Origin of the sequence: Candidatus Planktophila sp., assembly GCA_030681675.1 — a bacterium.
Lineage (GTDB): Bacteria > Actinomycetota > Actinomycetes > Nanopelagicales > Nanopelagicaceae > Planktophila.
This window is the reverse complement of the sequence record JAUXRP010000012.1, coordinates 1-57,671: the sequence shown is the minus strand read 5'-3', so window position 1 is coordinate 57,671 and position 57,671 is coordinate 1. Positions and strand designations below refer to the sequence as shown.

Annotated in this window: 55 protein-coding genes and 3 tRNA genes (1 of these 58 running past the window's edge); 19 read left to right on the top strand and 39 right to left on the bottom strand. The window is 46.9% G+C overall.

Annotated elements, in window-relative coordinates; genetic code table 11:
• On the top strand, window positions 1-374 hold the end of the coding sequence (locus tag Q8K48_03135; protein ID MDP1851392.1) for an MFS transporter. The gene continues 859 nt to the left of window position 1, outside the view; only the last 374 of its 1,233 coding nucleotides appear in the window; its start codon lies beyond the left edge, outside the window; its stop codon occupies window positions 372-374.
• A gap of 10 nt (window positions 375-384) precedes the next feature.
• Here Q8K48_03135 and Q8K48_03130 read toward each other — a convergent pair whose 3' ends face one another.
• Entirely contained in the window at window positions 385-1,170 is a 786-nt protein-coding gene (locus Q8K48_03130; GenBank protein MDP1851391.1) for a Bax inhibitor-1/YccA family protein, read from the bottom strand.
• A 248-nt stretch (window positions 1,171-1,418) separates the two neighbouring features.
• Here Q8K48_03130 and Q8K48_03125 point away from each other — a divergent pair, with 248 nt between their 5' ends.
• Window positions 1,419-2,177, top strand: a complete 759-nt coding sequence (locus tag Q8K48_03125; GenBank protein MDP1851390.1) for an SDR family oxidoreductase — start codon at window positions 1,419-1,421, stop codon at window positions 2,175-2,177.
• Between the two features lie 21 nt (window positions 2,178-2,198).
• On the opposite strand, the gene Q8K48_03120 is transcribed toward Q8K48_03125, so the two are convergent.
• Together Q8K48_03120 and Q8K48_03115 are read right to left on the bottom strand one after the other, a co-directional pair.
• Window positions 2,199-2,783 (bottom strand): nitroreductase family protein, encoded by a 585-nt coding sequence (locus tag Q8K48_03120; protein MDP1851389.1) that lies wholly within the window; start codon window positions 2,781-2,783, stop codon window positions 2,199-2,201.
• 242 nt (window positions 2,784-3,025) lie between these two features.
• Window positions 3,026-4,516 (bottom strand): glycoside hydrolase family 130 protein, encoded by a 1,491-nt coding sequence (locus Q8K48_03115; protein ID MDP1851388.1) that lies wholly within the window; start codon window positions 4,514-4,516, stop codon window positions 3,026-3,028.
• Window positions 4,517-4,538: 22 nt separating this feature from the next.
• Between Q8K48_03115 and Q8K48_03110 the strand changes: the two genes are divergently transcribed.
• Both Q8K48_03110 and Q8K48_03105 read left to right on the top strand, forming a co-directional pair.
• A complete protein-coding gene (locus Q8K48_03110; protein ID MDP1851387.1) occupies window positions 4,539-5,675 on the top strand; it encodes a glycosyltransferase in 1,137 nt (378 codons plus the stop codon).
• The gene (locus tag Q8K48_03105; protein ID MDP1851386.1) at window positions 5,672-6,694 is read left to right on the top strand and encodes a hypothetical protein; all 1,023 of its coding nucleotides are present in this window, start codon (window positions 5,672-5,674) and stop codon (window positions 6,692-6,694) included. Before Q8K48_03110 ends, Q8K48_03105 begins: the two co-directional genes overlap by 4 nt.
• Before the next feature lie 85 nt (window positions 6,695-6,779).
• Here Q8K48_03105 and Q8K48_03100 read toward each other — a convergent pair.
• The 8 genes from Q8K48_03100 to mfd all read right to left on the bottom strand — a co-directional run bounded on the left by Q8K48_03100 (window position 6,780) and on the right by mfd (window position 14,789).
• Window positions 6,780-6,852, bottom strand: a tRNA-Leu gene (locus Q8K48_03100).
• 36 nt (window positions 6,853-6,888) lie between these two features.
• Window positions 6,889-7,803 carry a Ppx/GppA phosphatase family protein gene (locus Q8K48_03095; protein ID MDP1851385.1) on the bottom strand — a complete coding sequence of 305 codons (915 nt, stop codon included), beginning with the start codon at window positions 7,801-7,803 and terminating at the stop codon, window positions 6,889-6,891.
• The gene (locus tag Q8K48_03090) at window positions 7,794-8,282 is read right to left on the bottom strand and encodes a DUF501 domain-containing protein (GenBank protein ID MDP1851384.1); all 489 of its coding nucleotides are present in this window, start codon (window positions 8,280-8,282) and stop codon (window positions 7,794-7,796) included. The genes Q8K48_03095 and Q8K48_03090 overlap by 10 nt, the downstream gene beginning before the upstream one ends.
• A complete protein-coding gene (locus Q8K48_03085) occupies window positions 8,279-8,686 on the bottom strand; it encodes a septum formation initiator family protein (GenBank protein ID MDP1851383.1) in 408 nt (135 codons plus the stop codon). Before Q8K48_03085 ends, Q8K48_03090 begins: the two co-directional genes overlap by 4 nt.
• Window positions 8,687-8,698: 12 nt before the next feature.
• The gene (gene eno / locus Q8K48_03080; protein ID MDP1851382.1) at window positions 8,699-9,976 is read right to left on the bottom strand and encodes a phosphopyruvate hydratase; all 1,278 of its coding nucleotides are present in this window, start codon (window positions 9,974-9,976) and stop codon (window positions 8,699-8,701) included.
• 80 nt (window positions 9,977-10,056) lie between these two features.
• The gene (locus Q8K48_03075; GenBank protein ID MDP1851381.1) at window positions 10,057-10,704 is read right to left on the bottom strand and encodes a MazG family protein; all 648 of its coding nucleotides are present in this window, start codon (window positions 10,702-10,704) and stop codon (window positions 10,057-10,059) included.
• A 9-nt stretch (window positions 10,705-10,713) separates the two neighbouring features.
• The gene (locus tag Q8K48_03070) at window positions 10,714-11,319 is read right to left on the bottom strand and encodes a hypothetical protein (protein ID MDP1851380.1); all 606 of its coding nucleotides are present in this window, start codon (window positions 11,317-11,319) and stop codon (window positions 10,714-10,716) included.
• Window positions 11,316-14,789 carry a transcription-repair coupling factor gene (mfd, locus tag Q8K48_03065; protein MDP1851379.1) on the bottom strand — a complete coding sequence of 1,158 codons (3,474 nt, stop codon included), beginning with the start codon at window positions 14,787-14,789 and terminating at the stop codon, window positions 11,316-11,318. Before mfd ends, Q8K48_03070 begins: the two co-directional genes overlap by 4 nt.
• A 111-nt stretch (window positions 14,790-14,900) precedes the next feature.
• Here mfd and ppc point away from each other — a divergent pair, with 111 nt between their 5' ends.
• Both ppc and Q8K48_03055 read left to right on the top strand, forming a co-directional pair.
• Window positions 14,901-17,621 (top strand): phosphoenolpyruvate carboxylase, encoded by a 2,721-nt coding sequence (gene ppc / locus Q8K48_03060; GenBank protein ID MDP1851378.1) that lies wholly within the window; start codon window positions 14,901-14,903, stop codon window positions 17,619-17,621.
• 235 nt (window positions 17,622-17,856) lie between these two features.
• On the top strand, window positions 17,857-18,135 hold the full coding sequence (locus tag Q8K48_03055) for a hypothetical protein (protein ID MDP1851377.1): 279 nt from the start codon (window positions 17,857-17,859) through the stop codon (window positions 18,133-18,135).
• A 161-nt stretch (window positions 18,136-18,296) separates the two neighbouring features.
• On the opposite strand, the gene Q8K48_03050 is transcribed toward Q8K48_03055, so the two are convergent.
• The 11 genes from Q8K48_03050 to rsmI form a co-directional block, all read right to left on the bottom strand.
• Window positions 18,297-18,548, bottom strand: a complete 252-nt coding sequence (locus Q8K48_03050; GenBank protein MDP1851376.1) for a DUF6458 family protein — start codon at window positions 18,546-18,548, stop codon at window positions 18,297-18,299.
• A gap of 222 nt (window positions 18,549-18,770) precedes the next feature.
• Window positions 18,771-19,346: an aminoacyl-tRNA hydrolase gene (pth, locus tag Q8K48_03045; protein MDP1851375.1), complete on the bottom strand. Its 576-nt coding sequence runs from the start codon at window positions 19,344-19,346 to the stop codon at window positions 18,771-18,773.
• Between the two features lie 29 nt (window positions 19,347-19,375).
• Window positions 19,376-19,981: a 50S ribosomal protein L25/general stress protein Ctc gene (locus Q8K48_03040; protein ID MDP1851374.1), complete on the bottom strand. Its 606-nt coding sequence runs from the start codon at window positions 19,979-19,981 to the stop codon at window positions 19,376-19,378.
• 149 nt (window positions 19,982-20,130) lie between these two features.
• Window positions 20,131-21,111 carry a ribose-phosphate diphosphokinase gene (locus Q8K48_03035; GenBank protein ID MDP1851373.1) on the bottom strand — a complete coding sequence of 327 codons (981 nt, stop codon included), beginning with the start codon at window positions 21,109-21,111 and terminating at the stop codon, window positions 20,131-20,133.
• 3 nt (window positions 21,112-21,114) lie between these two features.
• A complete protein-coding gene (gene glmU, locus Q8K48_03030; GenBank protein ID MDP1851372.1) occupies window positions 21,115-22,533 on the bottom strand; it encodes a bifunctional UDP-N-acetylglucosamine diphosphorylase/glucosamine-1-phosphate N-acetyltransferase GlmU in 1,419 nt (472 codons plus the stop codon).
• Between the two features lie 15 nt (window positions 22,534-22,548).
• Window positions 22,549-22,620, bottom strand: a tRNA-Gln gene (locus tag Q8K48_03025).
• A 53-nt stretch (window positions 22,621-22,673) separates the two neighbouring features.
• Window positions 22,674-23,588: a 4-(cytidine 5'-diphospho)-2-C-methyl-D-erythritol kinase gene (locus Q8K48_03020; GenBank protein MDP1851371.1), complete on the bottom strand. Its 915-nt coding sequence runs from the start codon at window positions 23,586-23,588 to the stop codon at window positions 22,674-22,676.
• Between the two features lie 46 nt (window positions 23,589-23,634).
• Complete coding sequence (gene rsmA / locus Q8K48_03015; protein MDP1851370.1) at window positions 23,635-24,471, bottom strand: 16S rRNA (adenine(1518)-N(6)/adenine(1519)-N(6))-dimethyltransferase RsmA; 837 nt, start codon at window positions 24,469-24,471, stop codon at window positions 23,635-23,637.
• Window positions 24,468-25,328, bottom strand: a complete 861-nt coding sequence (locus tag Q8K48_03010) for a TatD family hydrolase (protein ID MDP1851369.1) — start codon at window positions 25,326-25,328, stop codon at window positions 24,468-24,470. Before Q8K48_03010 ends, rsmA begins: the two co-directional genes overlap by 4 nt.
• A 5-nt stretch (window positions 25,329-25,333) precedes the next feature.
• Window positions 25,334-26,899 carry a methionine--tRNA ligase gene (gene metG, locus Q8K48_03005; GenBank protein ID MDP1851368.1) on the bottom strand — a complete coding sequence of 522 codons (1,566 nt, stop codon included), beginning with the start codon at window positions 26,897-26,899 and terminating at the stop codon, window positions 25,334-25,336.
• Entirely contained in the window at window positions 26,896-27,738 is an 843-nt protein-coding gene (rsmI, locus tag Q8K48_03000) for a 16S rRNA (cytidine(1402)-2'-O)-methyltransferase (protein ID MDP1851367.1), read from the bottom strand. Before rsmI ends, metG begins: the two co-directional genes overlap by 4 nt.
• Window positions 27,739-27,788: 50 nt before the next feature.
• On the opposite strand from rsmI, the gene Q8K48_02995 reads away from it, so the two are divergent.
• Window positions 27,789-29,063, top strand: a complete 1,275-nt coding sequence (locus Q8K48_02995; protein ID MDP1851366.1) for a glycosyltransferase family 39 protein — start codon at window positions 27,789-27,791, stop codon at window positions 29,061-29,063.
• Here Q8K48_02995 and Q8K48_02990 read toward each other — a convergent pair whose 3' ends face one another.
• Genes Q8K48_02990 through Q8K48_02980 form a run of 3 tightly spaced genes read right to left on the bottom strand, consistent with a single transcriptional unit; the run spans window position 29,064 to window position 31,392 of the window.
• The gene (locus tag Q8K48_02990; protein ID MDP1851365.1) at window positions 29,064-29,840 is read right to left on the bottom strand and encodes a hypothetical protein; all 777 of its coding nucleotides are present in this window, start codon (window positions 29,838-29,840) and stop codon (window positions 29,064-29,066) included.
• Between the two features lie 48 nt (window positions 29,841-29,888).
• Complete coding sequence (locus tag Q8K48_02985; protein MDP1851364.1) at window positions 29,889-30,473, bottom strand: GNAT family protein; 585 nt, start codon at window positions 30,471-30,473, stop codon at window positions 29,889-29,891.
• Between the two features lie 7 nt (window positions 30,474-30,480).
• On the bottom strand, window positions 30,481-31,392 hold the full coding sequence (locus Q8K48_02980) for a molybdopterin-binding protein (GenBank protein ID MDP1851363.1): 912 nt from the start codon (window positions 31,390-31,392) through the stop codon (window positions 30,481-30,483).
• 68 nt (window positions 31,393-31,460) lie between these two features.
• On the opposite strand from Q8K48_02980, the gene Q8K48_02975 reads away from it, so the two are divergent.
• Window positions 31,461-32,009 carry a 5-formyltetrahydrofolate cyclo-ligase gene (locus Q8K48_02975; GenBank protein ID MDP1851362.1) on the top strand — a complete coding sequence of 183 codons (549 nt, stop codon included), beginning with the start codon at window positions 31,461-31,463 and terminating at the stop codon, window positions 32,007-32,009.
• Here Q8K48_02975 and Q8K48_02970 read toward each other — a convergent pair.
• The 3 genes from Q8K48_02970 to Q8K48_02960 form a co-directional block, all read right to left on the bottom strand.
• Window positions 32,006-33,151: an acyl-CoA dehydrogenase family protein gene (locus tag Q8K48_02970; protein MDP1851361.1), complete on the bottom strand. Its 1,146-nt coding sequence runs from the start codon at window positions 33,149-33,151 to the stop codon at window positions 32,006-32,008. The two genes, Q8K48_02975 and Q8K48_02970, sit on opposite strands and share 4 nt — an antisense overlap.
• Window positions 33,151-34,923: a cytochrome c oxidase assembly protein gene (locus Q8K48_02965; GenBank protein MDP1851360.1), complete on the bottom strand. Its 1,773-nt coding sequence runs from the start codon at window positions 34,921-34,923 to the stop codon at window positions 33,151-33,153. Before Q8K48_02965 ends, Q8K48_02970 begins: the two co-directional genes overlap by 1 nt.
• Window positions 34,924-34,994: 71 nt before the next feature.
• On the bottom strand, window positions 34,995-35,516 hold the full coding sequence (locus Q8K48_02960) for a copper resistance protein CopC (GenBank protein ID MDP1851359.1): 522 nt from the start codon (window positions 35,514-35,516) through the stop codon (window positions 34,995-34,997).
• Between the two features lie 4 nt (window positions 35,517-35,520).
• On the opposite strand from Q8K48_02960, the gene Q8K48_02955 reads away from it, so the two are divergent.
• The 3 genes from Q8K48_02955 (at window position 35,521) to Q8K48_02945 (ending at window position 38,707) form a co-directional block, all read left to right on the top strand.
• Window positions 35,521-35,871 (top strand): zinc ribbon domain-containing protein, encoded by a 351-nt coding sequence (locus tag Q8K48_02955; GenBank protein MDP1851358.1) that lies wholly within the window; start codon window positions 35,521-35,523, stop codon window positions 35,869-35,871.
• 148 nt (window positions 35,872-36,019) lie between these two features.
• Window positions 36,020-38,125, top strand: a complete 2,106-nt coding sequence (locus Q8K48_02950) for an MMPL family transporter (protein ID MDP1851357.1) — start codon at window positions 36,020-36,022, stop codon at window positions 38,123-38,125.
• Window positions 38,126-38,146: 21 nt separating this feature from the next.
• Window positions 38,147-38,707: a hypothetical protein gene (locus tag Q8K48_02945; protein MDP1851356.1), complete on the top strand. Its 561-nt coding sequence runs from the start codon at window positions 38,147-38,149 to the stop codon at window positions 38,705-38,707.
• Between the two features lie 48 nt (window positions 38,708-38,755).
• Here Q8K48_02945 and Q8K48_02940 read toward each other — a convergent pair whose 3' ends face one another.
• The 3 genes from Q8K48_02940 to Q8K48_02930 all read right to left on the bottom strand — a co-directional run bounded on the left by Q8K48_02940 (window position 38,756) and on the right by Q8K48_02930 (window position 40,463).
• Entirely contained in the window at window positions 38,756-39,214 is a 459-nt protein-coding gene (locus Q8K48_02940) for a class D sortase (protein ID MDP1851355.1), read from the bottom strand.
• A 151-nt stretch (window positions 39,215-39,365) separates the two neighbouring features.
• On the bottom strand, window positions 39,366-39,974 hold the full coding sequence (locus tag Q8K48_02935) for an LPXTG cell wall anchor domain-containing protein (protein MDP1851354.1): 609 nt from the start codon (window positions 39,972-39,974) through the stop codon (window positions 39,366-39,368).
• 416 nt (window positions 39,975-40,390) lie between these two features.
• Window positions 40,391-40,463: transfer RNA gene (locus Q8K48_02930), tRNA-Arg, on the bottom strand.
• Between the two features lie 58 nt (window positions 40,464-40,521).
• Here Q8K48_02930 and Q8K48_02925 point away from each other — a divergent pair.
• From Q8K48_02925 to Q8K48_02910, 4 genes are all read left to right on the top strand, one after another.
• A complete protein-coding gene (locus Q8K48_02925) occupies window positions 40,522-42,192 on the top strand; it encodes a GMC family oxidoreductase (GenBank protein ID MDP1851353.1) in 1,671 nt (556 codons plus the stop codon).
• Window positions 42,193-42,199: 7 nt separating this feature from the next.
• Window positions 42,200-42,967 (top strand): SDR family oxidoreductase, encoded by a 768-nt coding sequence (locus tag Q8K48_02920; GenBank protein MDP1851352.1) that lies wholly within the window; start codon window positions 42,200-42,202, stop codon window positions 42,965-42,967.
• 107 nt (window positions 42,968-43,074) lie between these two features.
• Window positions 43,075-43,722, top strand: a complete 648-nt coding sequence (locus tag Q8K48_02915) for a hypothetical protein (GenBank protein MDP1851351.1) — start codon at window positions 43,075-43,077, stop codon at window positions 43,720-43,722.
• Between the two features lie 94 nt (window positions 43,723-43,816).
• Window positions 43,817-45,184: a GGDEF domain-containing protein gene (locus Q8K48_02910; protein ID MDP1851350.1), complete on the top strand. Its 1,368-nt coding sequence runs from the start codon at window positions 43,817-43,819 to the stop codon at window positions 45,182-45,184.
• Here Q8K48_02910 and Q8K48_02905 read toward each other — a convergent pair.
• The 6 genes from Q8K48_02905 to Q8K48_02880 form a co-directional block, all read right to left on the bottom strand.
• The gene (locus tag Q8K48_02905; GenBank protein MDP1851349.1) at window positions 45,150-46,520 is read right to left on the bottom strand and encodes a deoxyribodipyrimidine photo-lyase; all 1,371 of its coding nucleotides are present in this window, start codon (window positions 46,518-46,520) and stop codon (window positions 45,150-45,152) included. The two genes, Q8K48_02910 and Q8K48_02905, sit on opposite strands and share 35 nt — an antisense overlap.
• A gap of 104 nt (window positions 46,521-46,624) precedes the next feature.
• Window positions 46,625-47,947, bottom strand: coding sequence for a glutamate-1-semialdehyde 2,1-aminomutase (gene hemL, locus Q8K48_02900; protein ID MDP1851348.1), 1,323 nt, complete (start codon window positions 47,945-47,947; stop codon window positions 46,625-46,627).
• The gene (hemB, locus tag Q8K48_02895; protein ID MDP1851347.1) at window positions 47,944-48,927 is read right to left on the bottom strand and encodes a porphobilinogen synthase; all 984 of its coding nucleotides are present in this window, start codon (window positions 48,925-48,927) and stop codon (window positions 47,944-47,946) included. The genes hemL and hemB overlap by 4 nt, the downstream gene beginning before the upstream one ends.
• A 15-nt stretch (window positions 48,928-48,942) precedes the next feature.
• Window positions 48,943-49,692: a uroporphyrinogen-III synthase gene (locus Q8K48_02890; GenBank protein MDP1851346.1), complete on the bottom strand. Its 750-nt coding sequence runs from the start codon at window positions 49,690-49,692 to the stop codon at window positions 48,943-48,945.
• The gene (hemC, locus tag Q8K48_02885) at window positions 49,685-50,623 is read right to left on the bottom strand and encodes a hydroxymethylbilane synthase (GenBank protein MDP1851345.1); all 939 of its coding nucleotides are present in this window, start codon (window positions 50,621-50,623) and stop codon (window positions 49,685-49,687) included. Before hemC ends, Q8K48_02890 begins: the two co-directional genes overlap by 8 nt.
• Window positions 50,616-51,905 (bottom strand): glutamyl-tRNA reductase, encoded by a 1,290-nt coding sequence (locus Q8K48_02880; protein MDP1851344.1) that lies wholly within the window; start codon window positions 51,903-51,905, stop codon window positions 50,616-50,618. The genes hemC and Q8K48_02880 overlap by 8 nt, the downstream gene beginning before the upstream one ends.
• A 9-nt stretch (window positions 51,906-51,914) precedes the next feature.
• Here Q8K48_02880 and hemE point away from each other — a divergent pair, with 9 nt between their 5' ends.
• The 4 genes from hemE (at window position 51,915) to Q8K48_02860 (ending at window position 56,449) form a co-directional block, all read left to right on the top strand.
• A complete protein-coding gene (hemE, locus tag Q8K48_02875) occupies window positions 51,915-52,976 on the top strand; it encodes a uroporphyrinogen decarboxylase (protein MDP1851343.1) in 1,062 nt (353 codons plus the stop codon).
• Window positions 52,977-52,978: 2 nt separating this feature from the next.
• Window positions 52,979-54,139 (top strand): TIGR04053 family radical SAM/SPASM domain-containing protein, encoded by a 1,161-nt coding sequence (locus tag Q8K48_02870; GenBank protein MDP1851342.1) that lies wholly within the window; start codon window positions 52,979-52,981, stop codon window positions 54,137-54,139.
• A gap of 86 nt (window positions 54,140-54,225) precedes the next feature.
• Window positions 54,226-55,881, top strand: a complete 1,656-nt coding sequence (locus tag Q8K48_02865) for a DUF885 domain-containing protein (protein MDP1851341.1) — start codon at window positions 54,226-54,228, stop codon at window positions 55,879-55,881.
• Window positions 55,882-56,020: 139 nt separating this feature from the next.
• Complete coding sequence (locus Q8K48_02860; GenBank protein MDP1851340.1) at window positions 56,021-56,449, top strand: VOC family protein; 429 nt, start codon at window positions 56,021-56,023, stop codon at window positions 56,447-56,449.
• 55 nt (window positions 56,450-56,504) lie between these two features.
• On the opposite strand, the gene Q8K48_02855 is transcribed toward Q8K48_02860, so the two are convergent.
• Both Q8K48_02855 and Q8K48_02850 read right to left on the bottom strand, forming a co-directional pair.
• Entirely contained in the window at window positions 56,505-57,179 is a 675-nt protein-coding gene (locus tag Q8K48_02855; protein MDP1851339.1) for a cyclase family protein, read from the bottom strand.
• 65 nt (window positions 57,180-57,244) lie between these two features.
• On the bottom strand, window positions 57,245-57,671 hold a 427-nt coding region (locus tag Q8K48_02850; GenBank protein MDP1851338.1), incomplete at its 5' end, for a hypothetical protein.

Sequence of the window (57,671 nt, the reverse complement as noted above, 5' to 3'; positions counted from 1 at the left end):
TTGCTTTAGTTGGAGTGCTTCTCTTAACTTTTGCTACTCACCCTTGGATGTATTTAGTTGCAATGTCCATCATGGGAATCGGTGGTGCATATCTATCAACAACTCCGGCGAGCATAGTTGGAGACATAATCCGCGGCCGTGGCGGTCAGGTTATTGCAATTTTTCAGATGGCCGGTGATGCCGGAATGATTGTTGGACCCCTGATTATTGGAGCTCTCTCAGACCTATATTCGTATCGCACCGCTTTTGCGGTATCGGCAATTGTCTTTGCAATCGGTGTGGTATTTACAACTCGGATTCCTGAAACGCGAAATAGCTATATATCTGGAGAAAGCGAAAAGCCCCAGATTAATAATCTGAGGCCTCTCGATTAATCTTTTCTAATTAGTCGTTACCACGCAGGATTGATAATAAGCGCAGAACCTCTAAATACAGCCACACAATCGTCACCATTAAACCAAATGCAGCTCGCCATGACTCTTGCTCTGGCAGACCTGCGTTGATTCCTTTTTGAATCTGATCAAAGTCTAAAATCAAGAAGAAACTTGCAAGAACCATTCCGCCGGTTGCAATGATTAAACCAAAGCCACCAATGTTATAGATGCTTGCACCAAATAGTGAGCCAACCATGAAGAGAAGGGCTAGTACAACGTAGCCAATCAATGCCGTCATTAAGACCTTAGTGAATTTTGGCGTTACGCGAATACGTCCGCTTTTATAAGCAAACAACATTCCAGTAAACGCACAGATCGTCACCAATATCGCCTGGCTTACAATGCCTTGATACATGTCGTTGTAGAGATTGCTGATAGTGCCAAGCGCTAAACCTTCAAAGGCAGCATAGGCAATAATCAATCCCGGTTTCACGGTTTTGCTAAAGCTGTTAACCATTGCAAGGGCAAAGCCACCGAAGACGCCGAGCAGCATCGCGCCGCCACCTAAGTTAAGCGTCCACGCAGCTGCGCCAACGGCCACAAGAACTGCAAATAAAATGCCAGTACGAGTGACAACGTCATCAATCGTCATGCGACCGGTGCGCAATGAAGATGCTGCTGGTGCGTTATAAATATTCTCTAGCGCTGCGTCGGTCTCAGTGTGTACTTTGGGATCAAATGCAGCGTATCCACGCTGATTAAACGCCCGTCCTAAAACAGGGTTTGAACTGCGCATATCTTTTCTCTCCTTTTGGTATACAGCCAGAAGTTCTGGCAGTTGCCTAACGATAATTCATTGGGCATAACAAGTTTAGGGCTAGGAAGATTCCCAGGCGAAATGAAACGAGCCTTGGCTGCTTAAAAACCCCTGTGGATGTCGATTTTTCATGTCCGCAAGGTCACCCCAACCACCCCTTCCCTTTATTTCGGGCCAGAGTAGTGTGAAGTTATCAAAGCTAAAAAGTGAGAGAGCGGGTAGCGAAAATGACCGACCGTTTCGCAGGCAAAGTAGGAATCATCACTGGTGCTGGCTCCGGAATCGGCAAGGCAACAATTGAGCGATTTGTAGCTGAAGGTGGAGTTGGAATTGGCGTCGACATGGTCAAAGAGCGCCTCGAGATTCTTGAAAGTGAGATGTTAGCAAAGGGTTTTTCTCTTAAGACCGTTGCCGGAAATTTGATGGATGATTCGACCATAGATGCTGTAATTGAAGCAGCCGGTGCAAAAATTGATATCTTAATTAATAATGCGGGAATCTTAGATGAGTTCGTTCCTCTTGAAGATATTGATGATCAACTTTGGAACCGCGTAATTGGTGTGAATCTCACCTCTGTAATGAAGTTAAGTCGCGCAGTTGTTAAGCAGATGCTCAAAACCGGTGGTGGAAGTATTGTCACGACGGCAAGTGCAGCTTCTTTTAAGTCGGGCATTGCGGGTACAAGTTATGTTGCCAGTAAGCATGGTGTCGCTGGACTCGTGAAGTCGATGGCAACCCTTTATGGCCCCAAAGGAATCCGATCTAATGCAGTGGCACCCGGTGCGGTTGCTACAAATATCATGGATCAAACCAGGCCACCACGCGGTGCAGCAACAATGCAAGAGCTTGGAATTAATATGGCAAACATGGGAACAATTGGCCAACCAGAACAGCTAGCGGCAGCGATTTTGTTTCTTGCAAGTGATGATGCCTCTTACATCAACGGCGTAATTCTCCCCGTCGATGGTGGCTGGGTCGCGCGTTAATACGTGCCGGCTTCTGAAATATTAAGCTGCAGGTAAACCTGCGATGACTATTTCAGACAATGGCAATCGCACACGAGGAGCCTTTTCGCGCTCCTGCAAAATCTCATTATCAAGGTGCTCGGCAGGTGCTTGCTGACCAAGTACTAAAATTGCCGTTTGCACATAATTATCTGGAAGTGAGAATTCAGTTTTTACTTCATCGCGATTAAATCCAGCAATGGGATGGACAGCGATGCCACGATGATTCGCTTCCATTGTCATAAAAGCACTTGCGAGCCCTGCATCATAAAGTGCGAAGGGACGAACTGATCCATCGTCATTTGTTGTCACCGCGACTACGAGAATTAACGCTGATGCTGATGGAGCCCAGGTTGCGTTGAAGCCTGCGAAGTGTTTCGTCAAATTCTCAAAATGTGAATCTCCACGTTTTGCCACGATGAAACGCCATGGTTGCTGATTACCGCTTGAAGGAGACCATCGTCCTGCTTCTAGAATCGCCGCAATATCAATATCGGAGATTTCAGCTACCGCATCAAAGGAGCGTGGGCTCCACCGGTTGGCAATCAAAGGGCTAAGGGATACTGATGTGTCGGCAGGTTTTAACATGTGAGAATGCATCCTTTTGTTCATTAACTACTCATCGCAAATCGCGGAGATATCAGGTAAACAGCGCCGTACGTATGAAATATTCCCAATTTTCATATGAAGTGTGCCCCGCGTGGTAACCCACACTGGGAGGATATTAAGTCCTCTGCCTCTGCCATTGGGATACCAGAAGGCACGCGATTTAATCGTAAAGCGAAGCCTGCTAGAGGCGAGAGAGTGGATTGAGAAACGGTCCTACAGGTTTACGCGTTAACCACTGGACTCTTCATGACAAGGGCACCAAGCAAGCCCGATACATCAATGAAGGCGAACTTTACGAAACAATCGCTACCTGCGTAAGGCAAGAGAATTACCCCGTTATGAAGCAGCGCACCACATGAATAGAGGACGTTTGGTGTGTAGCCCTCACGCTCTTCATCATTGGCAATTAACATTGGCTGATCTAATGAGCCGATTACCCGAGTCGGATCTTCAAGATCGAGCAATATCGCTCCGATTCCATATTCACGCATTGGGCCTACTCCATGGGTGAATACCAACCAACCTTCGGGTAATTCAATCGGAGAACCACAATTTCCGCGCTGAACTTCTTCCCACGGCATTGTCATTAGATCGATATCGATCGCCTGGCCCCAATCAAATGCATCGCTTGAAGTAGCAATGCTGATGTTCTCCTTGTCCCAGCGAGAAAGGCTGTAGTAAAGATCATTAATCTTCCGTGGGAAGAGAGCCATTCCTTTATTTTTCGAAGATGGCCCCACTAAGCGAGTGACTTCGAACTCTTGAAAGTTACGCGTCTGTAAAAGATGGGGTGTAACTCGCTCTCCGTCATAGGCAGTGTATGTGGCCCAATATTGATCCTGATTATCGCCATCGACAAAACGCGTAAAGCGCGCATCCTCCATACCGTGAGTCTCGTCTGGCGAATGGGGGAAAAGAATCCGTGACGAGATCTCGCGGTGGATAGGAAAATCGATTTTGTAACTGCACAGACAGATACGTTTAACGACTTCAATCATTAAGGATGATGTGACTCCAGCCAATGCATCGGCATTTACTGATGCGATCGCTATATTGAGATCCTCAATAAGAAATACCTCTGGTAGGAGCGAGAGGAGAAAGATAATATCTCGTGGATCTCCGACTTCAGCAAATGCTTTTTCTAAGAAGCTCTTCGTCATCTTCGAAGTCGAGGGCGTGCCTACCGTCAAATGCTTCTGCGGTGGATCAATTGCAATATCAGTTCCGTTAAATACCGCCGTTCTAAATTCAATACTTGAGATATGTCCTTCGCCAACAGCACGCAAACTCATTATCACTCGTAGCTCTCCTGGCGCTAAGCGCGATTGGTCGGGATGCATTACTACTGATGGGTTAAAGAGTGCGGCCCCTTCAATCGAATATTCCTTTGTGAAATAAGAACCAATCAATTGTTTGAGTTCATCTGACAGCACGGTGCTTGGGCTAAGACGATGAGAGACCTTTGTGAAGTTCTCTGCAAAAACTTGCAACAAATCATCGTGGCGACCACAGAAACGGTCACACGTACTCTTCAATGTTTCGTGCACAAGGTCAGGTGACATTGCAACGATGCGATCAATTACTGAATCTGTTCTTACAATATCATCGCCAGCAATTTCTTTACCGGGTAAGTATAGAAGACTGATCACTCGTTTATCATCAGCGTAGATGGTCTTATTCGATCTAATTACCCAAGGCCATTCAACACTCATAAAATGACTATACTCTTAAACTATGGAAACACCATTCGGGTTTGTGAGCACCTTTCCACCAACACTATGTGGCATTGCAAGTTTCACAGCCTCACTAATGAGCGCAATAAATGAATATCAAGATTGTCCAAGCAGCGTTATTGCTCTTCTTGAACCTGGTGATATTTTTCCTCAAGGCAATGTCCCTCCAGAGGTCGCTGGCTTTCTTCGCCAGAATGATGATTACTCGCTGAAGTTAGCTCTTAAGATTTTGAACAAAAATAATATTGCGATCATTCAACATGAATTTGGAATTTACGACGGACCAGATGGAGATGAAGTATTAAAAATTGCTTCAGGTACGCGCATTCCACTCATCACCATTCTTCACACCGTGATGCGTGATCCAACTCCTGGACAATTTCGTGTACTGACCAAACTCTGCGAACTCTCAACCATTGTTGTTGTAATGAGTAAGACGGCTCAAACCCACATCATTAATCTCTACGGCATCGACCCTTCAAAGGTACGGTTACTTCCCCATGGCGCTCCGGAAATTCCTGCGGTATCTCTTGAGCTCCCCAAAGCTCACCCCATGATTCTTACATGGGGGTTGCTCGGACCCGGAAAAGGGCTGGAGTTAGCAATTTCAGCGATGGGATTATTGAAAGATATGGAGCCGGCGCCGCACTACGTAGTAGTGGGTAAAACTCATCCAAAAGTAATTGCACGCGAAGGCGAGAGGTACCGGGAGAGTTTGGAAAAGTTAGTCAGAGATAGTGGCCTTGAAGAGATCGTTTCTTTTGTGCCTGAGTACCTCGAGCGAAGTGAAATCATTGAACACATCGCGCGGGCTTCAATTATCCTGTTGCCATATGAGACTACCGAGCAAACCACTTCTGGTGTATTGACCGAAGCCCTCGCTGCGCTCAAGCCAATCGTCTCCACTGAATTTCCGCACGCAGTCGAATTGTTATCCGGTGGAGCCGGAATTGTGGTCCCGCACAATGATCCGAAAGCGATAGCACGGGCTATTCGCAGCATTATTCAAGATCCTGCAGTTGTCCTTAAGATGCAGCAAAAATCCCGAGAATTTGCCGGCGAGCTTTTATGGCCCGTTGTTGCTGCTAGCTACATCTCTCTCGCCCACTCGTTATTAACGACACAAGTTTCTGCATGAGTGTGACCGCAGCCAGATTAAGCTTCCATCATCTGCAGCGACTTACCTCAAAATTTGGACTCCAAGAACACTCGATATTTGGGGATCCCCGGAATGATGAAGGTCACTGTGTCGATGATGTCGCTCGAGCGCTGATTCTTCTTTGTCGCGAACCAGAAGTAAAAGATCCCTATAAACCATTAATTGATCTCTATCTAAGTTTCATATCGGCGGCAATCGCAGAGAACGGCCAATGCCACAACCGAATGGGCTCTGATGGGAAGTGGACTGATCTACCTGCTGTTGGTGATTGGTGGGGACGAGCTGTCTGGGCGATGGGATTTGCTGGCGTCCATGCACCCGAGCAAGCTCAACGGGCATTAGCGATCAATGGTTTTAGGAAACTTGCTCGGACTCACTCCCCACATCTGCACACTCGATCTTTCGCGGTTCTTGGTGCGGGTGAGTTCCTTCTCCATTTCCCTGAGGAGCAATCTGCGCAGGCAATCGTGCAGAAAGCGGAGTTGAGCGCTCTGCGCCCTATAAGCGATTCGTGGTTTTGGCCGGAAGAGCGTCTGAGGTATTCAAATGCGACTATTCCCGAAGCTGTCATGCTTGCTGGTCGCGTAACGGGTAACACTGCTGTGTTTGAAAACGGTCTTGCCATGCTCGATTTCTTGATCGATATCGAGACGTGCGGTTCACATTTTTCTGTCACTCCCGTAGGCGGGCGTGGGGTGCAATCAGTAGATTCACTCTTTGATCAACAACCGATTGAGCTTGCATCAATCGCAGATGCATCCGCACGTGCCTACTCGTTTACTCGTAACCCTCGTTACATCGATGAGGTTCAACGGGCATGGAATTGGTTCTTAGGCGCTAATGATGTCGGGGTACAAATGTTTGATCCACTGACACACGGTGGCTATGACGGGCTGCATGCGCTTGGGCCGAATCTAAATCAAGGGGCGGAATCGACGATCTCTATGCTTTCAACTGCCCAGCAGGCCTACCTGCTATCCGTAAGTCCTGGTCTATGAAGTAATTGAGCGTCACTTAACCATCGAGATGTGTTCATAATGAGCATAGACAGATTCAATACTTCATAATAATGCACTTATTAAGTGCCCCGAGTGGGGGTCGAACCCACACTGGGAGGATTTTAAGTCCTCTGCCTCTGCCATTGGGCTATCGGGGCCACGTGAAGGGGTAAATCTACACTCTTTTTATAGCCCTACTTTCCAGAGATGGAACGTGCAATTCCATCCAAAATATCAGACTCTGATGCCACAAATTCATTAGCCCCAGTGGCATTCATTATCTCTGAAAGAACTAAGGCTCCGGCTGGAATTACATCAACACGACCAGAGTGCATATATCCAAGGGCTAGCCGTTCTTCGCGAGTAGAGGTTAAAAACATCTCTGCAACTTCATGAGTTTTAACGGCACTAATGCGGGATAAGTGAATTGCGTAACGGTCATATTCTGTTAAACCAAGTGCGGCGGCGGCAACGGTTGTTGCAGTACCGGCAACGGCGATAAGAGTTTTCGCTTTAGTGATTGGGACGATTGCCCCAGCTTTTGCAATCGCCTCTTGAATATCTACGCGAGCCAAATCAATTTCATGTGCATGTGCAGGGTCATTACTGAAATGGCGTTCGGTCATTCGAACGCAACCGATGTTGACACTCTTTGCGAACTCAACATGCGTCGTGCCAAAAACAAACTCCGTGGATCCCCCACCGATATCAACAACGAGAAATGGGCCGTCAGCTTGTGAGAGATCTTGAATCGCACCAGTAAATGAAAGAGATGCCTCTTCTTCGCCGCTAATCACTTCCGGTTCGATTCCCAAACGCACTCGTACGCCATCGATAAACAATTGGCGATTTGTTGAATCGCGGGTGGCACTTGTTGCGCAGAAGCGAATCTTTTGAACTCCACGCTTTGCAATTTCGAGTGCGATTGTATCGACGGCAACCAAAGTGCGCGCAATTGCATCAGGGTGGAACTCGCCCGTTTGATCAACGCCTTGCCCTAGTCGAACAATTTCCATTGTGCGAATAACTTCGCGAAAATTACCGCCTTCTATATCGGCAATAAGCATCCTGATTGAGTTAGTGCCGCAATCAATGGCCGCTACTCGCATGGTGCGCCATCCCACCACTGAGGTAATTTAGCTAAAGCCTCATCTCCGAGTGGGTTTACATCGGGGCCCGCCGCCAGCGAGTGTGCAACCAATGAGTGCAGACATTTCACACGGGTTGGCATTCCACCGGCCGATACATCCTCTACTTCCGGAACATCAATGCCAAGGGCCGAACGCGCTGCGATGTAATCATCATGTGCGGCATGGTAAGCCCCAGCTAATTCGGTATCGCTTTCTAGACGTTCATTCATTTCTCCCATTAAACCTGTTGTTTCAAGGGTTGAAATCACCGCAGTTAATCGTGGGCAGGTTGCATAATAGAAAGTTGGAAATGGTGTGCCATCGGCTAAACGCGGTGGAGTTTCGACAACGGCCGGCTTACCACATGGGCATCGATATGCGATTGCATGAACATCTCTTGGAGTACGGCCCAACTGAGTTTGAATGCACTCTAAATCTATGGGACTAACCTGCCTCACTTTTCGCCAGATTCGCTTATAGATGCAATGAGACGTGCATACCATGGCTGTCCATCAACCAATGCTTGTGCAACTTTCGTTACGGGTACTGCATCAGTTGTGGTTGCGTTTTCGGTGACTATGTACTGGCGCTCACCAGGCAAAACAAAGTGGAGACGTTCGCGCGCCTGCGACTTTACGTACTCTGGATCTTGCCAGAGCAATAACTCTTTACGTGCATCAGCTAACGCTTTGTTGTCCGACGTTAACTGGGCATTGAGTGCACTAATTTGTGCCCGTTGAGTGAAGTAGTGCTTAAATGGAGGCGCAAGCGCCAAGGCCAGAATGAAGAAAATTGTGGAAAGTGCTAATGCGCGGCCCGATGTACGCCGACGCCTGAAACTGGATTGACGTCCACGTGCCATCGGGTGCCCTACTTAAGCCTTAAAACGTGGAAAGGCATCTCGGCCGGCATATCGTGCGCCAGTCGAGAGCTCTTCTTCGATTCGAAGTAATTGATTGTATTTGGCGACGCGTTCGGTACGTGCCGGTGCACCGGTCTTAATCTGTCCGCAGTTTAGTGCGACAGCTAAATCAGCGATTGTTGTATCTTCGGTTTCACCTGAACGGTGGCTCATCATTGTGCGGTAACTTGCATGATGTGCCATATCAACAGCATCGATTGTTTCGGTCAGAGTACCAATTTGGTTGACTTTAACAAGGAGTGCATTGGCAGTATTGCCAGCGATTCCACGTGCGAGGCGCTCTGGATTAGTTACAAATAAATCATCGCCGACAATCTGAATACGTGAGCCAAGAACGCTAGTCATCTGTGTCCAGCCGGCCCAATCCTCCTCATTGAGTGGATCCTCAATTGAAACGATCGGATACGCATCAACTAATGATGTGTAATAGGCGATCATTTCATCGGAAGTTTTGAGTGCGCCTTCAAACTTGTATTTTCCATCCTCGTGGAACTCAGTTGCGGCAACATCCATTGCAAGTGCAATATCACTACCTGGCTTGAATCCTGCTGCCGTAATTGCTTCCAGAATTAAATCAAGTGCTGCTCGGTTGCTCTCCAGGTTTGGCGCGAAGCCACCTTCGTCACCGACACTTGTTGCTAAGCCGCGCTTCTTAAGTACGGCCTTTAGAGCGTGATAAATCTCTGCGCCCCAACGCAATGATTCACGAAAGGTCGGTGCGCCTATTGGTGCAATCATGAACTCCTGAATATCGACGTTAGTGTCAGCGTGTGCACCTCCGTTGAGAATATTCATCATCGGAACTGGGAGTAAGTGTGCATTCGGCCCACCTAAGTAGCGAAAGAGGGAGAGATCCGCTGATTCAGCCGATGCTTTAGCAACGGCAAGAGAAGCACCTAAAATTGCATTTGCACCTATGCGCGACTTGTTTTTTGTTCCGTCGAGCTCGATCATCGCAGCATCGACTAAGCGTTGATCTTGTGCATCAAATCCGATAATCTCTGGCGCGATTTCATTATTGAGAAATGCGATTGCTTTTTCTACACCCTTACCTAAGTAGCGTGTGCCACCATCGCGTAATTCAGCGGCCTCGAATGCACCGGTCGATGCGCCACTTGGAACTGCCGTACGAGCTTGTGTTCCATCTTCCAATTCGATTTCAACTTCCACCGTTGGATTTCCACGGGAGTCGAGAATTTCACGGGCTCCAAGAGCTTCGATTATTGCCATAGCGCTTCTCCTTCGTCACTTAAATCAATGTGCGGCTGAGACTTCAACGCTGAAATCGCACAAACTTTGGTGTGCCAATCCTACCGTGCCTCAGTGGCGGCAATTTGTTGGCTCAAAGTCAACGCCTCCTTGCGAAGAGCGGACTCTGCATCAATACCGCTGGCGTTGGCCCACGCAATTACAGTCAGCAAAGCTTGACCAACCGCGCTCTCACTTGCGGTGCCGCTGATGTCAATTGCATCTGGAGTTACGACATCGACTCCGTATTTTGATGCGCGGTATAAAAGTTTTTCAATTAAAGGAAGTGCCGGTTGTGCCATCGCAATTCCATCAAGGGCAGAGGTACGCCCTTTTTCTTCTCTCTTAATGTCTTCCCAGTTTTGTAGAACTTCGGTGGAATCTTGAACTTTAATCCCGGCAAAGACATGTGGGTGGCGGCGTATCAACTTATCGGCTATAGCCTGTGCAACATCCTGTATTGAAAATGGATCAATGGGATCCTCTTCGGCGATGCGAGAATGGAAATACACTTGTAGTAAGACATCGCCGAGTTCTTCTCGCATATCGATACGATTAGCACTGTGTACTGCATCGACAAATTCATACGACTCTTCAAGTAGATACTTAAGAAGTGACTCATGCGTCTGCTCGGCATCCCAAGGGCAGCCCCCGGGTGAGCGGAGTTGGTCCATAACATCAGCAAGACGCTGAAGTTGCGAACCCTCCATCACTGTGCTTTATTTCTTTGCAGGAGAAACTGCGGGGCTTGCAGAATCAACTGCAACTACATCAGCGACTTCACCATCCCACTTGCCATACCGAGGGTTAATAGTTACGCCGAGCTCTTTTGCTTTTGCGACTACGAGCTTTTGCACTGCGGATCCGAGATCAGCTTGCGTAACTCCACTGGCCGTAAGTGCTTGACTAATTTTGTCTGAGACTGTCATCGCTTCAATATAAATATCTAAATCATTTGGCGCGATTCCTGCACCAACAAGTGCTACCGGTAAACTTTCGATCCCGCCAACTTGTTCGATGATACTTTGACGTCGAGTATCAATTTCAGCTTTGGAAACCGTAAGCTTTAGTTCTTCGCCCGTTGCGCGAAGCAGTGCAGTGAAGAGGTGGAAGCGGAGTTGCCCACGATTTAATGCCTCGCCAGTTTCTAACTGCATCTGGGAAGTGTCAACCCCAACGCGTGCGGCAAGAATTGCATCAATACTTGATTGAACCGTTGCCTGGGTAATCTTTGTGTCGCCGAGAGTCGCGGCAGCTCCAACTTGAGAGCAACCAGTTAGAAAGAGCGCGCTGGCTACGGTTATTACGGCAAGAATCTTCTTCACTGTGAACTCGCTTTCGGTGGTTCGCTCAATTGGTTGACGGCCTCAACGACCCAGGCTAGAAGAGAAGTATCCACTATGGCAGGCACACTCTCTGACGGATTCCATAAATTACCGGTGTTAAGTGCAACTAAGACCGTTCTAGTCGCCGATTTATAGAGCGAGCCCGGATATAAACGTGACAGGCGTAACTGTCTTGACTCAGGCAGCGTTAAGGGTGCCAAGCGCAAGAACTTTCCTTGAAAGATAACCTCAGTCAATCCAGCTGTCTTGGCCCGTGCCCGCAAAGATGCAACACCTAATAGCGCCTGAGCCTGCTCCGGAAGTTCACCAAAGCGATCTAAAAGTTCGGCACGAATAGATTCGACATCTTCGTTATTTTTTACATCGGCTAGGCGTCTATATAAATCAAGACGCAAACGCTCGCCAGGTACATATTCAGTTGATAAGTGGGCATTTATCGGAAGTTCGACTTTGCACTCACTTATCTTTTCCGCCGTTTCAATTATCCCAGCCTTGTAATCATTAACGGCCTCACCCACCATTCTCATATATAGATCAAAACCAACATCTGCGATGTGCCCTGATTGCTCGCCACCTAAGAGATTTCCAGCACCGCGAATCTCAAGATCTTTTAATGCAACGCGCATTCCAGAACCTAATTCAGTATTTGCAGCGATTGTGGTTAAACGTTCGTGAGCTAATTCAGATAATGGTTGATCGGGTGGATAGAGAAAATAAGCATATGCTCGTTCGCGGCCGCGTCCGACTCTGCCGCGCAATTGATGAAGTTGTGATAGGCCAAATCGATCTGCACGCTCGACAATGAGTGTGTTGGCATTTTGAATATCCAGACCACTTTCGACGATAGTGGTACTAACCAGAACATCAAAATCCCTATTCCAAAAAGCCAGAATTACATCTTCTAGTGCGCCTTCACTCATCTGCCCATGTGCAACTCGAATTCGAGCTTCAGGTACAAGTTCTTGAATTCGTGATGCTGCTTGATCAATAGTTTCAACGCGGTTATGAAGATAGAAAATCTGTCCATCTCGTAAAAGTTCTCGGTGGATCGCCGCGGTTATCTGACCTTCTTCAGCCGGTCCCACATACGTCAAAATTGGGTGACGCTCTTCTGGTGGTGTTGTAATCGTTGACATCTCTCGAATCCCGGTCACCGCCATCTCTAGTGTGCGTGGAATCGGAGTTGCAGACATCGCCAAAACATCCACAGTTGTGCGCATTCTCTTGAGCGCCTCTTTTTGCTCGACACCGAAACGTTGCTCCTCATCGACCACCACTAAACCTAAATCTTTGAAAACAACGTCGTTTGAAAGAATTCGATGCGTGCCGATAACGACATCGACCGAGCCCTTGAGCAATCCATCGAGCACGTCCTTACTCTCTTTGGCCGTGTTAAAACGTGATAGCCCAGCTACCTTCAAGGGGAAGCCGGCATATCGCTCTGCAAAAACCTTTATGTGCTGTTGTACAAGTAAGGTTGTTGGAACAAGTACGGCAACTTGTTTGCCATCTTGAACTGCTTTGAAAGCGGCGCGAATAGCGATTTCAGTTTTACCATAACCGACATCACCACAGATAATTCGATCCATCGGGTAAGGGCGCTCCATATCGGACTTAACGTCATTTATCGTCGCTAGTTGATCTGGTGTTTCAATATAGGAAAATGAGTCCTCCAACTCACGTTGCCATGGAGTATCAGGAGAAAAAGCAAAGCCTGGTGAACTTGTACGGGCGGCATAGAGACGAATTAACTCCCCAGCGATCTGGCGCACAGCCTTGCGTGCTCGTCCCTTTGCCTTCTGCCACTCCCCGCTACCGATTCGGTGCACGGTAGGTGCTTCTCCACCAACATATTTACTTACCTGCTCGAGCACATCCGTTGGAACAAAGATTCGATCCCCTGGTTGGCCTCGTTTGGCCGATGCATATTCAATGACGAGATATTCGCGAGTTACATCTGCAACCGTTCGCTGAACTAACTCGAGATAACGGCCGATTCCATGCTGCTCATGCACAACAAAATCGCCTGCTCGAAGCTCTAAGGGATCAATTGCGGCTTTTCGTTTTGATGGCAATCGTTGGTTATCTTTAACACTGCCTTTACTGCCGGTTAAATCTCGCTCAGTCATGAAAAAGACTTTTTCACTCTGACTTTCAAATCCATGGGCGATGACGGATGTTGTTAAGTGAACGCTCCCTTTTGTCGGCGTTGCCACAAGTTTTTCAACAACATGAACGGGTAAATCAGCGTTTCGAAAAATTCCTGCATACCGTTCAAGCATTCCATGACCATGTGTTGCAAAAACAACCGTGAAATGCCCATTAACGGCTTCGCGCAAAGCAGCGACGGTTCGCTCAATATCCCCGCGCATGGGGTCAATTGCTCGATAATCTAAAAACTCCGTATCCCCTGCAAGATCACTTCCAAATGGATCCAGAGATGCCGTTGCGAAGTTGAGGGAGCTAATCTCCTCCATTAACTCAACCCAAGACATATATGTTCCGGAGCCATCATGAATTGGTGCTACTGCGCCATGCGCTGCATTTGACCACGAAGCGTTGAGGAACTCTTCATTAGTTGCAAGCAGATCTCCTGCCCTCGACCTTATTCGCTCATAGTCGAGAAAGATTATTTGCGAGTTAGCCGGCATTCGAGCAAGTAGGGTTTCAGTGTCATCAATCAATAGTGGAATCAATGACTCCATACCTTCGAATAATATTCCTTCGCTAATTTTTTCTAAAAACTCACGTGCACCTGGAAGGCTATCTTTGAGCTCGCCCGCTCGGGCTCGAATCGTGGGAGTTAACAAGAGTTCTCTACAAGGAAAAATCTCAACTCTCCCAATGACTGGCGCAATTGTTCGCTGATCAGCGACTTCGAAATAGCTAATGTCCTCTATCTCATCCCCGAAAAAATCTATTCGAATTGGATGCGCACTCAATGGTAGGAAGAGATCTACGATTCCGCCTCGAACCGCAAACTCGCCTCGGCGCTCGACTAAGTCTGTTCTTGAATATGCACAATTTGTTAAATGGCGAACTAGTAAATCAAGTGACTGTTCATTCCCTATCTCTAAACTCAACAAAGGTGGTTTGCCAAGATCGCTAATTATGCGATGAATGGCACCACGTACCGGTGTAACAACAATAGGAAAAATACTCTGGTCTTTTTCCAATTTGTAGAGCGTTGCTATTCGGCGTGCCACGGTATCGCTGCGTGGACTTAAGCGCTCATGTGGCAGAGTTTCCCAGGCAGGAAACTCCATAACATTGCCATGTAATTCGCGAAGTTCACTCACCAAATCTTCGGCACTGCGACTTGAACTGGTAATAACAAGGAGTGGTGAATTAGCTGCCCTTGCTGCGAGCAAGAATGGATTCATCGATGATGGCGCTACTACATGAGATGCTTGAACCGTCACAGGAAGCGCATTGATTAATCCTCGCATTGAGCACCCTCCTCCTGAAACGGCGTTTGGCCCCGATCCCAAAAGGGAGGGGGCTAAGGAGTCCATTGTAATTTGTTCGCAACGCCCATGGCGACCTGAGAGGATTGCCCAATGAGTTTGGGTGGTTTTGGCGGTGCAGTCGCTGCAGATGATGCGGCTCTTCGTAGCGATGTCCGCAGGCTTGGAGACTTACTTGGCCAGACATTAGTGCGCCAAGAGGGACCTGAACTTCTTGAACTCGTTGAGAAAGTACGTAAGGCGGTACGCGAGGGTGATGGCGTAGAACTTCTAGCATCGTTAACACTTGAAGATTCAGTCCAGTTGGTGCGCGCCTTTAGTTCATATTTCAACTTAGCAAACATTGCTGAACAAGTTCACCGCGCGCGCGTGTTGGCCGATGCACGTGCAGATGGTGGATCGTGGCTAGCACGAGCGGTCGACAAAATTGAGGCGGCGTTGAAAGCACAAACGCCAGGGCACGAACTCTCTAGCGAAGAGATTTCTCAGTGGATTAATGAAATGTCAGTGCGACCGGTTTTTACTGCGCACCCAACAGAAGCCGCGCGTCGATCAGTCCTGAGTAAAATGGGACGTGTCGCAGATTTACTTGAAGATTCGCGCAATCCTTCGCAAAGAGATCGCTTAGCCGAAACAATTGATTTGTTGTGGCAGACCGATGAACTTCGAGTTGGGCAGCCAGAGCCACTTGATGAGGCGATGAATGCGCTCTACTACCTTGATGATCTGTTTCGTGAAACAGTCCCCGAGGTTTTAAATGATTTTGCGCGCGAAATGAAGCGCATCAATGTTGTAGTTTCAGTTACTGCCCGACCATTATCTTTTGGAAGCTGGATTGGAGGAGACCGCGACGGAAATCCAAATGTAAACTCTCAAGTCACTACCGATGCGATGGTGCTCCAAGTTGGTCATGCCATCCGGGTGACTATCGCGGCAATGGATGCGCTACGTCAGATGCTTTCTATTTCAACTCGAATTATTGGCGCTACCCCAGAATTAACCGCCTCTGTTGAAATGGATTTGAAGCACCTAACTGAGTTTGAACCACGCTTTTTACGCCTAAATTCGCAAGAGCCATATCGTTTAAAGGCCACAGCAATCGTGCACCGGCTTGCAATAACTCGAGACCGCCACGCTAAGGGTGGTCCACACGTTGCCCACCGAGATTATGCCGATACCTCGGAGTTAATTAAAGATTTAATGCTTATGCGCGATTCGCTCTTTGCTCATAAAGGTGAGCTCATTGCCACCGGATTGCTTGAGCGGACGATTCGAACAGTGGCAGCGTTTGGGATTACTCATGCAACCATGGATATCCGAGAGCATTCTGATGCACACCATCATGTTTTAAGTCAGATAAGTGGAATTTCCGGCTACTTCGAAAAGAGCCATGAGGAAAAATTTGATATTCTCACTGAATTTTTAACTCAGGATGCAAATCTAGATGTTACAAAGTTAGATTCCGCGGGGCGAAATACGCTTGAAACTTTCTTTGCAATTGCAGATTTGATTGATCGTTTCGGTTCGCAGGCGATTGAAACATATATAGTTTCAATGACTAAAGGGGCTGATGATTTAATCGCTGCCGTTGTTATCGCCCAGCAAGCCGGTCTTGTAAGCCTTAAAAATAAAAAGGCTCGAATCGGTTTTGCACCGCTTCTTGAAACTGTCGCTGAACTCCGCGCAGCTGGTGAGATTCTCGAGAAGCTTTTAAGCAATCCTGCCTATCGCACCATCGTTAAACTTCGCGGTGATCTTCAAGAAGTGATGTTGGGATATTCAGATTCAAATAAGGATGCAGGTATTGCAACTAGCCAATGGGAAATTCATCGGGCGCAGCGTCGACTTCGTGATGTGGCAATGAAGTATGGCGTCAAACTTCGCTTATTCCATGGTCGTGGTGGCTCCGTCGGTCGAGGTGGTGGGCCGACATATGAGGCCCTCATTGCACTTCCATGGGGTTCGGTTGATGGTCAAATCAAGATGACCGAACAGGGCGAAGTTATTAGTGATAAATATTCTTTGGCATCACTTGCTAGAGAAAATGTAGAGCTAACTCTTGCCGCATCCCTTGAAGCAACAGTTCTCAATCGTGGTCCTCGTCAATCAATTGAAGATTTAACTAGCTGGAATGAGTGCATGCAGTTGGTGAGTGATAACTCTTTCAAGACATATCGGAGTTTGATCGATCACGAAGATCTTCCAGCCTATTTTTATTCATCCACGCCAGTTGAGCAATTGGGAAATCTCCATTTGGGTTCACGCCCATCAAGACGCCCAGATGCTCACGGTGGACTTGCTTCATTGCGTGCGATTCCATGGGTCTTTGGTTGGACGCAATCGCGTCAAATTGTTCCAGGTTGGTTTGGTGTCGGATCTGGGCTAATGGCGGCACGTATGTCTGGTAACTCCGAAGTGCTTGCCACAATGCTTCAAGAATGGCATTTTTTCAATACCTTTATTAGTAATGTTGAAATGACTTTAGCCAAGACGGATTTAGTGTTAGCTCGACGCTATGTGGATGCACTTGTACCTAATGAGCTCCACCACTTCTTAGACACTATCCAGGCTGAATTTGATTTAACTGTTGCTGAAATTTTGTTGTTAACTAAAAAAGACTCCCTACTCGGGGATCAACCGGTGCTGGCCAGAACTCTGCAAGTGCGCGATGCCTACTTATCGCCAATCCATTTACTGCAGATCAATTTACTTAAGCGGGTGCGAGATTCTGCTGGTGAAGAAAATCCAACCTTGCAACGGGCATTGCTCCTGACAATCAATGGTGTCGCTGCAGGTCTAAGAAATACGGGGTAAATATTAACTATTGAAGCGAGTTCGAGTTCTACTTCGACCTATAGGGATCTTTGCTCAAAACCCCCAACAGAAATGCCGGGGGTTTTGTCTTTTAATTTCTAGATAAATGAGGGTCAGGCACTCAAACCTGCACTACCTAGAAGGTTGTTAATGGTCTAGCCTTGAATAGTCGACTAAAGAGCATGTGGAGATCAAGATGAACGCGAATAGGAGAAAGGCGTGGATATTCCTAGCCGTGACGCCGATTAGCCTGATTATTGGGATTGTAATTGCAGAATGGTTGTACAGCAGTCTTGGTTTCGAGGTAGGAACGACTAACGCCCCTATTCGGATTAAAATTCTGATGATCTTTGTTTCGTTTGCAATTATTTTCTCTCCGCCTGCAATTTCAATCTTCTTCAGTCGAAGAGCAATTTCTGGGGGTGACCTCAAGGCTAAAGCCCCATTTTTGATTGCAGTGATCTTTATCGTTAGCTTTGGGTTCACAAATTTGCTATCTCTTGTAGCTACGTAACATGAGACACGTTGCGGCTCGTTTCGTGACCCCGTTGTGACCCCAGCGAATGGAAAGAAATTAGAAGAGCAGGTCAGACGCGCTTTTTGCTTTCCCTGTCGTTATTTCGATCTCTAAATCAACAGTTTCCTTGGCGCATGCACTGTTGTAACTCTTGCAAACTAGAGAGTGTCACTCTTTTTCTCTTGTTCGACAACTTTCTCTCCATGCGAGGGGTCAACTGATGTTCGAGTGGAAACACTTGATGAGCGCTTTTTAAATACAGTGACAAGTGAAATCAGAAAAATCAGCGCTCCAGCACCCATAAATAACGAGCCAATCAACTCAAGATCGACTGAACTAACTTCGAAGTTGAGAGCATATGCCACAATGGCTCCCGCAACAAATAGAACTATTCCGCTTCCAATACCCATGATTTTCTCCAAACACTTGTTTTGGTGGGATCGTTGATTAGTCGCAGGAATCGCAACACAGTCTAAAATCCCAAGTACTTTTACGATACACGGAAAGCTCGGAAAAGAAGACAAAATTTTTTATTTATCCGGTCAAACCTTTAATGGCTGCTATCAACCACGGCGCAGTCGACTGCTGCACTTGTTGGAATTAAAGAATCTGATCCTCGTGATGCAGACTGCTTAAGAGTTAAAATCCTGTTGTGTCACTTCTAATCCCTTTGTGATTAATGATTCGACAGCCTCTGCGCCACGTATGAGAAAATTGCTGAGATCTTTTTTCTCGGCGGCGGAAAATTGTTTGAGGACGAAATCGGCGGGATCTTGTTGGCCGATTGGTCGGCCAATGCCAAGGCGAACACGGTAATAATTTGGGGTCGCTAAAGATGAAGTAAGGCTTCTCAATCCGTTGTGGCCGTTGTCGCCACCGGCGAGTTTGACGCGGATAGTTGAGAAGGCAATATCTAATTCGTCGTGGAGAATAATTATGTGTGAAGGTTCAACTTTATAGAAAGCGGCGAGCGCTTTAATCGGTCCACCGGATTCATTCATGTAGCTCTTGGACTTTGCGATGATCACAGAGTGAGCGTGTGGAGGCGCACCGATTTTGAATGCCGCGACTTCGGTGCGTGATTTGTGCGTGCTCCAACGCAGTTTATTGCCGATTGCCATTGCATCAACAACCATCTGACCTACGTTGTGACGGGTGGCAGCATACTGATCTCCAGGATTACCGAGTCCAACTACCAACCATGTCATAACGATAAGGGTAAGGGTTAAGCCTTCTACTATTCTGCTTCAGCAGTCGGTTCAGCGACCTCAGTTACCTCTGCAACTGGTGCCACTTCTTCAGCGGCTGTTGAACGCTCAGAAAGGTGAATAACAATCATTTTTGGATCTGATTCAAGTACGACGCCAGCTGGAAGAGCTACGTCACCGGCATAAAGCGAGAGACCAGCTGCAAGGCCTGTAATGTCGAGTTCAAAAAAGTTTGGAATTGCAGATGCTTCAACACGTACGTCGATGGTGTTGTTTACATGCTCGAGCACTCCATCGCGATCCTGCTCACCAATAGCATGAACGGGAACAGAAACAACAACTTTTTCTCCACGCCGAACAAGAACTAAATCGATATGCTCAATTATTTGCTTGAGTGGGTGGCGAACAATCGCCTTTGGAAGTGTTAGCTCAGTCTTTCCATCGATAACAACATCGAGCAGCACGTTTGACTGCTTCAGAGCAATGCCGAGTTCGCGGGCTGGAAGTGTAATGTGCTGTGGCTTCTCACCATGACCGTAAATAACTGCAGGAACTAAACCATCGCGACGTGCACGACGTGATGCGCCTTTACCAAATTCAGTACGAAGGACGCCGTTGATAGTAATCTCTGCCATTTTATTACTCCTCTAAGTGGAAACTTCGGTTGAATCACAAAGTTCCGAAAGGATTTAACTCCTACACCGTCGATTACGGAAGTACCTTTATACCCTCGCCGGAACAGGCCAAAGGCTAGCCTGTGAGGTCAGGGTTGTGCAAATTACCGTTACGAAAGGCCGTCAAAAAGGCTTGTGACTGATCCATCTTCAAAAACTTCACGGATTGCCCGAGCTAAAAGTGGGGCGATTGAAAGAACTGTAAGTCCATCGAATTTTTGATCTTCGGATATTGGAAGAGTATTTGTTACGACAACTTCAGATGCCTTGCTCTCTCGTAAGCGCTCCACTGCAGGACCCGATAGCACAGCGTGTGTTGCAGCGATGATGACATCTTTTGCTCCTGCATCAAATAATGCATCAACCGCCTTAGTGATTGTGCCGGCAGTATCGATCATGTCATCAATAACTACACAAGTTTGTCCTTGTACATCTCCAACTACTCGACCAACGGTCGCCTCATTTGGAATACGAGGGTCACGAGTTTTGTGAATAAAAGCAATTGGGCAGCCTCCCAAAAGATCCGACCAGCGTTCTGCTACTCGTACTCGACCTGAATCTGGAGAGACGATAGTTAAACGACTGCGGTCGACTTTACTTCCGACATAATTCGCAAGCATTGGCAATGCAAAGAGATGATCTACTGGGCCATCAAAGAAGCCTTGAATCTGCGATGTGTGTAAATCTACGCACATTAGGCGATCAGCACCGGCAGTTTTGAAAAGATCTGCCATCAATCGTGCAGTGATTGGTTCGCGCCCTCGACTTTTTTTATCTTGACGTGCGTAACCATAAAACGGTGCTACAACCGTGATGCGTTTTGCAGAGGCACGCTTTAGCGCATCAACCATGATGAGTTGTTCCATGATTTGCTTATTAACAGGAGTTGTGTGACTTTGAATAACGAATGCATCGCATCCACGAACTGATTCTTCGAAACGAACAAAAATTTCGCCATTTGCAAAATCATAAGCTGAGGTTGGTGTCAATGGAATGCCGAGTTCTGCGGCGACTTCATCGGCTAGTTCTGGAAATCCGCGACCTGCAAAAAGACGTAATCTCTTTTCGGAAGATAAACGAATCTCGCTCATTTATTAGCCCTTCTTCTCTTTAGCTTCGGCCGCTAACGCTGACAGTGAACCTGCTCGCTTGCGCATAACCCAACCTAATACATTTCTCTGTTTAGCTCTGCCAACACCAATTGCACCAGCTGGAACATCTTCAGTGATTACCGACCCTGCCGCTGTATAAGCCCCGTCACCGATAGTAATTGGTGCAACTAACATTGTGTCGCTTCCAATACGAACATGATCTCCGATTTTCGTGTGATGTTTATCAACACCGTCGTAGTTAACAAAGATCGTTGCAGCACCGATATTGGATCCTTCTCCAATTGTTGCATCGCCGACATATGAGAGATGAGGAACTTTAGAACCTGTCCCGATAGTTGAATTCTTAATTTCTACGAATGCACCTGCTTTAGTGTTATCCCCCAATACTGTTCCGCTACGAAGGTATGTAAACGGCCCTACAGTTGCACCTTCACCGAATTCAGTATCAGTGGCGATTGATTCCAGAATAGAGGCACCTTCTCTAACCACGCAGTCAGTCAAAGTTGTTCGAGGGCCGATGACAGCACCAGTTGCAATCGTAGTTGTTCCTAAAATGGCGCTACCTGGGTGCAGAGTTACATCACTTGAGAGCGTCGCAGTTGCATCAATCCACGTTGTTGTTGGATCGATAATAGTGACTCCTTCGCGCATCCAGTGTTCATTGATTCGATCACGCAGTAGGGCAGCCGAATCCGACAGTTGTATGCGGTCATTGACCCCTAATATCTCGGTAAAATCATCGAGCAAAAAAGCTGCAATTGATTCGCCAGATCTCTGCAGAATTTCAATGGCATCGGTCAAATACAGCTCGCCTTGAGAATTTGAGTTGGTGATCTGCCCAATTGCACCTGTTAACTTAGCTCCATCGAAGGCGTAAACCCCGGAATTAATCTCAAATATAAATCTCTCATCTTCACTCGCATCACGCTCTTCAACAATTCGTAAAAGCCCTGCACCATCGTCGCGAATAATTCGCCCGTACCCAGATGGATCGGGATGCTCTGCAGTTAAAACCGATGCTGCGTAATTTCCAACTGCGTGAGCCTCCAGAAATGCCGCCAGTGACATACCTGTAAGCATTGGAGTATCACCAGCTAAAACCAAAACCGTGCCGTTGGAAGTGCTCCCTGCGAGCGCCAACTGAACCGCTTGACCGGTGCCCCCGCGTTTTTCTTGAAAGACCGTAATGGCCGATGGAGAAATTTCGGAAATGTGCGCCTCAACGCTTTCTCGATCAGATCCGACAACAATGCGTATCTGAGAAGGCTCCACGTGATTAACTGCCTCAAGTACGTGCCCAAGTAACGAACGCCCGGCAACGTGGTGAAGAACTTTTGCTTGACGCGATTTCATCCGTGTTCCGTCACCTGCTGCCAGGATAATCACGGTTTCTACGGCCACGATGTCAGTCTATCGCTCCGCCACCAGGTATCGATCCTGGACCCTGGGCTTCAAAGGCCCATGTGCTAGCCACTACACAATGGCGGAACCTGTATTCTCCCTTATAAATACCCATGCTTATGACCATATTGCGCCAATTCTTAAGTGAGAACTTTTGCCCCTGCGACTGGTCCATAAGCTCGTGCCACGCTTCCTACTACGCCACTTGCTGTTAAGGCCACAGCTAAATCCAAAGCCGCCTCCTCATCAGAAACTAGAAATGCAACTGTTGGCCCAGAACCTGAAACTAAAGCGCCGAGCGCGCCATATTCTTGACCGACATCTAGAACTAAACGAAGTGCTGGTCGCAACGAACATGCAGCAGCTTGTAAATCATTAACAAGGCTTTTTCCAACAGACTTTGGGTCTGCTGCAAGAAGTGCTTGCATCAACAACTCATTAGTTTGCGGCTGCGAGATCTCCAACTCTGAGCGCAAGCGATCACACTCTGCATAAACGGCAGGAGTTGATAATCCAACAGAGGAAAGAGCCAGAACCCAGTGATACGTGCCTCGTGAAAGTGCCGACGTTAATTGATCCCCGTGCCCTGTGCCGATGGCCGTTCCACCATTTAACATAAATGGCACGTCACTACCTAACTTGGCGGCAATTTCCGACATTTCTTCGCGATTCATTCCAAGTGAATATAAATAATCGATGGCAATAATCATTGCTGCGGCATCGGCGCTACCACCGGCCATTCCGCCAGCTACTGGAATTGATTTTTTAATCTCAATATGCGCATCAATATCCAAGTCATACTCTTTCGCCAACAATGCAGTTGCCTTTAGCGCTAAATTGCTCTCATCCGTTGGAACTCCATGGGTTTGATCTCCAGTTATCGAAATACTTACCCCGCTCTTGGCCTCAGCGAGAGTTACTTTTACATCATCATAGATAGAGATGGCTTGAAATACTGTTACTACGTTATGGAAACCATCGGCCTCGCGTGGACCTACCGAAAGCTGCAGGTTTACTTTTGCGGGCACGCGAACGGTGACGCTCTTTACTGGCATGAATTGACTCTATTACTTTCCCTTGTTATTTGCAGATAAGTGATCATCATGGCCCAGAGACAGAGGCGATTGAACAGAAACTTGAGATATCTAACGCTTCTCCACGAAGTGTGGGATCGACACTAGCCCTAAGCAAAATCTCTTCGGCCGCCGATGATGAACCATAGAGAGGCGCCAAGGCAGATCGCAACATTTTGCGCCGTTGGGCAAAGGCGGCATCGATAATTGCAAAGGTTTTTTTGCGAAGCTCCTCATCTCCTGGTGTGCTTCGTCGAGTAAATGAAACTAGTTTTGAATCTACATTAGGAACAGGCCAAAATACCGAGCGAGAAATTGATCCAGCTCCTTTAACTTCGGCCCACCAAGCCGCTTTTACCGAAGGTATTCCATATTCTTTTGTGCCAGGTCGCCCGGCTAATCGATCTGCAACCTCGGCCTGCACCATGACTACGCCGGTTCGAAGGGTTGGAAATCTTTCGAGTAAATTCAGCAAAACGGGGACCGAAACGTTGTAAGGCAAGTTTGCTACCAAGACTGTGGGTTGAACTGGTAACTCCTTCAACGTTAAAGCATCTTGATTAATGAGTGTTAAATTTTCTGGATGCTCCCAATGTTTTGCCACAGTAATCGGAAGTTGATGCGCAAGTCTTGAATCTATTTCAACCGCTACGACCGATGCTGCGCTATGAAGAAGTGCCAATGTTAATGACCCAAGACCGGGTCCAATTTCTAGGGCGATATCATTTCTAGTAACTCCAGCGATTCGAACTATCTTTGTGCAGATATTTGAATCAATAACAAAGTTTTGACCAAGTGATTTTGAAGGCTTTAAATCCAATGTGGCTGCAAGTTCGCGAATGTGTGCAGCTCCAAGCAAGCTCATGGTGCAAACGATCCGAATATACGCTCAGCATTATTACTCAATGCAAAAGCCAGTTCTCCTACATCACTCACACGTTCCACGGCCATCGCCCGAACAATATTTGCAATTTGTGCGGGAGTGTTTCCCGCACCGCGGTGTGGCATCGGTGCTAAGAAAGGTGAATCTGTTTCAACTAGTAGCTGATCGATTGGAACTAGTTTGACGGCTTCGCGCAGTTCGGGGGCGTTCTTGAACGTGAGTGTTCCGGCGAAAGAAAGTGTGTACCCTCTTTCGATACACACCTTGGCCATTTCAACTCCGCCTGAATAACAGTGAAAAATAACGTTTTTCGGAGCTCCTACTTCAAGGAGGACTGACAAGACATCGTCATGAGAATTGCGATCATGTATCACTAAAGCTTTTCCAGTTTGTTTTGCTAATTCAATGTGCCATTTGAAAGACTCTTGCTGACGAGCATGAAGTTCTGGTGGAGTGCGGAAATAGTCCAAACCTGTTTCACCAATAGCGCATACGCGTGGATGCTTAGCGAGTTCGGCAATGATTGCCCAGTCGGCATTTAAGTCTGCAACTACAGGTGCCTCATTTGGATGTAGAGCTACCGCTGCTAAAACCGATCTGTTCCACTTTTCTGCGGCTGCTACGCACCATCGAGACTGTTTCGCCGAATAACCCACTTGGAGAATTCGGTCGACGTTTACCGATTTTGCTTCTGCAATTACATCTTCAACTTCTTGGGAATCGGGAGCGGTATTTGTAATGATCTCCATGTGTGCATGCGAATCAACGGTTGCAATGGGCAAGGGCTCTGGCAGCGGCGCACGTGGGCGTTCAAAATCCCTATTATGGCGATCTGCCATCTGGCTTATGCGCTGGTTTCTAACCGTGGAAATAGAACTGGAGTTCTACTGATAGTCGCACCCTCAGGAAGTTGACCCCATGTTGCAACATCAGCAATTTTTTGTGCAGAGAGTTCCCCCAACTTCTCACGCGCACCAAGACTCTGCCACAAAATTTCGCAGGTCGCCGGCATAAAAGAGTTTAATAAAACAGCTAAGGCGCGAAGAGATTCGGCGGTGTTGTAGAGAATCCCTTCGAGCTCATTTTGATTTGATGGGTCCTTGGCTAGTATCCAAGGCTCTTTCTCAGTTACATAACCATTAACCCTTTTGCAAAAATCCATTATCGCCACTATCCCACCTTGGAAATCCAAAGCGCAAATGGCTGAATCGGCTTTATTTACTGCGTTATGAAGTGCTGCCTCCAAATCTGCATGGTGAGCCAGCGCTGGCAAAACCCCACCACAGTACTTTTCAATCATCGCCGCGCTTCGCGATGCTAAATTGCCAAAATCATTTGCGAGCTCTGATGTATACCGTGCCGACATGTCTTCCCATGAAAACGAGCCATCAGATCCAAATGGAATCGCGCGTAAAAAATAGTATCGGAATGCATCGACTCCGTAGTGATCGGTAATATCACTTGGAATGATTCCAGTGAATTTGGTCTTGCTCATCTTTTCTCCGCCGACTAAAAGCCAGCCATGTGCGAAAACCATCTTAGGCGTGGCCAGATTTCCAGCCATCAACATTGCAGGCCAAATAACTGCATGGAAACGAAGAATTTCTTTCCCAATTAGATGAACATCTGGTGGCCAGATTTCTTCAAACTTTTGGCCACCTTCACTATCTGACTCGTCTCCGAGACCGACCGCTGTTGCATAATTGAGAAGTGCATCAAACCATACATAAAAAATTTGATTCGTGTCCCATGGTACTTGGATACCCCAGTCAAAGCTCGATCGTGAAATTGATAAATCAGTAACGCCACTTTTGAGAAAGGAAATTACTTCGTTCCGCGCGCTTTCAGGCTGGCATGCGTGCGGGTTCGCAGCATAGTGCGCTAGCAATGGCTCTACGAATGCGGAGAGGCGAAAAAACCAATTGTCCTCTTTAATGTTTTCAACCGGAGTTCCATGCAGCGTGCAGAGCCATTCTTCACCGCTGAGTGTCATATCACCTGGTAGTTTGAATTCTTCGCATCCAACGCAATATGGACCTTCATACTTTCCTGCATAGATATGGCCAGAGTCTTTCAATTTCTGCAAGAAACGTTGAACTCTTTCAGTGTGGCGAACTTCGGTTGTACGAATGAAATCATCATTAGCGATATTGAGGTTTTCCCAGTTTGGTTTCCACTTACTTTCAACGAGTTCATCTACCCAGGCTTGTGGAGATACTCCATTTGCCTCTGCAGTTCGCATAATTTTTTCGCCATGCTCATCGGTTCCAGTTAAAAACCAGACATTTTCACCCTTTTGTCGATGCCAACGAGAAAGAACGTCTCCGGCAACTGTTGTATATGCATGCCCAATATGAGGAGCATCGTTGACATAATAAATTGGCGTCGTCACATAGAAGGATTTAGTCACGTGCTCATCTTATTCGCATCGACCACGGCGGCATAAACTATGCGCTTTGCAATACCGAACTCTTGTGCCACCGATGCGATGGCCGATTTTCGATCCATGCCAGCGTTTTCAAACTCACGAACTCGCCCAACCATTTCTTCGGCCGTCATAGCCGCCGAATCAGTTGAAGCTCCTTCGATAACCAGAGTTATTTCCCCTAGGACTTCATTGGAATCTGCCCACGTTGAAAGCTCGGCCAAAGTGCCTCGAATAGTTTCTTCATATCGTTTAGTCATTTCACGGCAAATTGCACCTCTACGATCAACACCGAAAACTGAAATCGCATCTTCCAGCGAATCTCCTAAACGGTGTGGGGCTTCAAAGAAAACCATTGTGCGCTCCTCGTGACGCAGTTTTTCAAAGCCTGTTTGACGTGCGCCAGATGCCCGCGGCGGGAAGCCCTCAAAAGTAAAACGATCAGTTGGTAGCCCCGAGAGGGCAACAGCCATTGTCACCGCACTTGGCCCAGGAATCACGCGTACTTCAACACCGTTTTTTATCGCCTCTCGCATTAGGCGAAATCCTGGATCACTTATTGTGGGCATGCCCGCATCTGAAACAACCAAGACCGTAGCCCCAGTTTGGAGTTCGTTAAGCAGTTCTCGAGTGCGCTCTTCTTCATTGCCTTCAAAAAATGAGAGCACTCTGGCGGAAAAACTGGTTTCCATATCTGAGCACAGTCGGTGAAATCTTCTCGAATCCTCGGCTGCGATAATCGTTGCGCTTTCAATAGCCGCTTTTAAGCGTGCGCTCGCATCACCAAAGTTGCCCAGCGGGGTCGCCGCCAATATAAGAACCATGGTTACATCATCTCAGTAAATTAACCAATTAAGCGCATACGATTACGCATATGGTCGCCGCCCTTGCCCCTTTACTCATTGCTATTTTCTCTCTAGCGCTTCGCTTGATCAATCTAGGTAGGCCTAAAGGATTCATATTTGATGAGGTCTATTACGTCGATGGTGCTAGAGATTTTTTGAAATTTGGCGTTGAAGTTTCGGGTAACAAACCTGAATTCATCGTTCACCCACCCGTTGGGAAATGGTTAATTGCAAGTGGCATCAAGATTTTCGGAGACAACGAATTCGGTTGGAGATTTGCCACCGCAGTAGTTGGCACATTGTTAATTCTTCTCTTTGCACGTTTGGTACATATTCTCTTCTTCTCACCATTACTTACCGCGATGGCTGCAGCTCTTATGGCAATGGATGGATTGTTGCTAGTCCATTCTCGGACAGCGTTGTTAGATTTGTTTTTAACGTTCTTTGTCCTGCTTGCGGTGTATTTATGGTACCGTCAAAGACATTGGTATGCCGCAATTGCAATTGGTTTAGCAATGGGTACTAAGTGGAGTGCTCTATATTTTTTGCTAGCGATGGCGCTTGTTTCACTGTACAGAGTTTTTTCCTCTTATTCCGGTCGAAAATTAATCCGACCTTCATTGGTAACGTTTGCGCAGTACGGTCTTCTTCCAATTGTTGTTTATGTAAGTACATGGAGCGGTTGGTTTATTAGTAAGCGTGGATGGGATCGGAGTTGGTCCTCAAACGTATTACTTTCCTGGTGGCATTACCACGCCGAAATGTTGGGATTTCATACTGGCCTGACTGAAAAACATCCCTATCAAGCAAACCCTTGGAGTTGGATGATTATGGGGCGACCAACATCATTCTTCTATGAATCTCCGCAGGGATGTGAATCTAAAAATTGTGCGCAAGAGATACTGGCAATAGGAACACCGATTCTCTGGTGGTTTGGCACAATCGCAGTTGCCGTCGTGATTGGTTATTGGTTTCTTTCATTATATCGACGTAGTACCGAAGGTGTATTAAATCTAACCGTTCTTGGAATCATCGCAGGCTATCTTCCTTGGTTCTTTTTCCAACAACGCACAGTATTTGCCTTCTATGCAATCATTTTTGAACCCTTCGTGCTTTTAGCGCTTATTTACTGCGCCAAACTCATTCTAGATAGTGCAATGCAACCTCACTGGTCAATAGGACTAGTGACGACTGTAATGATTTTAATTTTCTTAAATTTTATCTATTTTTTACCACTCTTTACTGGAGAGATTATTAATTACGATGAGTGGTTGAAGCGAATGTGGTTTAAATCGTGGATCTAACTACTCGTTAGATGCCCGAGACTGATTCAAACGTTGAACTGCCTCATCGGCAAGTTGTTGATCAAATATCTCATTTCGTGAGGGAGCGGTCGCGGCCAAAGCTTCGCGCTCGAGACGTTCTTGCTCCTCACTCCATGCTCCCGGAGTAGTTAAATCAATTACTCGTTTTGGAACTATTGCTTTCGGAGCACTTACATAAGTAGGGACAGGAACTTCAGCCGGTTGCCAAGCATTACGCATGCTCGCAGTCCCTTGAGGCAATATCACAACACCTTTAAGTTCGCGCTCAGATAGTGGGACCCAATGTTCTTGGGAAGGTTTAGGTGTAACTACCTCAACCAGATTAGTTGCCGAGACTCCAGAAGTTCGTCTATGCAATTGTTGTATGCGACGATGCTGAATTCGCTCAGCGACACTTTGGCGTCGAACGTTTGCAACATAAATCAAAATACCAGTTGCAGGAACAAGTGCATACAAGAAAGGCATCGTATTCATAAACCCACCCACAAGCGTTGATATTAGTGAAAAAGTTAGTAGAACAAAAATTATTCGTCTCTGCAGAAGTAACTGTGCAATTTTTGCTTCACGATCTAAATCAATATGGAGAAGTCCACCGTTGTGACTTGTGTGCGGTGAAGAATTTGCCACAACGGTCAGAGCAACTTTAAACCGCTCAACTGATTTACCAGAAAATTCGTTCCGGTCATGGATCCAACGGGGTGCAAAATATGCGACCCACATGCCGATGATCGCAATATAAATTAGTCCGGAAGCCATGATGTATAAAGATAAGGGTGAATCCCATATATTTCGGGGATTTAGGTGCTACTTAATGGAGAGATTTTCCTTAACAAAACAGATGTGATCGCGCCAATTTCCATCGATATGCAAGTAGTTAGACCGATTTCCCTCGAAGATATAGCCAGCTTTCTCTGCCACCCTACGCGATGCACCATTCTCTGGCCGAAGATTTATCTCAATACGATGGAGCTTCAACGTGTTAAATGCAAAATCAGTAAGTAGAACCACTGCCTGACTCGTGTAACCCTTATTTGCATAGTTACGGTCAATCCAATAACCGATATGGCCTCCACGCAATGCACCGTAAATAACCCCACCTAGTGAGATTTGCCCTATCAAATTTCTCTCTTTCCACATGGCAAATGAGAATGAACGACCATGCCGGGCCTCACTATTGTGAGTTCGAACCATTTCAAAGTACGAGGGAAGCGTGATAGCGGGCTCATCGGCTGTATCTGATGGATAAAGAAGTGGAATTGTCGCCTCCCATGGCGAAAGCCATGCTCGATTCTCGGCGCGAACTGCATTCCATCTACTATGGTCTCGAAACCTGAGTGGCCGCAAGGAGATTTCATCTCCATTGAGAATGTGGGGCCAGCTCTGCTTCATCTCTTATTTATATATATCTTCGCTCAAGAATCACTACCGTAACCTCATCTCCAGCCAACAATGAAATCTCTTTTTCCCCAACTGCGATAAAAGCATTGGCATTCGAGAGTGTGGACAGCTCCTCCTGATCACTGAGCGGCATCACGGATTTTGCATCTTCAGATAGCACCGCGCGGATATAGGAGCGCATTCCTGGGGCCGATTCAACTGCTTTTTCAAGCTTTGCCTTTACTGAGGGGCGATGAATAGTTGCCGCACCAAGCATGGTTCGAATCATTGGACGAACAAAGAGTTCAAAGGAAATGTAGGCTGCAATCGGATCCCCTGGCAGAGTAACGACAGGCGTCTTATCCGGGCCGATCTGCCCAAAGTTATGTCGCCCGCTTACTTCAACGGCCATATCCACAGTAGTTATCTCGCCCATTCTGGAGAGAGTGCGGGTAATAAGATCAAAAGATTCATCCTGTCTCTCACCGCTAATAATTATTAGATCCGCCCGAACTAATTGATCTTCAATAACGCCCTGGAGCTCGTCTTCATCATCTGGAATTGAATGAACTCGGTATGCAACTGCTCCAACTTCACGCACGGCCGTCGTGAGCAACCAAGAATTGACTTCGAACTTTTCTTCACCTACAAGGCTTTTCCCTGGTTCAACGAGATCTGGACCGGCTGAGAGAACTACAACTCGCGGATGGGGGCGAGTCGGTAGATGATCTCGCCCAATCGATGCTGCAAGACCGATTTGTGTTGATCGAATTCGACTACCGGCGCGCATGACCAAGCGCTCGCCCGCATAGATATCCTCAGAAAGTGTTGCCCCGTGAGCATCTAAAAGAGGCATATCAAAAGAATCCAGTGGGGTGCATATTGCGATGAGCGATGTAAGAAACCCATCTACTCGCGTGTGCTCTGTCATAATCACACCATACTTGTTAGGCCGACCTTTCTTTGGGATTTAGGCCTACAAATTACAGGGAGAGCTAGATGAATCAGAACACAGTAAAGAAAGAGCTCCGCGAAAGATTGCGACGCGAAAGGAGACAGAAATTCATTCCATCTAGTTTTTCAATTATTTTGAATTCACCGGAAATTCTTACTGCCAAGACAGTAGCTTCATATTATTCAATTGGCGACGAACCAAGCACACATCAGATTAATAAGGCTCTTCTTGACGCCGGTAAACGCTTACTTCTGCCCCGAGTAAATGGGGAACATTTAAATTGGATCGAATGGAATGGTGATGAGTCCTCGTTAAAAATTACAAAAAAACTCTCTGAACCCAAAGGTCAACCGGTTCAGGATCTGAGCACTGTAGATGTGATGATCGTGCCTGCATTACATATAGACCACGAGGGATACCGGCTCGGCCAAGGTGGCGGTTACTACGATCGCGCTTTGGCTTATATTCCCGGCTGGAAAATTGGCTTAGTCTATGCAGGAGAGTTAACCAGTGAGATTTTGCCACGCGAGGTGCATGACATCCCATTAAATGCCGCAGCTACTCCTTCAATCCTTGTGCGATTTAAAGGTTAACTTGACGGGAGATTACGTGCCATAACAATACGCTGAATCTGATTTGTACCTTCGTAAATCTGAGTTAACTTCGCATCCCGCATCATTCGTTCTACTGGATAGTCAGAAACGTATCCATAGCCACCTAAGATCTGAATAGCATCCTGCGTCACTTTCATAGCCATATCACTTGTAAAACACTTACTAGCGGCTGAGAAGAACCGTAAATCTCTTTCGTTATTCTCACTTTTAACTGCCGCAGCATATGTGAGCTGACGGGCAGCTTCTACATTCATTGCCATGTCAGCTAACATAAATTGCACGCCTTGAAAATCGAAAATTTCTTTGCCAAACTGTTTACGTTCATGAGAATATTTAGTGGCTACATCAAGTGCGCCTTGGGCTAAACCCAATGCCTGTGCTGCAATAGTGATGCGTGTGTGATCTAAAGTATTCATTGCAAGTGTATATCCACCGCCAATCTCACTGATTCGACGATCATCACTTAGTTTTATACTGTCAAAATAGACTTCACGTGTTGGTGATCCTCTAAAGCCCATTTTCTTTTCAGGAGCGCCAAAGGAGAGTCCTGGATCAGATTTCTCAACAATAAAAGCGGTAATTCCCTTTGACCCCAGCGATGAATCTCCTTGGGCAATGACCGTATAAAAATCGGAAATTCCTGCATTAGATATCCATTTCTTACTTCCATTTAGAACCCAACCATCGCCATCACGTTCGACTTTTGTGCGTAGCGCCGATGCATCCGATCCTGCATCGGATTCTGATAAACAGTAAGAAAAACCCATTCCTGAGACTAACTGGGGAAGCCAACGCCTTTTCTGCGCTTCACTGCCGCCCAAAATCAAAGGCAAAGAGCCCAGTTTATTCACGGCAGGAATAAGAGAAGATGAACCGCAAACTCGTGCAACCTCTTCAATAATAATTACTGTGGCAAGCGCATCTGCACCATCGCCTCCAAATTCAGTCGGAACATGCGCGGCGCTTAAGCCCGCTCTTTGAAGAGCATCAGCGGCCTCTTGCGGGTAGCGATGGTCTTCATCTACTGATTGTGCAAAGGGAGCAATCTCTTTATTTGAAAGTGCGCGTACGCTTGCGCGTAGCTCCTTATATTCATGTGGAAGGTCAAATAAGTTTTCCATTAGGTATCATTCCTATCGCGCTCGGCTAGTTTTTGTAAATACTCATTGTAAACAGCGAGTTCATCTGGTTGTCCCATCGCCGCCGCTCTCGAGGTGTTTCGATCAATTCGTTGTGCTTCACGCGAATCATCTTTGACCCAACTTATGAAGGTTGCCACGAGAGCCAAGAGAATTGGGATCTCGCCCATAGCCCAACCAATAGATCCACCTAACTGTTGATCAGCTAAAAGATCTGTTAGCCATGGGGTTTTGAGCGAAGCAAAATAGCCTTGATCTATCAGCGTAGTGGATGACATTAGCGCCACCGAGAAAAAAGCATGAATACTCATCGCCGCAAATACGATGACTATGCGCGCTAGGTGCGGAATACGACGCGGATTGGGGTCGACGCCAATAATGACATGAAAAAAAAGAATTCCTGCGAGAATAAAGTGGATACTCATAAAGAGATGACCCACATAACTCTGCATCATTCCACCAAATAGCCCTGTGAAGTAAAGTGCAAATAGTGAGCCATCGAAAAAAGCTAAAGCGACAATCGGATTAGTGAAAAAACCCGCCACTTTGGAGTGAAGTGCAGCAAGCAGAGTTCCACGCACGCCGCGTTCATTACTATTTCGACCTTGTGGCAGAGTTCGAAGTGCAAGAGTAATCGGTGCACCAAGGACGATACCGATTGGCGCAATCATTCCTAAAACCATGTGCGCAACCATGTGATATGAAAAAGCAAAGTGGGCATAGAGCCCAAGTCCGCCACTTGTTGCAAAATCAATTCCAGCAATACCGAGACCGAAGGCAATGCTGCGTCCAACTGGCCAGTTATCGCCTCGACGTGTCATTAAAAGTACGCCTTTGATATAGAGAGCCACCGCAGTAATCAGAACTCCAATCATCAGCGCATCGGGTTCGTAACTGAAAAGAATTCGGCTCCATGTAGGAGGTGGCGGTGTACTAATCCCAGTAATAGCAACAGCCGGGTCGAATTCAGGAACTATCGGACGCGCCGGAGGCTCATTTGTTGAAAGCCAAGCGCCTATTGCAACAATTGCAACCAAGATGATCGCCTCTGCAAATATTAAACGTCCGAAACCCAGCCAATCAATGCGCTCGCGTAATGCGAGATTTGTGCGGTGCATATAGCCAATAGAAATTAAAATTAATGTCACTACAATTTTGGCGATTACAATGTATGCATATGCCGAATTCCAAGCGCCTTGAAAATCTAAGCGCGCCCATGCATTAACCGTTCCGCTTGCAACAACTGCGATAACTGCCCATAAAGCTAATTCGCTGAACCGAGAAACAGCAATCGGTCTATCCTCTGGATCTAACAGCGCAATAGCAATAACGCCACCCACCCACAGAGAGAGTGCTGCAACGTGGATTACTAATGCGCCGATCGCTAAACCATGAGAACCACTTGATTCAGAGTGACTCTGAAATACTGGAGCCACTAAGCCTATAATCGATAAAAATAAAACAAAGGCCGCAGTAAGAATACTTTTGATGTGATAGGCCGAAATTGCGACTAAAAGCGCAACTATCAGTTCAAAGAACAAGTACTGACCGAGCGTAATCTGAGTAATAAATGAGCGTAGTTCATTTGGACCTAATGCAATTGAAATAGACTGGTCAAGAATTGTTGCCAATGTAACAATGATTGTTCCAGCACTACCGAAGCTCCACACTATCGCCGAACTCCACAACAGACGTTTCAATTTGTGCGTTTGGGTAGAAAACTTTCCTTCAAAATCTAAAAGGAGAAAGGCCATTGCCAGAAGAGTTCCAATGGTCGTAAAACTACCAATAAGTGAAAGAAATTTAAAAAACGTTCCCAGTGCGGTCATCGGTCTTTAAAGAGCTTGCGAGCATAGAGTGAGAGTCCAATCAAAACAAAGAATGCAACTACTAAAATGGCAAAGATAAAAACATTTGTTCCCCAGCTGCTGCTCGCCGGAGTTTGTTGTTGCGTAGGAGTCGGCGTTGGATCAGTTGGGGAAATCACACTTGGGGCAGAGAAGTTAAATGTAAATGAGCCTTGAAGCGGAGCCTCACCTTCAGAGTAAAGTATGTAAGACACTCTATACATTCCAGATTCAGTTAAGGCTTTTAAACCGATCGATACATTAACGCCGTCGAGCGCAATTGTTCCATCGTCCACACGCAGTCCAGATGGATCCGTCACCATCAATTCATTCGCATCTGGAATAAGTTCGGTCTTAGTTGTTAGGGTTACTGAACTAGGTGGTGTAGTCAGAGTTGAACCACTGATGGGAAGTGTGCTGATTAGCGAATTTGCCGAGGCGCTCGCCACGCCACAATAAGAAAGCACAATAAGAAGCACCGCCAGGCTCTTAATTCTCACCGTAATGCCCCATTTCTTAATCTCGATTCGACCCTATCGTGCCACTTCTTTAGACTTAGCATCTACCCCCACAAGGGGGTTACTTCTTGCAATTGGAGCGACCGTGCCCACATATCAATATGCGTGTAATGCCTGCTCTCATGAGTTCGAGGCGTTTCAAACTTTTTCTGATGACTCCTTGACCAAATGCCCTGTGTGCACCGGTGAGATTCGCAAGATTTATTCAGCCGTTGGAGTCGTTTTCAAGGGCTCCGGGTTCTATAAAACCGACTCGGTGAAAAAGAAAACTACGAGCGAGGTTTCTTCCCCAGTCCCAGCACCGACACCAGTCGCGCCTGCACCTAAGAGTGATTAATCTTCGTGGTGGGGCGGCTTATCTGATTTGATTTCCTCATCGCGCTTTGCCGCTTCAGCAGCGGCCTCAGGATCAATCTCATCCGTTGTTACGGTGGGGAAGATATTGCTCATAACCATTAGTCTAGACGAAGAAACCGGTGTCGTACATGTTTGAAAAACTTGGCAGTTTTATCGTTCGGCGACGAAAAAGTGTGCTCACTTTTTTCTTACTTGGCACTCTTGCTGCAGGCGCTGTTGGGTCATTAGCTTTTGGAAAACTCGATAGCGGCGGTTATTCAGATCCACAGAGTGAGTCAGCCAAAGCGACCACATACATAATTGAGAAGTTTAAAGTACATGAGCCAATTATTACACTGGTGGTGGATTCAAAAACGAGTGTTGATGATGCCCAAGTTGCAGTAAGCGCATCGGCATTAGAAAAAGAGATTCGTAGCGTTAAGGGAATCTCAAAGACTTACTCATACTGGTCTACCGGTGGTGCTCCAACCATGCGCTCAACCGATGGGAAAGCTGGTTTCATTCTCGTTTATGCAGATTTAAAATTAGATGACTTCGATGGATTTAACTCGCTCGGAAAAGTGGTTCAAGAGAGATTTGATGGAGAATATAAAGACTTGCAGGTTTATGCCGGTGGCGGCGCAGTCATTACTCAGGCCATCAACCATCGTATTGAAAAGGATCTTCTTCTGGCTGAATCCATCGCTATTCCATTTACATTTCTATTATTGATTTTTGTCTTCGGGGCTATGGTCGCATCGGCGATGCCTTTATTTGTTGGCGTTACGGCGATTCTGGGTTCATTTTTGCTGATCTATCTCTTAACGCTTTTCACTAATGTAAGCGTTTTTGCCCTCAATCTCATTACTGGCTTGGGACTGGGATTAGGAATTGATTACGCCCTGTTGATGGTCAACCGGTTTCGCGAAGAACTTCACCATGGAAAATCCGTTGAAGAGTCGGTTATAACTACCGTTGCAACGGCCGGTAAAACGGTTTTTTATTCAGGATTAACCGTCTTTGTAACTATGGCATCGCTCTTGTTCTTTCCACTTAACTTCTTGAAATCATTTGGTTATGCGGGAGTTGCAGTAATTTCACTTGCTGTTATTGGCGCAGTTATCGCGCTACCTGCACTTCTTGCAATTTTAGGAGAGAGAGTTGATAAGGGTGTCGTGCGTAGAAGTGCAATTACCCCGAAGGAAGATGGCAGGTGGGCACACACTGCACGGACAGTAATGCGACGCCCAATTCCCGTTGTGGTTGCTTCGCTGACAATTCTTGGCATTATGACTCTGCCTGTTGCAAATATCGCCTTCGCCCAGATTGATTCACGAGTATTGCCCGCCTCTGACCGGGCAGCGATTTCCTCTCAGATAATTGAGAGCCGCTTTGATGGACTTCTAGGTAGTCCAATCGAAGTTGTTGTCCCAGATGGTGTTGGTCGCGAAGTTGAAATCTCCGAGTTTCTCAATCAAGTAAAGACCGTCAATGGTGTAGTTCGAATTGGTGCCTTTGAAACCTACGGCCAAGATATTCGCGTGCAGGTTATCTCCTCTGTTGCATCTCGAAGCACTGCATCTGAGCAAGTAATTCGGGAGATTCGTGCCTTAGAGAAACCAGTCGGGACTCTCATTGGCGGGGCTGCCGCAGATTTCACTGATTCGCAGGATGGAATTGCCTCCAAACTTCCATTCGCACTTGGTTGGATTGCTTTAACCGTTTTAATTCTTATCTTTGTTTTCACTGGTTCAATAATTCTTCCAATAAAGGCAATAATCCTTAATGCGCTATCACTTTGCGCAACATTGGGTGCGATTACATGGATCTTTATTGATGGCCACCTGAAATGGCTAGTAGGAGATTTCACACTCACTGGAACCCTTGATACAGGTTCGGTTATTTTGGTCGCTGTTGTCGTCTTTGGACTATCCATGGATTACGAGCTCTTTCTGCTTTCACGTATCCGGGAAGAACACTTGACAGGAAAATCCAATGTCGAATCTGTCGCCATTGGCCTACAACGTTCGGCGCGCATCATTACCGCTGCCGCATTGCTATTAGCTGGTGTATTTGCAACATTTATGACTAGTGGAGTTACCTCAATAAAGATGCTCGGATTTGGTGTTGCACTCGCTGTCTTACTCGATGCCACATTAGTTCGGGCTTTATTAGTTCCAGCCCTTATGCGTTTATTTGGCGAACGCAACTGGTGGGCGCCGAAATGGATGCAACGCTTCACCTTAAAACACTGACACATGTGAGAAGGTGTCACAGTGAGATATGAGAATGTATTTGTTTTGAGCCCAGGAAGATCAGGTTCTAAATCTTTCGTAGAGGCATGCAAACATTTATCAAACTACTCGGCTTCACATGAGTCACGGGGCGGCAAGTTTGGAGACGAACGTTTTGCATATCCTCAGTTTCATATTGAGGCAGATAATCGACTGTGTTGGTTCCTCGGCCCTTTGAGTGAGCGATTCAAAGAAAGAGAAGTCCTATACGTTCATTTGAAAAGAGATTACGAAGCAACCGTCGATAGCTTTCTTCATCGCTTGCGCAACAGCACCTACCGCTCTTCAATAATTGACGCCTTCGCGCACGGAGTTTTAATGAAGCCGGGAGACTGGACGCCTGAGGAAGAAGTTGACGTAGTTCGCCTTTATGTTTCCACAATTCATTCAAATATTGAACTATTTCTCGCCACCCGTAATTCAATAAATGTAGAGCTCGGCGATAACGGAAGTAGTTTTGATCTATTCCTTAATGAAATTTCGGCAGAAGGCGATCTCACTTTGACGCGTAATACCTGGCAACAAATTCACAACGCCCGATAATTAATGTGCCCCTTTGGCCTCTTTATCAAGCAGAGACCCTCTGATTCGTCAAGCAATAGGTTCAGTATTTACCAAGCTGGCTTGAACGATATACCGCTTCGGCGCGTTACCTACAAATCTAAATGGATAGCAAGTGCTTAGAGTCAGTATCGCATCTTCATTTGGCACAATTACCGTTTTATCATTCGCTTTAACGATTCGTATCCTATAAACCTCGTAAATGAATTCGCCATGTTCTGTTGTCACTATTAGTAAATCTTTAATCTTAATATTGTTCAATTTTTTAAAAACTGTACCACGGTGACCAGCTAGTACCGAATTGTCACTTACCCCCGGCAATACGCTTCTTACATAGTGCCCAACGCCTCGCTTCAATTCTTTAGGAGTAGTCCCTTCTATTATTGGAAGATCACGCTTAAGTCGAGGAATTGAGAGTACGCCTATAACTTCCCCAATTTTTGGTTGAGCTAGCACTATCTTTGCTTTTGCTTGAATTGATAACTCCAATTTGGGCAAATCCTGCCTGCCCAAATTGGAGTTCATCTTCAATATTTCGACCCCTGCGTAACTAGACGCTTCTAGTCCTATTGAAATGAATAGTATAGAAACCAAAACAAACGCTAATTGAGATCGCCTCACTTCAGGTGTTTTTTATTAGTTAGCTAAGCACGCGAGATTTACGAAGTCCCACTGCTCCAGCAGCACTAATTAATAATCCTGCAACCAAATAGTTAAACCAAGGCGATGAAGTATTTGGCAGGGTTCCACCATCCTCTGTCGTTGGATCATTTCCACCATTCTCATCCGTTGGAATATCTATGGGCACATATACTTCGTATGGGCCAAATGGACCCACATCTTCACTCGTTCTTGTGATTGTGACTACTTGTCCAGCTTCTAACATAACCAAGCCAGCAACCGTCCCTTCGCCGCTCCAACTTCCCAAATAGCCATCTATAACTGGAGTGCTTACCACATAACTTCCGGGCACAACCACGAAAGTAACTCCAGAACCATTGGCACCTGCAAATGGACTTCCCACTACATCAGTTCCCCAATGCTTTACTGTGAAAATGAAATCACTTGGGAGTTTCGTTCCACCGTTGTCATTAATAACTGTATTTATTACGTGAATCGTTCCCATTGTTTCTACGGAACCGACTGGCGAACTATTTTGTGTCGAGGCTCCATGCGAAGGTGCAAGTACAAACAAAGTTAGAAATGCAGTACCGATAATTGCTAAACTTTTCCTATATTTAATTGCCATTCTGTTACTCCGTTTTTCAAATAATTACAAAGAAGAAAATCTTCTCTGATTTTTTCATATTAGACTTGATTAGCTCTTTCTTATGCAAAAATCAGGACAGAGAACATTAGTAATCCTTCTCGAATATTAGAGCGAAAACATTAGGAATCCTTCTAAAAGATTAGGGTATAAACATTAGGAATCCTTCTAAAAGATTAAGATCTCAAACTTTAGGAGCGCACATTAACTAAGATCTTCAGAAAGTTACACAAACGTTACAGATTGGAAATACCAATTTATCTACCGTTGCTTTTGATGAATGTTTAACTCGCCCTACTAAATATTTAGCATTTATAACTTGAATAACTGATTTGGTGTTAAGAAAAGTTATGAACCGGGCACATTAAGGGCACGGTTCAATTTACAGTGGAGATGAGTGTCCTCGGCCGGAGTCGGACCGGCGACCTACCGCTTAGGAGGCGATTGCTCTATCCACTGAGCTACGAGGACCTGCTGGATATCGAGGGCAATCTTGTCATGAATTTATGAGCGAGTTAGACTCAAATAAATGGTTAAAAACTTTGATGTTGTAATTATCGGATCTGGCTTCGGTGGTTCGGTCTCAGCGCTGCGCCTGCGTGAAAAGGGTTATAGCGTCGCCGTTCTTGAGGCAGGGCGGCGCTTTCGCGATAAGGATTTCCCGAAAACATCTTGGCGCTTGCGTAAGTTTCTTTACGCCCCAGCTATTGGTTGTTACGGAATTCAACGCATTCATGTACTTCCAGATGTTTTAATTTTGGCAGGTGCCGGAGTTGGTGGCGGCTCACTAGTTTATGCAAATACTTTGTACCAACCAGGTGATGCATACTTTAACGATGCACAGTGGGCAACAATCACCGATTGGAAGTCAGAGCTTGAGCCTTGGTATGACCAAGCTCGACGCATGTTAGGTGTTGTAGAAAATCCATATTTTTCACCAAGCGATCAGGCGATGAAAGAAGTCGCTGATGAAATTGGTGTTGGACACACGTTCAAAATGGCACCGGTCGGAATCTATTTCGGTGAGGGTAAGGGCATAAGTGCTAAGGATCCATTTTTCGGCGGCGTTGGACCCGACCGAAGCGGTTGTCAGCAGTGTGGAGCTTGTATGACAGGTTGCCACTTTAATGCAAAAAATACACTCCCTAAAAACTATTTGGGTCTGGCTGAATCTGCCGGTGCAATAGTTTTTCCCATGACTACAGTAAAGTCCTTTTCGCAAAGTAGTGATGGAACATGGGATATCCGTGCAGTTAAAACTGATGATCCATTTGCACGTTCTATTAAATTTAAAGCCGATCAAGTTATCGTCGCTGCAGGTACATATAACACTCAGAAACTTTTGCATGCTATGAAAAGTAATTCGCTTCCACAGTTATCTAATCAACTGGGCCAACTTTCCCGCACAAATAGCGAGGCACTGACTGGTGCAATGATGCCAAATATTGACATTGACTTCAGCACCGGAAGTGCAATTACATCTTCGTTTTTTCCGGATGAGCACACACACATCGAGCCGGTCAGATATGGAAAGGGCAGTAACTTCATGGGTTTAATGCAGACCATTATGACCGATGGATATGATTCTAAAGGGCGCAGAAAACATTGGCTCAAACAGTTCGTTGCCAAACCTTCTCTTCTTGGAAAGATATTAAATGTGCGCCGTTGGAGCCAACGAACCGTTATCGCTCTGACTATGCAAAATGTCGATTCATCTGTGACTGTAAGTCGAAAACGTGGCCTGTTTGGCTGGCATTTAACCTCGAAAAATGATCCCTTGAAACCCAATGCAACCTATATACCAGCGGCAAATGAGGTTGTGCGCCGTATCGCCAAAAAGCATAATGGAATTGCCGGTGGACACATTGGTGATCTGATTGATGCGCCATTTACCGCTCACTTTGTTGGTGGGTGTGTGATTGGAATTGACGCTGAACATGGTGTTATCGATCCTTATCACCGTGTTTATAACTATCCGACCCTGCATATTGTCGATGGTTCAACGATTACCGCTAACCTCGGAGTCAATCCCTCACTTACAATTACTGCTCAGGCAGAGCGTGCAATATCGATGTGGCCCAATAAAGGCGATGTCGATATCCGACCAATGCAAGGTTCGGAGTACAAACGTCTATCCCCAATCGCGCCCAACAAACCATTTGTGCCGGCCGGTGCACTCGGTGAATTAAAAATTTCTTAGGAGAGCAATGAGATCATGGGCATTAGTTACAGGGGCAACTGCTGGAATCGGTGAGAGTTTCACGCGCCTACTCGCTGCAAATAACTACAACCTCGTTCTAGTCGCACGCGATTTACCGCGTTTGCACGAACGGTCCACCGCTTTGCAGAATACATTTGGGATTGAAACAATCGTGCTTCAAGCCGATCTATCCACAGATGAGGGATGTTCTTTGGTAGAGCTCTACATTGCCGAGCATGAAATCGACGTCCTAATTAACAATGCCGGCTTTGGAATTAAAAAGGCATTTACCGCAAGCGCACTAACAGACGAGCAAAGCCTTCTTGATGTCTTGGTACGTACCCCGATGCGGCTCATGCATAGTGCACTGCCTAAGATGAGAGCTCGCGATAAGGGAATCATAATTAACGTCTCCTCGGTGGCTGGCTTTATTGCAGGCGGTACATACAGCGCATCAAAATCCTACTTAACAGTATTATCAGAATCTCTCAATACTGAATTAGTCGGCACCAAAGTAAAAATCTCCGCCTTATGTCCTGGATTTACGCGTACTGAGTTTCATCAGCGTGGAGGAATGTCAATGAAGGGATTACCCAATTTTATGTGGCTAAACGCCGATAAACTCGTTGCCAAAGCGTGGAGCGATGCCCTTAAAGGTAAGGCGATCTCAATTCCGGGTTGGCAGTACCAAATATTAACTTTTGTTATGCGCTATGCCCCACGCTCTATGGTGCGAAAATTCGGCATGAAGGTGCGCGTGAAACAGCGACGATAAGGGTGCATTTTAAATTCACAGTGAATTCATCGACTAATACGTGGTTTAACAGGCTTTTCCAAAGTGGTTTTGGTTAAGATTGCGCCATATCCAACGGAGGTTTTCAAATGCGTAAACTCATTTCAATTGGCGTTGCACTCTTTGTAGTTGCGGGAGTAATGACAGCTGTCCCTGCTTCTGCAGTCACCATTTCAAACGGTGTCAAATGTACAAAGTTGAACCAAACAACAAAGGTTAGTGGCAGAAAATACAAGTGTGCAAAAAACCCCATGGTCACAAATGCAAAAATGAAATGGCTATCAATTGATTGCCTGATCGCAGCAAACAACTTTGTAAAAGCCAAGAGAGATTCAACTGCAATTTCCGAGAAATATGCCGCGCAGATTCCAGTTATAGATCTTGGAATTGCCAATGAAACTGCTAACAAAGCTGAAATTCAATTGAAACTCGATGAAGCTAATCTCCGCCTCACTGCTGCAAAAGCTCAATTAGAGTCGACAAAAGCTGAATTGGCGGCTGCGACAACCGATGCAAATAAAAAGATTCTCACTACTGCTGTTGGATCGATTAATACTGCGATTAGTTCATGGACCGCGGCAGTTCGTGCCTATACAAGCAAGATTAATAGCATCAATTCAAGTATCAGAAACCTTGAATCCGCGAGAACTGTTGCGACGAGTCAGCCAACTCGGTTGGCATCATCTGTCGGTTCAATTAAGGAAACTGCTCAACTTCTCTGTACTAGAGGCCTATAACCCACTCAGTAATTTCTGGAGTAGCCCCACTACATGCTCGCGTAGTGGGGCTTTCCCTATTCATAATCGAAATATTTGTACCTACCGTGAGTAGATGCGCACGATGTGGCTGCGAGCTGCGGCTCCGGCATTTCTGGGCTTACATCTAGCTCTGAACCTATTCCCCTCTAAAAAGGGGGTGTGGAGCGAGATTTACCTTTATAACGTTGTCCCGCTCTGTGCAATCGCCCTTGTGCTCACTGCTCCACGAATCAATGATCGCCTTGCACAGCCACTCATTGCGATAGCAATTACTCTCTGGTTCAGTGGATCATTAATCTCTAGTTTCTCATTTGACCGCTCAATTTCGCCTTCTCTGCAACTTGTTGCAAATTTCGCTTATCTACTTTTTTATCCCTTAGCGATCTTAAGTCTTCCACGTCTATTATCTACAGGGCGAAAGTTTTCACTTCTCGAAATTTTTGATGGATCAATAATTGGACTTGGTTTAAGTACGCTTGGAGCGACACTATTATTAAAGCCCGTTTTGCCTCACTTTGATGGACAACTCAGTGAAAGCTTTTTCGCTGTGATTTACCCAGTTGCCGATTTAATTTTAATTTCTCTTACTCTAGCTGCAGTTCTTGCACAGGGATTTTCATATCGAGGTTGCATGCTTATCTTAGGTATTTTAATCTTTGCACTCACTGATTTTCTATTTCTAGGAATGCATATTCGAGGTACTTATACTTTCAGTTCTCTGATTGATGACGGTTGGCTGGTGGGGATTACTCTTATCGCTTCAAGCTTCTGGTTTAGAGGAAGAGATGCTTTGGAAGAGCATGGCACGAGTCCAAGTTTGATTGCATTGTCAGTTTTTTTAAGTGCTACTTTCTTGGCATTAATAGCGCTTCGCCCCGGTATTTTCCCAAGCTTTGTGCTCTTCCCAGCAATAGCGACTCTGCTCCTAGCATTTATTCGTATGACCATTGCATTAAGGGCCGCTCGAAATATCGGTCATGAACGAATTTTGGCACGTACCGATGAATTGACTGGTTTGCCCAATAGAAGAAAGTTAATTTCGGAGATTGAAGTCTTTATGGATAAAACCGGCTCACTTTTGCTTCTGGATTTAGATGGATTTAAGCCAGTTAATGATGCCTTCGGTCACATCACTGGTGACAAAGTGCTTCAGCAAGTAGCCCTTCGCTTTAGCCGCTCCCTTCCGCACGGCGCACTCCTTGCGCGATTAGGCGGCGATGAGTTTGGTGTCTTGATCGAAGGTAGCTATGAATCGGCGATGGATATCGCATTAGCGTTGCGAGCAACATTGAGTTATCCATTCTCAATTGACGATGAAAACATCAACATTGGAGTCAGCATTGGTGTGGCTGCAAACAATGGATCGGCGGATTTACTTCGTCGGGCCGATGATGCAATGTATCGAGCTAAACGTGAGGGTCTTGGGGTTTGTCGGCTTTAATCTCCTTAAGCCGTGCTAAGGCCTCTAAGCGCTCAATGGCATGATCAACAATTCTCCGAGGATAACCATTGCTATATCCATCGGTCGCAAGCCACGGCTCATGAATTTCATCGGCCGATAAATGGGCTAGCTCTGGGATATACCTGCGGATGTAATCTCCTTCGACATCGAATCGTTTTCCCTGTTCGATGGGGTTAAATACTCGGAAATACGGTGAAGCATCGGTACCGGTACCCGCAGTCCACTGCCAACCGTGCGCATTTGATGCCACGTCAAAATCCACTAGATGTTCTTCGAAATAATCAGCGCCTAACTGCCACTCAAGATGCAAATCTTTAACAAGAAAGGAGGCAACGACCATCCGAGTTCGATTATGCATCCAACCTTCACGAGTTAACTGACGCATTGCCGCATCTACAAATGGAAATCCTGTTAGCCCATTTTTCCACGCTTCAAATTTTGAATCAGGTTTGTCATATCGCATCTGCGCAAATCGAGGCGCATAATACTCCTTGTTGGTTTTTGGATTATTAAAAAGAACATCGGCGTAAAACTCGCGCCAAGCGATCTCCTTCCTAAAAGTATCGTGTGCCTTGCTCTCACCGAGAGTTGACAACAAAGTGCGAGGATGAATTTCTCCCCACTTTAAATGAGCACTGAGTTTGCTAGTTCCATCGATGGCTGCCACGTTACGTGCTTCATCGTAATTTTCTAATGCATTTTCTTGAAAGTATTTCCAGCGCTCAAGGGCGGCCAATTCACCTGCGGTGGTTATTGACACTCCTTCGGGTAAAGGCCAATCAGGAAAGTTTCTGTCATTTTCATTTGGCATCACGCACTTAATATTCTTAGGTGTTTCGGCAGGTTTTCGCCACCCATGGACAGACCATGCTCGATAAAAAGGCGTATAGACCTTGTAAGGTGTCGCATCGCTTGGCTTTACCACTCGCCCTGGTGCTACCGCATAAGGGCTTCCACTCCGTATCAAGGGAATGCCAGCGGCTTCAACTCGCAGGTCCCTCGCTGCTCCATAGGGTTCATATTCAGCAGAAATATGTACGGAGTCAGCGTTATAGCGCTGCATTAGATCTTTTAGTACTTCGTTTTGATCCCCGATCATCACATGCAATGAGTGTGCGAGCGAAGCATCTAAAGCCCGCAGAGATTGCCCTAGATATGCCAAGCCTTTGCCACCAGCGCCATCAATTAAATATTTATCGAGAATAAAGAGTGCAACAATTTCATCGGCTTTTGAGATTGCTTCAAGGAGTGCGGGATTATCACCTATGCGAAGGTCACGACGAAACCACATAATGCTTCGTTTTGGTGTCGCCATAGGTAGATTTAACCACTATGAAAGATAGTTAACGCCAACTGCTCTACACCCCTGATTTAATCCGATGGGCCGATAATGCAATGTATCGAGTTAAGCGCGAATATCTAGGTGCTTTTTGAGCGCGCCGCCTCTACTGCAGCAACTTTGGAGGCAGCGGCAATTAACTCAATATCTTCATCGCTATGTGCACCTGAAACAAACCACGCCTCATAAGCCGATGGTGGAAGAGAAACCCCCTGCGAGAGCATCGAATGAAAGAAGGCCGCGAATTGCTTCACATCTTGGTGTTGCGTGTCTTCGAATGAGCGAACTTCGTTAGGAGAAAAGAAAACTGAAAATAGATTCCCGCCTCTTTGTAATCTATGCGCCACGCCTTGCTCGGTCAACGCCTCCGACACTACTTCACCAACTTCATCTGCCCGACGATTAAGCATCATATAAAGTTCATCATCACATAGCTCCAGAGTTGCAAGGCCTGCAGCCGTTGCTACCGGGTTACCACTGAGAGTTCCGGCCTGGTAAACAGCGCCTAGCGGTGCCAGCAATTCCATAACCTTGGCAGCACCGGCCACTGCAGCAACTGGATATCCCCCACCAATCACTTTTCCATAAGTAAATAAATCGGGAGTCCATGTCTCTTCGGATTGGACCAGGCTCCACAGGCCTCCGGAAGATACGCGAAAGCCAGTCATAACTTCATCCAGAATAAATAAAGCACCGTATTTTTTGCAGAGATTGCTAAGCAGCGCATTAAAACCTGGTAGTGGAGGAACGACCCCCATATTTGCAGGAATCGCTTCGGTAATTACTGCGGCAATTTCACTGCCACGCTGCGCAAAAAGCGAAGTAATAGCTTCTCCATCGTTATAAGCAACTACCACCGTATCTTGCGCTGCTCCCGGTGTAACACCTGGTGAATTTGGAAGACCAAGAGTTAGAACCCCGGACCCTGCCTGCACAAGTAAGGCATCGGCGTGACCGTGATAGCAGCCCACAAATTTTACGATTATATTTCTATTCGTTGCCGCTCGTGCCAGGCGGACCGCAGTCATTACCGCTTCAGTACCCGATGAAACAAAACGTACTTTTTCAATTGCTGTGACCCGTCGCTGCATCTCTTCAGCTAATAGCACTTCGTTTGGGCCGGGAGCGCCAAAGGAGGATGATTTTGCGGCCGACTCAGTTACTCGCCGCACTACTTCAGGGTGGGCATGTCCAACAATCATGGGACCCCAAGATCCAACCAGATCAACATATTCATTTCCATCGACATCGATTACGCGAGAGCCACGCCCCTCAACGAAATAGCGCGGGGTTCCTCCAACTGAAGAGAAAGCTCGCACTGGAGAACTAACACCGCCCGGAATTATTTTTAATGCTCGCGCATGCCAATTCTCAGAGCGTGCAATTGATTGTCCCGATGTCATACAAGATTCCGCTTTAACATCGCAGCGGCCTCAATCGCCCAATACGTGCAGATCACCGAAGCGCCAGCTCGTTTAACAGATCCAAGAACCTCAAGTATCGCCCGTTCGCGCTCCAGCGAACCCTGCGCCGCAGCGGCTTCAATCATTGCCATCTCTCCTGAAACTATATAACTAGCGGTCGGAACATCAACGGCCTGCGAAACTGCGTATAAAACATCGAGATAGGCAAGTGCCGGCTTAACCATCACGATGTCGGCACCTTGCGATACATCGAGTCGAACTTCGCGCATGGACTCTTTAATATTTCCTGGATCTTGTTGATAAGTATTTCGATTCCCTTGCAGTTGGGATTCGACTGCATCGCGAAATGGTCCATAGAAAGCCGATGCGAATTTTGCCGCATAGGCAAGAATCAGAACATCGCTACGCCCTATCGAATCTAGTGATTGGCGAACTACTCCAACTTGTCCATCCATCATGCCGCTTGTTCCAACCATGTGAGCACCTGATTGCGCAAGCACTTTAGCCATCTCGCCATAAATTTTTAGAGTTGCATCATTTTCTACATTTCCATCTTGATCAAGTACGCCACAATGTCCGTGGCTTGTGAACTCATCCAGACACAAATCTGCCACAATCACCAACTCATCTCCGGCACGTGCACGCGCATCGCGAATCGCAGTTGAAAGTACGCCTTCTGGATTCAACGCCTCACTTCCCAACGGGTCGCGCTTTTCGGGAATGCCGAAGACCATAACGCCACCGATACCTGCATCTAGCGCACGATCGATTTCAGCTTTGTATGAATCTTTCGTATGTTGAAATACACCGGGCATTCCAGCAACTGGCTTTGGTGTCATTAAACCTTCTCGAATAAAGACCGGAAGAATTAGCGAGGCAGGCGCAATACTCGTCTCGCGCACCATTGCACGAAGTATCGCGCTGCTTCGAAGTCGGCGGGGGCGTTCAATCAGTTCCATGTTTTTACCTTATCGCTAATGAAAAATTAAAGAATGAATAGTGTCGGCTACCGCCTCCGGGGTGGGCTGCGCCGAAATGGCATCGACCTGCAAACCGTGAGCTTGCACTGCAGCGGCCGTGGTGGCGCCAGCACACACTAATGGTGCGGGTGGGTGTGGGACAAAATGGGTTAAGGCATCCACCGCACTCGGCGATCGTAGGAGTACGGCACTGAATGCACCATCTCTCAAAAGGTTGGCCGATGGCGGCTCCTTGCTTACGCGTGAAGTTCTATAAACCTCGGCAGTGTGCACACTCCATCCAGAGCTCCGCAAAATTGCGGCCAAATTTGGCAGCGCGAGATTTCCGCCTGGTATTAAGGCATGCGATTGCCGATCGTGTTTAGCCAGTTCTTGCCCCAAAATCTCAGCCCTGGAATCGGAGGGCAGGAAAATTTCCGATGCCCCATAATCTCGTAGAACTTGCGCAGTGGCCTCACCTATAGCTGCAAACTTCAGATGTTCATGGCTTTTCAACTCCGCACAAAACTGCGCTTCCCCAACTAAATCTGCCCAGTATCGAATCGAATTTCTCGACGTGGCGATGACCCAGAGCCGTTGCTGCGAAGTACGCAAAAGCTCCATCAGTTTCAATCCTGCACTGTGATCGCTAGCGGTAGTGATCTCCAGATAGGGATCGACGTGGGAAGGGATTCCAAGTTTTTCCAGAGCGCTCGAATCAACTCCGTTATTCTCACTTCGAATCAATAGCACTGGCTTAACCACGAGTTGAACCAAAGCGTAAACCAAGTTTTGTTTTCATAATCTGCTCTGCCACAGACAATCCGAGAGTTTGTGCAGATGATAGATCCAGTAGACCCACCTCACTCTGGCTCGCAAAACTTCTTTCATGCTCATCCGCATCTGCTGCCGAAAGTTCGGCGACGAGGTGCAAGATTCCGCCACTATACGTTGCGAGCGCGCCGATAGCCGTAGCACATGTCGCTGAAATTCCAACGAGAACTGCTCGCTCGGCCGTTGTTGTAACTCTGGAGTGCTGATCCTCAAGCAACGCAAGCATCTGAATCAACTCCGCATCATCGCTGCGACACTCAACTGCGAGTGCACCTTGCGCCGGTGCAGGCAGTAGTTGATCTGGAGTAAAGTACTCGGAAATTTTTTCCGCATATCCAAGGCGGTTTAGACCAGCCACTGCCAGGACTGCTGCATCAAACTCACCCCGCGCTACCTTTGCCAAGCGAGAATCCACATTTCCGCGTATTGGATGGAGTTCAAGATCGGGGCGAAAGTGAGAAATTCGGGCCGCCCGCCGGGGAGAAGAGGTTCCAATTTTAGCGCCCGCGGGTAGTTCTAAGAGAGTCAGATTATCTCTGGAGATAAGCGCATCTCGATAGTCCTCCCGCTTTGGAACCGCGGCGATAACAATACCGGGTTCAGGTAAAGAGGGCAGATCCTTGTAAGAGTGAACAATCAAATCAACTTCACCGGCTTTAAGCGCCGCCCTCAATGCCGTCACGAAGACACCAGGTCGCGCTAACTGCGTGAGCGATGTAGAAACGTCATCTCCCTCGGTACGAATAATTGATTCATGTATCTCTAAACCAGTACTGGAGTTCAGTAGATTTGCTACGAGTCGAGCTTGAGTTGTTGCAAGAAGACTTCCCCGTGTTCCTAAAACAAGGTTTCTCTTAGACATCTTTCGTTATTTCAAGATCAATTCCAAAAAGAACCTGCAGCGCTTGTCGATAATCGTTCTGATCTCCTGAGCGAATAAGAGTACGTGCTCTCACAGAGGGAGTGTGGAGCAAAGCATTAGTTACCCGCCGCAATGAGTGTTCAACTTGGGCTGCGATTTCATCACCAGATTTTTCTCGTACACCTTGCACTTCCAAATCTATAAAAATACCTACGTGAGATCTCATAGCAGCTACGGCCGGATCCATCGATCGACCTAACTGCTCGCTATCAAATTCACGTACCGCTTTTTGCACTATCTCGTGGGCTTGGAAAATTTCCGTGCCATACTCCTGAGGAGCGTTTTCGCGGATGACTTCGAGATCAATGACGTCGACTTCGTCCATACCTTTTACTTCAGGCATAAGATTTGAGGTAAGCCCAACATCGATAATCGGAAGTATCTGCGCTCCGTTGCGAGCTGCTTTTATCAGTGCATCGTCGATTACCGGATTTAAATTGTCACTGCAGGCAACAACCAAGACCGCCTGGGCGATTGCTTTGGCAAGTCCATCGCTGGCTATCTCCTTAGTATTGTGAGATTGAGAAAATTGATGAGCCCGTCCACTGGAGGAACAAACAGATATATCGGAGCAGCCTCTGCGTTGTAGAGCGGCAACTACGACTCGTGCATAAGCACCTGTTCCTAGCACAACTACCGGTTTGCCCGCTATCTCGCCGTACCTATCTTGAATTATGGTAAGTCCAACATCTATGATCGATCGACCTGCTGCACCCAGACCAGTTGAATGTTTCACGACCTTCGAATTTGCAAGGGCGCGTTGAAAGAGCTGTTCCAACAGCGGCGTGGTGCTCTTCTCTTTTTGAGCTAATTTAAAAGAGTTGCGGACTTGGCCGGAGATTTCTGCCTCACCAATAATCATGGACTCTAGACCTGCGGAGACCGCAAAAAGATGCTGGACTACTTCCATGCCACTAGATACTTGCAGCACCTGGTTAAGCTCAACTTCATTTAAACCGGAGATTTCTTTGATCACTTCTATAACGTGATCGACAGCACCATGGAACTTTTCGGTATCAAAATAAACCTCAAAGCGATTACACGTGGAGATGAGAACTCCGCCATTTATTCCGTGCTCGCTGCTTGAAGAGTTGAATAGGTGTTTACGTACATCACTTGCTCTTTGCTCAAGTATTTCGAGTTTAGCAAGTGAGAGATTGTGATGACTCGCACCAATTAATACCAACGCCACTCGCGAATAGTAACCCCATTTCAATGGCATGATATTCCCGTGTCCTTACCATTGACCCATCCACTCATCTCTGGTCTGACCGCTGATTCCCATGTTATTAAGGCTTACCAGGGTATCCGCACGTCGTACAAACCAGTCTGGATGATGCGTCAAGCGGGTCGATCTCTTCCTGAATATCGATCCCTGCGGGAAGGGATTCCCATGCTGGAATCCTGCCTGCGCCCAGAAATTGCCGCTGAAATTACACTCCAACCAGTGCGCCGACATAAAGTAGATGCTGCAATATTCTTTAGTGACATTGTGATTCCACTGCGTTTGGCTGGCGTAGATGTCGACATAGTTTCAGGAGTTGGACCCGTACTCGGGCAGCCTGTTCGGACAAGACAAGATCTAAACAATCTTCGTCAACTCGATATAGATGCACTGGTTCCAATTACCGAAGCGATCCAGATAGTTATTGCAGAACTTGGTACAACACCTTTGATCGGTTTTGGTGGAGCTCCTTTTACGCTAGCGTCATATTTAATTGAAGGAGCTCCCTCCAAAGATCTACCAATAACTCGCGCGCTAATGAAGAATGACCCGCAACTCTGGCACGACATACTTTCTTGGGTATCTCGGACAACAAGTACTTTCATCCGCGCCCAAGTAATGGCAGGAGCAAGTGCGCTTCAACTCTTTGACTCATGGGCTGGGAAACTCTCTCTAGATGAATACGTAGTTTTTGCTGCGCCTCACTCGAAATCCGTGATGGCTTCACTTTCAGATCTGCCGGTAGCTCGGGTTCACTTTGGAACTAAGACTGGTTCAATGCTGACGCAGATGCGCGATGTCGGTGCAAGCGTTATGGGAATTGATTCAGAGACACCATTGGATGTAGCAAATGAAATTTTGGGTGGGGCTGTACCCCTGCAAGGAAATATTAATCCGGAAAAACTGAGTGGCTCATGGGATGAATTAAAACTTCATGTCACTGATGTCATGGAACGTGGCTCACTTGCACCGGCCCATGTAATAAATCTCGGACATGGAGTACCGCCAGATACCGATCCAGAAATTCTTACTCGAATGGTCGCCTTCATTCACGGAGATGGGGCTTAACAATGGCGCATGATCACAGCAATGTCGCAACGAGTTCAAAACCCCGTTTAGATTACGGACAACGTCCCATGTTAGTTTTCTGGGAAACAACTCGTGCCTGCCAGTTAGCGTGTAAACATTGCCGGGCTAGCGCTACTGCAGAAGCTCTTCCGGGCGAACTCACCAGCACTGAGGGATTGGAACTTATAAATCAAGTTGCCGCCTTTGGAAGACCCTTTCCAATACTTGTTCTTACCGGTGGCGATTGTCTGTTGCGCCCGGATATATTCACTCTTGTTGAGCACGCAGTTAAATTAGGAGTACCGGTTGCTCTCTCTCCATCCGTAACTCCATCGCTTACCCTTGAAATGATTGAGCGAATTCGTACCAGTGGAGTGAAAGCAGTCTCAATCTCTTTGGATGGTGCAATAGCCCAGACACATGAAACAGTGCGAGGCATTCCTGGACATTTTGAAAAAACAGTTGAAGCGATTCGTGCGCTGACTGCAGCTGGAATGACAGTTCAGGTCAACACCACGGTAATGCGATCCAATGTCGATGAACTCGTCGAAATTGCCAAGATCGTCGCAGATGCCGGCGCACAGATTTGGGAGGTTTTCTTTCTTGTTCAAATGGGTCGCGGAATATCGACTGAAGCCATTACCCCGCAAGAGCACGAAGACATCTGTCACTTCCTCTACGACGCATCGCAGTACGGTTTCATTATTCGCACAGTCGAAGCTCCATTTTTCCGACGTATTGTCACTCGTCGACTTGCTGGGGATGAAGCACCAGTAAGTGCACTTTATGAAAGATTATCGCAACGATTGATTTCACTACTGGGTCCAGCAACAATGCGAATGCGCGCGCACACAACGGCTACCCGTGATGGTAAAGGAATTGTCTTTGTAGCTTATGAAGGTGAGATTTATCCGGCCGGATTTTTACCACAGCCACTAGGAAATGTTCGCGAGCATCCAATCGCCGAAATCTATCGAGATAACTTTTTGCTTCGCGAGATCAGATCTTCCAACTTCTCTGGTCGATGTGGCTACTGCGAATACGCCGATTTATGCGGGGGCTCGCGTGCGCGCGCATATGCCGCCACAGGTAATGCACTGGGTGAGGATCCCGCTTGCATCTACATTCCTGAGGGATCACCAATGGCACTACTGTCCGACTAAAGATTTCTTTAGAGGTCTAAGCGTCCTGGCGGTCACGGAAGAGTTTTGCTATCGACGTGCCTGCTCTTGACTGATATAAAAGTGCCATGGACTCAAACTTTCGTTCTCCCATTTTTGAACTTGGCGATACGTATACAACCGAAGGTGAGAAGTTGAGCCCTATTGCTCTGACTTTTCTTGGTAAGAACGATTTGGATGATCAGCTCGACGACTTCTCACTTCAGGGATATGTTAAGAGATTGGAGCACATTCGCTCTGGCTTAGAACGGTTAAGCAAACTAGAACCGATTGATGAGATTGATCGAATTGCGCGTGATGTAATGCAAGAGCGACTGTCAACTCAACTACTTCTGGCAGAGGCCTATGATCCACAAAATAGCTGGGCGGTGATCTCCTCTCCTGGCACGTTAATTCGCCAAGTCTTTGAAGTGATGAAATACGATACGCCTGCGCAGATTGCCAATATCACCGCGCGCATGAATGCAGTTGATGGTGCTCTCAAGTCCTGGATTTCATGCATCAACGATCTAGCAAAGATGGGAAAGGTCAATACCGTTCGCCAAACTCAAACTGTGGCAAAGCAATTGGCGACCTTTTCTGAAGGTGCATTTACCGGACTTGCCAAGCGATTCGATTCTGCGGGAAAGTATCCCGAACTACATGCTGCGGGCATCGCTGCCGATAAGGCGGCGGGTGAAACGGGGCAATGGCTAATAAATAATTACTTACCGATGGCCACGCAAACCGACGGGGTAGGTGAGGAGCGATACGTACGCTGGGTGCGTTTCTACACTGGTGCAACACTTGACCTACGTGCCACCTATGAGTGGGGCTTGGCAGATTTGGCGCAGATCAATGAACGCATGTGGAAAGTTGCTGAAAGAATCAAACCGGGTGCGCTGACTCTGCGGGAGGTTGCTGATCATCTTGATGCAGACCCCAAGTACGCAGTGCATGGGGCTGATGAAATGCTGCGCCGACTGCGCACATTCACCGATGATGCAGTTGCGGCGATGGATGGCATTCACTTCGACATCGATGAGCGGATTCGATTTTGTGATGTGAAGTTGGCTCCGTTGGGAAGCGCTGCCGCGCCGTATTACCAACGCCCTTCTGAGGATTTTTCCCGACCAGGAACTACCTGGTTTCCAACATTGGGCAAGAGTGAATTTACCTGGTGGCAAATGCCAACGATTTGGTACCACGAAGCAGTACCCGGCCATCACCTGCAAATTGCCAGCACGGTCGTGGAGCGCGAACGTATTAGCCGCTTCCAGCGTCTTGAGGGTTGGGTAAGTGGGCTTTCGGAAGGTTGGGCGCTATACGCAGAGCGATTTGTGGATGAGCTAGGTGTTTACACGGATCCAGGGGAAGAAATGGGCATGCTCTCGATGCAGGCAATGCGGGCCGCTCGCGTTGTGGTCGATATCGGAATGCACCTGGGGTACAAAGATCCAGAGGGAAATATTTGGAGCGCCGAATCTGCGGTTCAATTGATGATCAATAACGCGTTGCTCGATGAGGGTTTTGCTCGAAGTGAAATCGATCGCTACTTGGGACGCCCTGCTCAGGCAATTTCTTATAAGGTGGGTGAAAAGTTCTGGCTCGATGCCCGCGCAGAAGCCAAGCAACGTCTTGGCGACAAGTTCTCATTAAAGAAGTTCCATGCCTATGCCTTTAGGCAGGGTCCAATGGGCCTTGATCCATTCAAGGCTGAAATCGCTAAGTGGGACGGCAACTAAATTTGTTCTTGAAGTTATTGCTGAAAATTCATGAGACCGTTTAAGAAAGAGTGACATAAACAAATGCCATACAGACTTTGACGTAAGTTCGTAACACCGCCCTTGATGGGTCGTACATGATGAGTAGTAATCTTCGGCAATGGAACCCCGCATATCGATTATCACTTTAGGTGTAGCCGATCTTGAGCGCTCGTACCGCTTCTACAAGGACGGACTTAAATTGCCGACCAACCGATCACCTGAAAGCGGCATAGTCTTCTTCCAAACACTCGGTGTCACACTCGCGCTCTACCCCTACCAAGATCTCGCTGGCGACATTGGCTCCGACTGGAATGAGCAACGCTCGAAGTTTTCCGGGATCACGTTGGCACATAACGTGAGGGAACGGGGCGAAGTGGATGAGGTGTTGGCAACTGCGGAAGCGGCTGGTGCCAACATTGTGAAGCCCGCTGCCGATACTTTTTGGGGCGGTTACTCCGGGTACTTCACTGATCCAGATGGATACTTATGGGAAGTCGCATGGGGAGCATTTGATTTCAACGAGGATGGATCATTGCATGTCACCTGAGAGCATGGAGTTGCATTAACGATTCGCGGGGTTGGCAGTCTTACTTCAATCATGCTCAGGCGATTTCGGCAAATGCACGGACTGGAAATGTTCCGAAGTTCTTGATTTTTGGTGGAACTGCGGTGAAGCGTGCTCCTTGTGGCGGAAGTTCTGCAAGATTGGTTAAATGTTCAACAACATGGATCCCAGCTGCCAACAAAAGAGAGTGCGCAGGACGTGTTCCGCCACTTTGAGTGTCGTCAATATTGACTGAATCAATTCCTACAAGTTGCACTCCACTTTGTACTAAGTAACTTGCGCCAGATTCCGTCAAGAATGGCGCGTCAATCCCATATTCCGGCGTACCAAAGAATCGATCCCAGCCCGTGTGTAGAAGGACTGCAGCACCGACCAGATTGCGGTCGTAGAAGACCTCTGCAGGGATGCCCCTCTCAAGCGACCCATCTAAGTGAAACACTTCAGCCCGCAGATTTACCAATGTTCTAAGGTCAAGTGCTGCCAAGTCAGCGCCGTCGGCATATCGGTGGTATGGACTATCCAGATATGTTCCGGTATTGCCAATCATGGTGATGATGTCAATCGCAAATTCAGTGCCGGGCGCATAGATAGATTTAGAATTCTCACGGGTTAAATGTGGTGTGATCACTGGAGCTGGAAAACCTGGATAAGTGATTTTATCGATTTCAATCGTATGGCTTAGATCAACGTAATGTGCTCGGTATTCACTCATTGCCAGAATATATCTGGTCTACCTCCGGTTGTGCGCGGAGGTTTTCGTTCCAGCGCAAACCACGGCTACTGCTTCGGCCTACTTATGTACTCTTCCCAAATCTCCATCGCCTGTTCAACAGAGAGCCCACGTATCTGATCCTGGTGCAAACCGAGGCTGTGCTCGAGTTTATTCAGTAACCACTTGGGGGCAGGTGAGTCCTCTGGTTCCGGTGATGCAACAATGTCGCCAACTTTTTCACCGAATAGTTCGAGAACGTCGAACAATGCTGTTGTTTTAGGCGAGGATGGAGCAGATGCAATTCTTTTCTTCATCTCATTGTAGATTTCGGAATCACTCCGTGCGCCAATTGCCCAGACCTGAGCTATTTCAATTATCTCGCCGCCAGATTTATCCTTCGTGCTTCTCCAAATAATGCGCCAGCTTCGATCGCCGACCGTGAGTTTGCGCCACCCTATTAGATCGCCAAGCAAAGGCTCACCAGCCCCGATA

What these genes read in the sequence shown, in the direction of transcription:
- Q8K48_02905 (MDP1851349.1), bottom strand. Translation starts at nt 46,520, where the DNA reads ATGGCGACACCAAAACGAAGCATTATGTGGTTTCGTCGTGACCTTCGC.
- Q8K48_02980 (MDP1851363.1), bottom strand. Translation starts at nt 31,392, where the DNA reads ATGACAGAGCACACGCGAGTAGATGGGTTTCTTACATCGCTCATCGCA.
- Q8K48_02880 (MDP1851344.1), bottom strand. Translation starts at nt 51,905, where the DNA reads ATGCCATTGAAATGGGGTTACTATTCGCGAGTGGCGTTGGTATTAATT.
- Q8K48_03115 (MDP1851388.1), bottom strand. Translation starts at nt 4,516, where the DNA reads ATGAGTGTTGAATGGCCTTGGGTAATTAGATCGAATAAGACCATCTAC.
- Q8K48_03110 (MDP1851387.1), top strand. Translation starts at nt 4,539, where the DNA reads ATGGAAACACCATTCGGGTTTGTGAGCACCTTTCCACCAACACTATGT.
- Q8K48_02950 (MDP1851357.1), top strand. Translation starts at nt 36,020, where the DNA reads ATGTTTGAAAAACTTGGCAGTTTTATCGTTCGGCGACGAAAAAGTGTG.
- Q8K48_02935 (MDP1851354.1), bottom strand. Translation starts at nt 39,974, where the DNA reads ATGGCAATTAAATATAGGAAAAGTTTAGCAATTATCGGTACTGCATTT.
- Q8K48_03035 (MDP1851373.1), bottom strand. Translation starts at nt 21,111, where the DNA reads ATGAGCGAGATTCGTTTATCTTCCGAAAAGAGATTACGTCTTTTTGCA.
- Q8K48_02915 (MDP1851351.1), top strand. Translation starts at nt 43,075, where the DNA reads ATGCGTAAACTCATTTCAATTGGCGTTGCACTCTTTGTAGTTGCGGGA.
- Q8K48_03125 (MDP1851390.1), top strand. Translation starts at nt 1,419, where the DNA reads ATGACCGACCGTTTCGCAGGCAAAGTAGGAATCATCACTGGTGCTGGC.
- mfd (MDP1851379.1), bottom strand. Translation starts at nt 14,789, where the DNA reads ATGCGAGGATTAATCAATGCGCTTCCTGTGACGGTTCAAGCATCTCAT.
- hemC (MDP1851345.1), bottom strand. Translation starts at nt 50,623, where the DNA reads ATGTCTAAGAGAAACCTTGTTTTAGGAACACGGGGAAGTCTTCTTGCA.
- Q8K48_02995 (MDP1851366.1), top strand. Translation starts at nt 27,789, where the DNA reads ATGGTCGCCGCCCTTGCCCCTTTACTCATTGCTATTTTCTCTCTAGCG.
- Q8K48_03095 (MDP1851385.1), bottom strand. Translation starts at nt 7,803, where the DNA reads ATGCGAGTAGCGGCCATTGATTGCGGCACTAACTCAATCAGGATGCTT.
- hemB (MDP1851347.1), bottom strand. Translation starts at nt 48,927, where the DNA reads ATGGAACTGATTGAACGCCCCCGCCGACTTCGAAGCAGCGCGATACTT.
- rsmI (MDP1851367.1), bottom strand. Translation starts at nt 27,738, where the DNA reads ATGGTTCTTATATTGGCGGCGACCCCGCTGGGCAACTTTGGTGATGCG.
- Q8K48_02910 (MDP1851350.1), top strand. Translation starts at nt 43,817, where the DNA reads ATGCGCACGATGTGGCTGCGAGCTGCGGCTCCGGCATTTCTGGGCTTA.
- Q8K48_02970 (MDP1851361.1), bottom strand. Translation starts at nt 33,151, where the DNA reads ATGGAAAACTTATTTGACCTTCCACATGAATATAAGGAGCTACGCGCA.
- Q8K48_03085 (MDP1851383.1), bottom strand. Translation starts at nt 8,686, where the DNA reads ATGGCACGTGGACGTCAATCCAGTTTCAGGCGTCGGCGTACATCGGGC.
- Q8K48_03020 (MDP1851371.1), bottom strand. Translation starts at nt 23,588, where the DNA reads ATGCCAGTAAAGAGCGTCACCGTTCGCGTGCCCGCAAAAGTAAACCTG.
- Q8K48_03105 (MDP1851386.1), top strand. Translation starts at nt 5,672, where the DNA reads ATGAGTGTGACCGCAGCCAGATTAAGCTTCCATCATCTGCAGCGACTT.
- rsmA (MDP1851370.1), bottom strand. Translation starts at nt 24,471, where the DNA reads ATGAGCTTGCTTGGAGCTGCACACATTCGCGAACTTGCAGCCACATTG.
- Q8K48_02965 (MDP1851360.1), bottom strand. Translation starts at nt 34,923, where the DNA reads ATGGCCTTTCTCCTTTTAGATTTTGAAGGAAAGTTTTCTACCCAAACG.
- pth (MDP1851375.1), bottom strand. Translation starts at nt 19,346, where the DNA reads ATGACATGGTTGGTAGTTGGACTCGGTAATCCTGGAGATCAGTATGCT.
- Q8K48_02990 (MDP1851365.1), bottom strand. Translation starts at nt 29,840, where the DNA reads ATGGCTTCCGGACTAATTTATATTGCGATCATCGGCATGTGGGTCGCA.
- Q8K48_02975 (MDP1851362.1), top strand. Translation starts at nt 31,461, where the DNA reads ATGAATCAGAACACAGTAAAGAAAGAGCTCCGCGAAAGATTGCGACGC.
- Q8K48_03075 (MDP1851381.1), bottom strand. Translation starts at nt 10,704, where the DNA reads ATGGAGGGTTCGCAACTTCAGCGTCTTGCTGATGTTATGGACCAACTC.
- hemL (MDP1851348.1), bottom strand. Translation starts at nt 47,947, where the DNA reads ATGACATCGGGACAATCAATTGCACGCTCTGAGAATTGGCATGCGCGA.
- Q8K48_02865 (MDP1851341.1), top strand. Translation starts at nt 54,226, where the DNA reads ATGGACTCAAACTTTCGTTCTCCCATTTTTGAACTTGGCGATACGTAT.
- Q8K48_02920 (MDP1851352.1), top strand. Translation starts at nt 42,200, where the DNA reads ATGAGATCATGGGCATTAGTTACAGGGGCAACTGCTGGAATCGGTGAG.
- Q8K48_02870 (MDP1851342.1), top strand. Translation starts at nt 52,979, where the DNA reads ATGGCGCATGATCACAGCAATGTCGCAACGAGTTCAAAACCCCGTTTA.
- Q8K48_02860 (MDP1851340.1), top strand. Translation starts at nt 56,021, where the DNA reads ATGGAACCCCGCATATCGATTATCACTTTAGGTGTAGCCGATCTTGAG.
- Q8K48_02855 (MDP1851339.1), bottom strand. Translation starts at nt 57,179, where the DNA reads ATGAGTGAATACCGAGCACATTACGTTGATCTAAGCCATACGATTGAA.
- Q8K48_03050 (MDP1851376.1), bottom strand. Translation starts at nt 18,548, where the DNA reads ATGGGTATTGGAAGCGGAATAGTTCTATTTGTTGCGGGAGCCATTGTG.
- Q8K48_03010 (MDP1851369.1), bottom strand. Translation starts at nt 25,328, where the DNA reads ATGGCAGATCGCCATAATAGGGATTTTGAACGCCCACGTGCGCCGCTG.
- Q8K48_03040 (MDP1851374.1), bottom strand. Translation starts at nt 19,981, where the DNA reads ATGGCAGAGATTACTATCAACGGCGTCCTTCGTACTGAATTTGGTAAA.
- Q8K48_02955 (MDP1851358.1), top strand. Translation starts at nt 35,521, where the DNA reads ATGCCCCATTTCTTAATCTCGATTCGACCCTATCGTGCCACTTCTTTA.
- Q8K48_02985 (MDP1851364.1), bottom strand. Translation starts at nt 30,473, where the DNA reads ATGAAGCAGAGCTGGCCCCACATTCTCAATGGAGATGAAATCTCCTTG.
- Q8K48_02925 (MDP1851353.1), top strand. Translation starts at nt 40,522, where the DNA reads ATGGTTAAAAACTTTGATGTTGTAATTATCGGATCTGGCTTCGGTGGT.
- ppc (MDP1851378.1), top strand. Translation starts at nt 14,901, where the DNA reads ATGAGTTTGGGTGGTTTTGGCGGTGCAGTCGCTGCAGATGATGCGGCT.
- Q8K48_03130 (MDP1851391.1), bottom strand. Translation starts at nt 1,170, where the DNA reads ATGCGCAGTTCAAACCCTGTTTTAGGACGGGCGTTTAATCAGCGTGGA.
- eno (MDP1851382.1), bottom strand. Translation starts at nt 9,976, where the DNA reads ATGGCAATAATCGAAGCTCTTGGAGCCCGTGAAATTCTCGACTCCCGT.
- Q8K48_03120 (MDP1851389.1), bottom strand. Translation starts at nt 2,783, where the DNA reads ATGTTAAAACCTGCCGACACATCAGTATCCCTTAGCCCTTTGATTGCC.